Raw genomic sequence first — 56,337 nt, 5'->3', positions numbered from 1 at the left:
ACGATCTCTGCACGCTGGGTACCAAAGAACCGTACCGTATGTTTACCTCTCGCGCGGAATATCGCCTGATGCTGCGTGAAGATAACGCCGACCTGCGTCTGACCGAAATGGGCCGTGAACTCGGTCTGGTCGATGACGAACGCTGGGCGCGCTTCAACGAGAAGCTGGAACGCATTGAACAGGAACGTCAGCGCCTGAAAACCACCTGGGTGAATCCGCAGGCGGAAACTGCTGCCGAAGTAAACGCTCACTTAACAGCGCCGCTGTCGCGCGAGGCCAGCGGGGAAGATCTGCTGCGCCGTCCTGAAGTCACCTACGAGAACCTGGTCAAACTGACCGCGTTCGCGCCGGGCCTGGAAGACGCTGAAGCGGCAGAGCAGGTTGAGATCCAGGTGAAGTACGAAGGTTACATCGCGCGTCAGCAGGATGAGATCGAAAAACAGCAACGCAACGAAAACACGCTGCTGCCGGAAATGCTGGACTACCGCCAGGTGACGGGTCTTTCTAACGAAGTGATCGCCAAGCTGAACGATCACAAACCGGTGTCGATCGGTCAGGCGTCCCGCATCTCGGGGGTTACCCCTGCGGCGATCTCGATCCTGCTGGTCTGGCTGAAAAAGCAAGGTATGTTGCGCCGCAGCGCGTAATTGACATTGCTTTTGGCGGGTGGCGCTTCGCTTACCCGCCCTACTTATTCGTAGGCCCGGTAAGCGGTAGCGCCACCGGGCGAAAAATCTCTAAACAGGTATTCACCGTGCTCAACAAACTCTCTCGTCTGCTGGATCAGGCAGGTATTTCGCTCACCGATCACCAGAAAAATCAGCTGGTGGCCTATGTCGATATGCTGAACAAATGGAACAAAGCGTACAACCTGACGTCTGTTCGCGACCCCAACGAGATGCTCGTCCGCCATATACTCGATAGCATCGTGGTTGCCCCCTGGCTGAAAGGTGAGCGCTTTATCGACGTGGGTACGGGTCCAGGTTTACCGGGCGTTCCGCTGTCGATTGTTCGCCCTGAGAGCCATTTCACGCTGCTGGACAGCCTCGGCAAGCGCGTGCGCTTTTTACGTCAGGTACAGCATGAGCTGAAGCTTGAGAACATTACGCCCGTGCAGAGCAGGGTAGAGGAATTCCCGGCAGAGCCGCCGTTTGACGGGGTTATCAGCCGCGCGTTTGCTTCGCTCAATGACATGGTGAGCTGGTGTAAGCACTTGCCTGCGGAGAACGGCCGCTTTTATGCGCTGAAAGGGCAGTTGCCAGGCGATGAGATTGAACAGCTTCCAGACGGTTTTGCTGTCGAGTCTATTGAGAAATTAGAGATTCCTCAGCTCGAAGGTGAACGTCATCTGGTGATAATTAAGCCAAACAATTTTTAAAAAATTAATAAAAAATGTGGAATTCGTGCTGTTCTTATCATGTTAAAAAACAGCACAACTACCGGGGTTTTATCGGGGGGCTTTTAACCTCTACTTCACTAAGGTTTTTCTTCCGGTTAACGTAGCGCCTATTATTCACCTAGAAGATAGTCATCTATGAAAATATAAGTCTGCTAAAAGTGGAAGGCAGTAACCAGAACGTAATGTTAATTATTTATTAAGAATGTCAATAAAAGGTTTTTATTGTGTACTGGGCTGTTTTGAAAATAGTTGCGACATTTTGTGTTTAATTTCATAAAGATAAATTTTCGCGATTTGCGCCTTTGATAAATACAACCTTATCGCAAATGTGTGTTTTGTGATCTCGTGCACGCTTTATCGACAACGTTTTCGCGCTGTTTGCAGTTTTGGTCGAAGGTTGACGCTTTCAGCGAAAGTTAAAAAATAGCGGTGGGGAAAAATATTTAAACATTTATTCACCTTTTCGCTACTTAATGTTTGAAATCACGGGTGCGCACCGTATAATTTGACCGCTTTTTGATGCTTGACTCTGAGCCTTAAAGGACGTTTTATACGACACGCGGCATACCTCGAAGGGAGCAGGAGTAAAAACGTGATGTCTGTGTCGCTCTTGAGTAGAAACGTTGCTCGTAAGCTTCTGTTCGTTCAGTTTCTGGCTGTGATAGCAAGTGGACTGCTGTTTAGCCTCAAAGACCCCTTCTGGGGCATCTCCGCCGTGTGCGGGGGTTTGGCGGTTGTGCTGCCAAACGTGTTGTTTATGATTTTTGCCTGGCGTCATCAGGCGCATACACCCGCCAAAGGCCGCGTGGCCTGGTCCTTCGCCCTCGGCGAAGTGTGTAAGGTGTTGCTGACCTTTGCTCTACTGGTGATGGCGCTGGCGGTTTTGAAAGTGGTCTTCATGCCGCTGATAGCAACGTGGGTTTTGGTGCTGGTGGTACAAGTTCTGGCTCCAGCTGTAATCAATAACAAAGGGTAAAAGGCATCATGGCTTCAGAAAATATGACGCCGCAGGATTACATAGGTCACCATCTGAATAACCTTCAGCTGGACCTGCGTACATTCTCGCTGGTGGATCCACATAACCCCCCGGCCACCTTCTGGACGATCAACATCGACTCCATGTTCTTCTCGGTGGTTTTGGGTCTTCTGTTCCTGGCCATGTTCCGCGGTGTTGCTAAACGAGCGACCAGCGGTGTACCAGGGAAATTCCAGACCTTCATCGAAATGATCATCGGCTTCGTCCATGGCAGCGTCAAAGACATGTACCATGGTAAGAGCAAGCTGATTGCTCCGCTGGCGCTGACCGTGTTCGTTTGGGTCTTCCTGATGAACCTGATGGACCTGCTGCCAATCGATCTGCTGCCGTTTATCGGCGAGCACATCTTCGGCCTGCCTGCACTGCGTGTTGTACCGTCTGCGGACGTGAACATCACCCTGTCGATGGCGCTGGGCGTGTTTATCCTGATTCTTTTCTACAGCATCAAAATGAAAGGCGTAAGCGGCTTTGTGAAAGAGCTTACCTTGCAGCCGTTCAACCACTGGGCGTTTATTCCGGTCAACCTGATCCTGGAAGGCGTTAGCCTGCTGTCCAAACCTGTTTCACTGGGTCTGCGACTGTTCGGCAACATGTATGCGGGTGAGCTGATTTTCATTCTGATCGCGGGTCTTCTGCCGTGGTGGTCACAGTGGGTTCTGAATGTGCCGTGGGCCATTTTCCACATCCTGATCATTACGCTGCAAGCCTTTATCTTCATGGTTCTGACGATCGTCTATCTGTCGATGGCGTCTGAAGAGCACTGATTTTTTACCAACACTACTACGTTTTAATTGAAACAAACTGGAGACTGTCATGGAAAACCTGAATATGGATCTGCTGTACATGGCTGCCGCTGTGATGATGGGTCTGGCGGCTATCGGTGCTGCGATCGGTATCGGCATCCTCGGGGGCAAATTCCTGGAAGGCGCAGCGCGTCAACCTGATCTGATTCCTCTGCTGCGTACTCAGTTCTTTATCGTTATGGGTCTGGTGGATGCTATCCCAATGATCGCTGTAGGTCTGGGTCTGTACGTGATGTTTGCTGTCGCGTAGTAGTAGTTTTAAAACCCTAAGCCACAGAAATTAAAGAGGTATTGTGCTGTGAACATGAACGCAACAATCCTCGGCCAGGCCATCGCGTTTATTCTCTTTGTCTGGTTCTGCATGAAGTATGTATGGCCGCCTTTAATGGCTGCCATCGAAAAACGTCAGAAAGAAATTGCTGACGGTCTGGCTTCTGCAGAACGCGCTAAGAAAGATTTGGACCTTGCACAGGCCAACGCGACAGACCAGCTGAAAAAAGCGAAAGCGGAAGCTCAGGTAATCATCGAACAGGCTAACAAACGCCGTTCGCAGATCCTGGACGAAGCCAAAGCTGAAGCAGAACAGGAACGTACTAAGATCGTGACACAGGCTCAGGCAGAAATTGATGCTGAGCGTAAACGTGCTCGTGAAGAACTGCGTAAGCAGGTTGCGATTCTGGCTGTTGCTGGCGCCGAGAAGATCATCGAACGTTCCGTGGATGAAGCTGCTAACAGCGACATCGTGGACAAACTTGTCGCTGAACTGTAAGGAGGGAGGGGCTGATGTCTGAATTTGTTACGGTAGCTCGCCCCTACGCCAAAGCAGCTTTTGACTTTGCTGTCGAACACCACAATGTCGATCGCTGGCAGGATATGCTGGCGTTTGCCGCTGAGGTGACGAAAAACGAACAAATGGCTGAGTTGCTTTCCGGTGCGTTAGCACCTGAAACTCTCGCCGCGTCGTTTATCGCCGTGTGCGGAGAGCAACTGGATGCCAACGGCCAGAACCTGATTAAGGTGATGGCAGAAAATGGTCGTCTCCGTGTGCTCCCGGATGTTCTCGAGCAGTTTGAGCACTTACGTGCCCTTAGTGAAGCAACCGCTGAAGTTGAAGTAACTTCTGCGACTGAACTGAGTAACGAACAGCTTGCGAAAATCACCGCCGCGATGGAAAAACGTCTGTCACGCAAAGTTAAGCTGAATTGCAAAATCGATAAGTCTGTAATGGCAGGCGTAATCATCCGCTCGGGTGATATGGTCATTGATGGCAGCGTACGCGGCCGTCTTGAACGCCTTGCAGACGTCTTGCAGTCTTAAGGGGACTGGAGCATGCAACTGAATTCCACCGAAATCAGCGAACTGATCAAGCAGCGCATTGCTCAGTTCAGTGTTGTGAGTGAAGCTCACAACGAAGGTACTATTGTTTCTGTAAGTGACGGTGTTATCCGCATCCACGGCCTGGCCGATTGTATGCAGGGTGAAATGATTTCCCTGCCGGGTAACCGTTACGCTATCGCACTGAACCTGGAGCGCGACTCCGTTGGTGCAGTTGTGATGGGTCCATACGCTGACCTCGCCGAAGGCATGAAGGTTAAGTGTACTGGCCGTATTCTGGAAGTACCGGTTGGCCGTGGCCTGCTGGGTCGCGTTGTTAACACCCTGGGTGCGCCAATCGACGGTAAAGGTCCGGTTGAGCACGATGGCTTCTCCCCAATCGAAGTTATCGCACCAGGCGTTATCGACCGTCAGTCCGTAGATCAGCCTGTTCAGACAGGTTATAAGTCCGTTGATGCCATGATTCCAATCGGTCGTGGTCAGCGTGAACTGATCATCGGTGACCGTCAGACCGGTAAAACCGCGATGGCTATCGACGCCATCATCAACCAGCGTGACTCCGGCATCAAATGCGTGTACGTGGCCATCGGCCAGAAAGCGTCCACCATTTCTAACGTGGTTCGTAAACTGGAAGAACACGGCGCACTGTCTAACACCATCGTTGTGGTAGCAACTGCGTCTGAATCCGCTGCACTGCAATACCTGGCGCCATACGCCGGTTGCGCAATGGGCGAATACTTCCGTGACCGCGGTGAAGATGCACTGATCGTATACGATGACCTGTCTAAACAGGCTGTTGCTTATCGTCAGGTTTCCCTGCTGCTCCGTCGTCCACCTGGACGTGAAGCGTTCCCTGGCGACGTATTCTACCTCCACTCTCGTCTGCTGGAGCGTGCTTCCCGCGTTAACGCGGAATACGTCGAGAACTTCACCAAAGGTGAAGTGAAGGGTAAAACGGGCTCTCTGACCGCTCTGCCGATCATTGAAACCCAGGCGGGTGACGTTTCTGCGTTCGTTCCGACCAACGTAATCTCCATTACCGATGGTCAGATCTTCCTGGAAACCAACCTGTTTAACTCCGGTATTCGTCCGGCAGTTAACCCGGGTATCTCCGTATCCCGTGTTGGTGGTGCTGCTCAGACCAAGATCATCAAGAAACTGTCCGGTGGTATCCGTACCGCACTGGCACAGTATCGTGAACTGGCTGCGTTCTCTCAGTTCGCATCCGATCTGGACGAAGCAACCCGTAAACAGCTGAGCCACGGTCAGAAAGTGACCGAGCTGCTGAAGCAGAAACAGTATGCACCAATGTCTGTTGCTCAGCAGGGCCTGGTTCTGTTCGCGGCTGAACGCGGTTACCTCGAAGATGTGGAACTGGCGAAAATCGGTAGCTTCGAAGCCGCTCTGCTGGCTTACGTCGACCGTGATCACGCTCCGCTGATGCAAGAGATCAACCAGACCGGTGGCTATAACGACGAAATCGAAGGCAAGCTGAAAGCTATCCTCGATTCCTTCAAAGCAACCCAATCCTGGTAATCGTCCGGCGGCTTGTCTCAGGACAAGCCGCCTGGCATTGAGGAGAAGCTCATGGCCGGCGCAAAAGAGATACGTAGTAAGATCGCAAGCGTCCAGAACACGCAAAAGATCACTAAAGCGATGGAGATGGTCGCCGCTTCCAAAATGCGTAAATCGCAGGATCGCATGGCGGCCAGCCGTCCTTATGCAGAAACCATGCGCAAAGTGATTGGTCACCTTGCAAACGGTAATCTGGAATATAAGCACCCTTACCTGGAAGAACGCGACGTTAAGCGCGTGGGCTACCTGGTGGTGTCGACCGACCGTGGTCTGTGTGGCGGCTTGAACATTAACCTGTTCAAAAAACTGCTGGCGGATATGAAAGCATGGTCTGAAAAAGGCGTTCAGTGCGATATCGCAATGATCGGCTCTAAAGGCGTCTCTTTCTTTAACTCCGTTGGTGGCAACATTGTCGCTCAGGTGACCGGTATGGGTGATAACCCGTCCCTGTCCGAACTGATCGGCCCGGTTAAAGTGATGTTGCAGGCTTATGATGAAGGCCGTCTGGACAGACTGTACGTTGTCAGCAACAAATTCATTAACACCATGTCTCAGGTTCCAACGCTCACGCAGATGCTGCCGTTACCGGCATCAGAAGATGGCGAGCTGAAGCAAAAAACCTGGGATTACCTGTATGAACCCGATCCGAAACCGCTGCTGGATACCCTGCTGCGTCGTTACGTTGAATCTCAGGTTTATCAGGGCGTTGTAGAAAACCTGGCCAGCGAGCAGGCCGCACGAATGGTGGCGATGAAAGCCGCGACCGATAATGGCGGCAGCCTGATTAAAGAGCTGCAGTTGGTTTACAACAAAGCTCGTCAGGCCAGCATTACTCAGGAACTCACCGAGATCGTCTCGGGGGCCGCCGCGGTTTAACCAGGTTTACGAATTACGTAGAGGATTCAAGATGGCTACTGGAAAGATTGTCCAGGTAATCGGCGCCGTGGTGGACGTCGAGTTCCCTCAGGACGCCGTACCACGCGTGTACGACGCGCTTGAGGTACAGAATGGTAACGAGAGCCTGGTGCTGGAAGTTCAGCAGCAGCTCGGCGGCGGTATCGTGCGTACCATCGCGATGGGTTCTTCCGACGGTCTGCGTCGTGGTCTGGAAGTAAAAGACCTTGAGCACCCGATCGAAGTCCCGGTAGGTAAAGCAACACTGGGTCGTATCATGAACGTATTGGGTCAGCCAATCGACATGAAAGGCGACATCGGTGAAGAAGAGCGTTGGGCTATCCACCGCGCGGCACCTTCCTACGAAGAGCTGTCCAGCTCTCAGGAACTGCTGGAAACCGGTATCAAAGTTATCGACCTGATGTGTCCGTTCGCGAAGGGCGGTAAAGTCGGTCTGTTCGGTGGTGCGGGCGTAGGTAAAACCGTAAACATGATGGAGCTGATCCGTAACATCGCGATCGAGCACTCCGGTTACTCTGTGTTTGCGGGCGTAGGTGAACGTACTCGTGAGGGTAACGACTTCTACCACGAAATGACCGACTCCAACGTTCTGGACAAAGTATCCCTGGTTTACGGCCAGATGAACGAGCCACCAGGAAACCGTCTGCGCGTTGCGCTGACCGGTCTGACTATGGCTGAGAAATTCCGTGACGAAGGCCGTGACGTTCTGCTGTTCGTTGATAACATCTATCGTTACACCCTGGCCGGTACGGAAGTATCTGCACTGCTGGGGCGTATGCCTTCAGCGGTAGGTTATCAGCCTACGCTGGCGGAAGAGATGGGTGTTCTTCAGGAACGTATCACCTCTACCAAAACCGGTTCTATCACCTCCGTTCAGGCGGTATACGTACCTGCGGATGACTTGACTGACCCATCACCAGCCACCACCTTTGCGCACTTAGATGCAACCGTGGTACTGAGCCGTCAGATCGCGTCTCTGGGTATCTACCCGGCCGTTGACCCGCTGGACTCCACCAGCCGTCAGCTGGATCCACTGGTTGTTGGTCAGGAACACTACGACACCGCGCGTGGCGTACAGTCCCTGCTGCAGCGTTACCAGGAACTGAAAGACATCATCGCCATCCTGGGTATGGATGAACTGTCTGAAGAAGACAAACTGGTGGTAGCACGTGCGCGTAAGATCCAGCGCTTCCTGTCCCAGCCATTCTTCGTTGCGGAAGTATTCACCGGTTCTCCGGGTAAATACGTTTCCCTGAAAGACACCATCCGTGGCTTTAAAGGCATCATGGAAGGCGAATACGATCACCTGCCGGAGCAGGCGTTCTACATGGTTGGTTCCATCGACGAAGCCGTGGAAAAAGCCAAAAAACTTTAACGCCTTAATCGGAGGGTGATATGGCAATGACTTACCACCTGGACGTCGTCAGCGCAGAGCAACAAATGTTCTCTGGTCTGGTCGAGAAAATCCAGGTAACGGGTAGTGAAGGTGAACTGGGTATCTTCCCGGGTCACGCACCGCTGCTCACCGCCATTAAGCCTGGTATGATCCGCATCGTTAAACAGTTCGGTCACGAAGAGTTTATCTATCTGTCCGGCGGCATTCTTGAAGTGCAGCCAGGCAGTGTGACCGTTCTGGCCGATACCGCTATCCGTGGCCAGGATCTCGACGAAGCGCGAGCCCTGGAATCGAAGCGTAAGGCTGAAGAGCACATTAGCAGCTCTCATGGTGACGTGGATTACGCTCAGGCGTCTGCGGAGCTGGCCAAAGCGATCGCGAAACTGCGCGTTATCGAGTTGACCAAAAAAGCGATGTAACACCGGCTTGAAAAGCACAAAAGCCAGTCTGGATACCAGGCTGGCTTTTTTTTCGGCCTTAATTCATGATGAAAAAGATGTAGAATTTTAAGCATCAAACGTTTTTACTTCTCACTCAAACTACCGTCAGGATGCGTATGTCAAACAGTGCGATGAGCGTGGTGATCCTTGCCGCAGGCAAAGGGACCCGCATGTATTCCGATCTGCCTAAGGTGCTCCACACGCTTGCAGGAAAGCCAATGGTGCAGCATGTCATTGATGCAGCGAATGAACTGGGTGCGAGTCAGGTCCACCTGGTCTACGGCCACGGTGGCGATCTGCTTAAAAAGACGCTGAGCGATGACAAGCTCAACTGGGTGCTTCAGGCCGAACAGTTGGGTACAGGCCATGCGATGCAGCAGGCAGCGCCCTTCTTTGCGGATGACGAAGACATTTTGATGCTCTACGGCGATGTCCCGCTGATCTCCGTTGAAACACTGACTCGCCTGCGTGCAGCCAAACCGCAGGGCGGCATCGGTTTGTTGACCGTCGTGCTGGACGATCCGAGCGGTTATGGCCGCATCACCCGTGAAAACGGTAACGTCACGGGTATTGTTGAGCATAAAGATGCCAGCGACGAACAGCGCAAGATTCAGGAGATCAACACCGGTATCCTGATTGCCAATGGCGCGGATATGAAGCGCTGGCTGTCCAAACTCAACAACAACAACGCGCAGGGTGAATACTACATCACCGACATCATTGCGATGGCGTACCACGAAGGGCGTGAAATTGCCGCCGTTCATCCGGCGCGCATCAGCGAAACGGACGGTGTGAACAACCGCCTGCAGCTTTCTCGTCTTGAGCGTATTTATCAGTCCGAGCAGGCTGAAAAACTGCTGCTGGCGGGCGTGATGCTGCGCGATCCGGCGCGTTTCGATCTGCGTGGTTCGTTATCTCACGGGCGTGACGTTGAGATTGATACTAACGTTATCCTCGAGGGTAACGTGACGCTGGGCAACCGCGTCAAAATTGGCACCGGCTGCGTGATTAAAAACAGCGTCATCGGTGACGACTGCGAAATCAGCCCGTTCAGCGTGGTGGAAGATGCCCGTCTGGATGCCGCCTGTACCATCGGCCCGTTTGCACGTCTGCGCCCGGGCGCTGAGCTGCTGGAAGGCGCTCACGTGGGTAACTTCGTGGAAATGAAAAAAGCGCGTTTGGGTAAAGGCTCGAAAGCCGGTCATCTGACCTATCTGGGCGACGCGGAAATTGGCGATAACGTGAATATTGGTGCAGGGACGATTACCTGTAACTATGACGGCGCGAATAAGTTTAAAACCATCATCGGTGATGACGTGTTCGTTGGCTCCGATACGCAGCTGGTGGCGCCTGTTACCGTGGGTAACGGGGTGACCATTGCCGCCGGAACAACCGTCACGCGCGATGTGGCCGAGAACGCGCTGGTGTTAAGCCGCGTTCCGCAGGTCAGCAAGCAGGGCTGGAAACGCCCGGTGAAGAAAAAGTAACGGATTTACCCCTCACCCTAACCCTCTCCCCACAGGGGAGAGGGGATCGTTCGGTGCGGTGTTTTTCTCCCTCGCCCCTTTGGGGAGAGGGCCGGGGTGAGGGGATAATATAATCCTCCCCCCACAAGCAGTACCCATAAAAATAACCCCACTCTCTACAAGGCTCGGGGCGCCCGGAAAGGGCAAATACAGGTCAGCGACAACGCAGGCATAATGCCTAAATTCGGAATCTAAAATTATGTGTGGAATTGTTGGCGCAGTTGCGCAGCGTGATATTGCTGAAATCCTTCTCGAAGGTTTACGTCGTCTGGAATACCGTGGTTACGACTCAGCCGGTCTGGCTGTCGTCGATGCAGAAGGCCATATGACCCGTCTGCGTCGTCTCGGAAAAGTGCAGATGCTGGCCCAGGCTGCGGAAGAACATCCGCTGCACGGTGGTACCGGTATTGCGCACACCCGCTGGGCGACGCACGGTGAACCGTCTGAAGGTAACGCGCACCCGCATGTGTCTGAACACATCGTGGTCGTGCACAACGGCATTATCGAAAACCACGAACCGCTGCGCGAAGAACTGAAAGCGCGCGGCTACACCTTCGTCTCTGAAACTGACACCGAAGTGATTGCTCACCTGGTGCACTGGGAGCTTGAGCAGGGCGGCACACTGCGTGATGCGGTGCTGCGTGCTATCCCTCAGCTGCGCGGTGCGTACGGTACGGTGATCATGGATTCCCGCGACCCGTCCACGCTGCTGGCCGCGCGTTCCGGTAGCCCGATGGTTATCGGTCTGGGCATGGGCGAAAACTTCATCGCTTCTGACCAGCTGGCGCTCCTGCCGGTTACCCGTCGCTTTATCTTCCTCGAAGAGGGTGATATCGCGGAAGTGACTCGCCGCAGCGTGACCGTGTTCGATACCAAAGGCGAGCAGGTGAAACGTCAGGAGATCGAATCGAATCTGCAGTACGACGCGGGCGATAAAGGCGCTTACCGTCACTACATGCAGAAAGAGATTTACGAGCAGCCAAACGCCATCAAAAACACCCTGACCGGGCGCATCAGCCACGGTGAAGTGGATCTGAGCGAGCTGGGCGCAAACGCGAACGAACTGCTCAGCAAGGTTGAGCACATTCAGATCGTGGCCTGCGGCACCTCCTACAACTCCGGTATGGTTTCTCGCTACTGGTTTGAATCCCTGGCGGGCGTGCCGTGCGATGTGGAAATCGCGTCTGAATTCCGCTATCGCAAATCTGCGGTGCGTCGTAACAGCCTGATGATCACCCTTTCCCAGTCTGGCGAAACGGCGGACACGCTGGCCGCGCTGCGTCTCTCTAAAGAGCTGGGTTACCTGGGCTCGCTGGCCATCTGTAACGTTCCTGGCTCTTCTCTGGTGCGTGAATCCGATCTGGCGCTGATGACCAAAGCAGGCACCGAAATCGGCGTGGCCTCCACCAAAGCGTTTACCACGCAGCTGACCGTTCTGCTGATGCTGGTGGCGAAGCTGGCGCGTCTGAAAGGCGAAGATGCTTCCGTTGAGCACGACATCGTTCACGGCCTGCAGGCGCTGCCGAGCCGCATTGAGCAGATGCTGTCTCAGGACAAACGCATTGAAGCGCTGGCGGAAGACTTCTCTGATAAACATCACGCCCTGTTCCTGGGTCGTGGCGATCAGTATCCGATTGCGCTGGAAGGCGCGCTGAAGCTGAAAGAGATCTCCTACATTCACGCTGAAGCCTATGCGGCAGGCGAGCTGAAACACGGCCCGCTGGCGCTGATTGACGCGGATATGCCGGTCATCGTTGTGGCACCAAACAACGAACTGCTGGAAAAACTGAAATCTAACATCGAAGAAGTCCGCGCCCGCGGTGGTGTCCTGTACGTCTTCGCCGACAAAGATGCCGGTTTTGTCAGCAATGACAACATGCACATCATCGAGATGCCGCATGTGGAAGAGGTGATTGCACCCATCTTCTACACCGTTCCGCTGCAGCTGCTGGCCTATCACGTTGCGCTGATCAAAGGCACCGACGTCGACCAGCCGCGTAACCTGGCGAAATCGGTTACCGTAGAATAATCCCTTCAGGCTCCACCTTCGGGTGGAGCTTTTTTATCCTGCCTGGTTTGTTTTTCATCAATCCTTTCTCATTTTTAATAATGACAATTTGTCATCTTCAGCTACTTTTTTCAGTGTCACATAAAGAAAATATTTCTGAAAACGTCTTGTCATAAATGTGGCTAAAGCATTGAAAAATAAGCTTTATTTTACTGTTTTTTAAGTGAAGTTTTCATTGTCATAAAACTGTCATAATTCGTACATTTATCTGTCACCTGTTTGTCCTATTTTGCTCATCGTAGCCACTAAACAACGATTTACGAAAATCTTGCAGGAGACATTATGAAAGTTATGCGTACCACTGTCGCAACTGTTGTCGCCGCGACCTTATCTCTGAGCGCGTTCTCTGTATTTGCAGAAGCAAGCCTGACTGGCGCTGGTGCAACCTTCCCTGCGCCGGTGTATGCCAAATGGGCGGATACCTACCAGAAAGAAACCGGTAACAAGGTTAACTATCAGGGTATCGGCTCCTCCGGTGGCGTTAAACAAATTACCGCGAACACGGTTGATTTCGGCGCGTCTGACGCTCCGCTGTCTGATGACAAACTGGCTCAGGAAGGCCTGTTCCAGTTCCCGACCGTGATCGGTGGCGTAGTCCTGGCCATCAACCTGCCGGGCGTGAAGTCGGGCGAGCTGGTGCTGGACGGCAAAACCCTGGGTGACATCTACCTGGGCAAAATCAAAAAATGGGATGACGAAGCGATCGCTAAACTCAACCCAGGCCTGAAGCTGCCTTCTCAGAACATCGCCGTGGTTCGCCGCGCGGATGGTTCTGGTACCTCTTTCGTGTTCACCAGCTACCTGGCAAAAGTGAACGAAGAGTGGAAATCTAAAGTCGGCTCCGGCTCTACCGTTAACTGGCCAACCGGTCTGGGCGGTAAAGGTAACGACGGTATCGCTGCGTTCGTACAGCGTCTGCCTGGCTCCATCGGCTACGTAGAGTATGCGTATGCGAAGCAGAACAACCTGTCCTACACCAAACTGGTTTCAGCCGACGGCAAACCGGTTAGCCCAACCGAAGAGAACTTTGCTAACGCAGCGAAAGGCGCTGACTGGAGCAAATCGTTCGCGCAGGATCTGACTAACCAGAAAGGCGAAGGTGCATGGCCAATCACCTCTACCACCTTCATCCTTGTTCACAAAGAGCAGAAGAAACCTGAGCAGGGCACCGAAGTGCTGAAGTTCTTCGACTGGGCATACAAAAACGGCGGCAAACAGGCTAACGCTCTGGATTACGCCACCCTGCCGGACAACGTGGTTGAGCAGATTCGCGCTGCATGGAAAACCAACGTGAAAGACAGCAGCGGTAAAGCGCTGTACTAACAGGATATATTTAACGAAGATGGCGGGTGGCGCTGCGCTTACCCGCCCTACGGTTTAAGCTGTAGGCCCGGTAAGCGTTAGCGCCACCGGGCATATTCGTAAAAACGTCTCAAACAGAAGAGTAATTTATGGCTGCAACCAAGCCTGCATTTAACCCTCCGGGTAAAAAAGGTGACATGATTTTCAGCGCGCTGGTTAAACTGGCTGCGCTGATTGTGCTATTGCTGCTGGGCGGCATTATCGTGTCTCTGATTTTCTCCTCATGGCCGAGCATCCAGAAATTCGGTTTCTCCTTCCTGTGGACCAAAGAGTGGGACGCGCCGAACGATATCTACGGCGCCCTGGTGCCGATTTACGGCACGCTGATGACCTCGTTCATCGCCCTTCTGATTGCGGTTCCGGTGAGCTTTGGTATTGCCCTGTTCCTGACGGAGCTGGCGCCGGGCTGGCTGCGGCGCCCGCTGGGTATTGCCATCGAACTGCTGGCGGCCATTCCAAGTATCGTCTACGGCATGTGGGGCCTGTTCATCTTTGCACCGCTGTTCGCCACATACTTCCAGGAACCGGTCGGTAACGTTCTTTCTGCCATTCCGTTTGTGGGGGCCCTGTTCTCTGGCCCGGCTTTCGGTATTGGCATTCTGGCGGCAGGTGTGATCCTCGCCATCATGATTATTCCGTACATTGCGGCGGTCATGCGCGATGTCTTCGAACAAACGCCGGTGATGATGAAAGAGTCGGCCTACGGTATCGGCTGCACCACCTGGGAAGTGATCTGGCGCATCGTCCTTCCGTTCACCAAAAATGGGGTGATCGGGGGCGTGATGCTGGGCTTAGGTCGTGCGCTGGGTGAAACCATGGCGGTCACCTTTATCATCGGTAACACCTACCAGCTCGACAGCGCGTCGCTCTACATGCCGGGTAACAGTATTACCTCGGCGCTGGCGAATGAATTTGCGGAAGCGGAATCGGGGCTGCACGTGGCGGCGCTGATGGAGCTGGGTCTGATTCTGTTCGTTATCACCTTCATTGTTCTGGCGATTTCCAAGCTGATGATTATGCGTCTCGCTAAAAATGAGGGGGCACGCTAATGGCTACTCTCGAAATGCAAGCTACCGCTGAACTGGCGGAATCTCGCCGTAAAATGCAGGCCAGACGCCGCATGAAAAACCGCATTGCCCTGACGCTCTCTATGGCGACGATGGCATTCGGCCTGTTCTGGCTGGTCTGGATCCTCTTCTCGACGGTTGTTCGCGGAATTGACGGAATGTCACTGTCGCTGTTCACCGAAATGACGCCGCCGCCGAACACGGCGGGTGGTGGCCTGGCGAATGCCCTGGCGGGCAGCGGACTGCTGATCCTCTGGGCGACGGTCTTTGGCACGCCGCTGGGCATCATGGCGGGCATCTACCTGGCAGAATACGGTCGTAAATCCTGGCTGGCGGAAGTCATTCGCTTCATCAACGATATTCTGCTGTCTGCACCGTCTATCGTCGTGGGTCTGTTTGTTTACACCGTGGTGGTGGCGCAGATGGAACACTTCTCTGGCTGGGCGGGCGTGATTGCACTGGCGCTGCTGCAGGTGCCGATTGTGATTCGAACCACCGAGAACATGCTGAAACTGGTGCCGGACAGCCTGCGTGAAGCGGCTTATGCGCTGGGTACGCCGAAATGGAAGATGATCTCGGCGATTACGCTGAAGGCGTCGGTCTCCGGGATCATGACCGGTATCCTGCTGGCGGTTGCGCGTATCGCGGGTGAAACGGCGCCGCTGCTGTTTACGTCCCTCTCCAATCAGTTCTGGAGCACGGACATGATGCAGCCGATCGCCAACCTGCCGGTGACGATCTTTAAATTTGCGATGAGCCCCTTCGCGGAATGGCAGCAGCTGGCCTGGGCCGGGGTGCTGATCATTACCCTTTGCGTACTGTTGCTGAACATTCTGGCGCGCGTCATTTTCGCGAAGAAGAAACACGGTTAATTTTTTACGGCGCGGCAGCTCGCGGCGCCGAATGAGGAAATGAGTCAATGAGTATGGTTGATACTGCCCCGGGTAAGATTCAGGTTCGTGATTTGAACTTCTACTACGGCAAATTCCATGCCCTGAAGAACATCAACCTGGATATCGCCAAGAACCAGGTCACGGCATTTATCGGTCCGTCCGGCTGTGGGAAATCCACGCTGCTGCGTACCTTTAACAAAATGTATTCGCTCTATCCGGAGCAGCGCGCTGAAGGGGAAATCATCCTCGACGGCGAAAACATTCTGACCCAGGCTCAGGATATTGCCCTGCTGCGCGCGAAAGTGGGGATGGTATTCCAGAAACCCACACCGTTCCCGATGTCCATTTATGACAACATCGCCTTTGGCGTTCGCCTGTTTGAAAAGCTCTCCCGTGCCGATATGGACGAGCGCGTGCAGTGGGCTTTGACCAAGGCCGCATTATGGAACGAAACCAAAGATAAGTTGCACCAGAGCGGTTACTCTCTCTCCGGTGGTCAGCAGCAGCGTCTGTGCATTGCGCGCGGTATTGCGATTCGCCCTGAAGTGTTGCTGCTGGATGAGCCGTGTTCAGCGCTGGACCCGATCTCAACCGGCCGCATTGAAGAGCTGATCACCGAACTGAAGCAGGATTACACCGTGGTTATCGTGACCCATAACATGCAGCAGGCTGCACGTTGCTCCGATCACACGGCGTTTATGTACCTGGGTGAATTGATTGAGTTCAGCAACACGGACGATCTGTTCACTAAGCCCGCGAAGAAACAAACCGAAGATTATATTACTGGCCGCTACGGTTGATTTGCCTTAGTGCATGTGGAGAAACCATGGACAACCTCAATCTTAATAAACATATTTCAGGCCAGTTCAACGCAGAGCTGGAAAGCATCCGCACGCAGGTGATGACCATGGGTGGCATGGTTGAGCAGCAGCTTTCTGATGCAATTACGGCAATGCACAACCAGGACAGCGAGCTGGCGAAGCGCGTCATTGAAGGCGACAAAAACGTCAACATGATGGAAGTCGCTATCGACGAGGCCTGCGTGCGCATTATCGCGAAACGTCAGCCGACGGCGAGCGACCTGCGTCTGGTGATGGCGATCATCAAAACCATCGCCGAGCTGGAGCGTATTGGTGACGTGGCGGATAAAATCTGCCGCACCGCGCTGGAGAAGTTCTCTCAGCAGCACCAGCCGCTGCTGGTGAGCCTGGAGTCGCTGGGCCGCCACACCGTGCAGATGCTGCACGACGTGCTGGATGCCTTTGCGCGTATGGATCTGGACGAAGCGGTGCGTATCTACCGTGAAGACAAGAAGGTCGACCAGGAGTATGAAGGCATCGTGCGTCAGCTGATGACCTATATGATGGAAGATTCACGTACGATCCCAAGCGTACTTACTGCCCTGTTCTGCGCGCGCTCCATCGAGCGTATCGGCGACCGCTGCCAGAACATTTGCGAATACATTTTCTACTTCGTGAAAGGTCAGGACTTCCGTCACGTGGGCGGCGACGAGCTGGATAAGCTGCTGGCGGGTAAAGATCCGAAAGAGTAATGTTTGTGGCGGGTGGCACTAGCGCTTACCCGCCCTACTAGCCCTGTAGGCCGGATAAGCGTTAGCGCCATCCGGCTTTGTTTTTTCAGCGAGTAATATCCCACCCGCGCGCCTTCCACAGTGCGGGCAACTGCGCCATATCGGTGAAGGTCGTGACTTTTGGATGATCGATCGGCTTGTTGTGCGGGTCGGCGCAGAAGTAAAACACCTCCATTCCCGCATCAATCCCCGACTGCGCGCCCGCAGACGAGTCATCCACCAGAATGCAGTTCTCTACGTTGACGCCCATCGCTTTCGCCGCATGGAACATCAGCGCCGGGTCCGGCTTCCAGCGCTGGATATCGTAGCCACTGAACAGCTTTTCCGGGAAGTGGTGCAGCATCTCAAGCTTGCCCAGCGAGTGCTGCATTTTGCTGACCGGGCCGTTGGAGACCACGCAGATCGGCACCGTCATGGCATCCAGCAGCGCGTTTGCGCCCGGAATCACCTCCAGCTCCGAATCGAACAGGCGTGCAACCTCGGCGCGGTACACCGGTTCCAGAGCCGCTTTCTCCAGAACGACGCCGTGTTCTTCGTTAATGATGTCGATGATCTCGTAGAGCTTCACGCCCTTAAAGCGTTTAAACACCTCTTCGAGTTCCAGCGTAATGCCAAATTCCTGGAACATGGCCACATACGCGCGGGAACAAATGACCTCACTGTCGACCAGCGTACCGTCGCAGTCGAAAAATACCGCTTCAATTCCGGACATGCCTTTCCCTTTTAACCAGTTTAACGTTTACGTACGGCAGTTCGCCGAAACGCAATCGTTGCCGTATAAGCAAATTCAATGAAAAAAGTATCACGTAACCGCCACTATTGTCGCATTTTGGTATAGGATAGCGACGAATTTTCCCTCCTTGTTCGGAAATTGATGATGAGTCAACAACACACTACCCAGACGTCTGGTCAGGGTCTGCTTGAGCGCGTGTTCAAACTGCGCGAGCACGGCACAACGGCACGCACCGAAGTGATCGCGGGTTTCACCACCTTCCTGACGATGGTCTATATCGTTTTTGTGAACCCTCAAATTCTGGGCGTTGCTGGCATGGATACCAGCGCCGTCTTTGTAACCACCTGCCTGATCGCCGCCCTTGGCAGCATTCTGATGGGTGTGTTCGCTAACCTGCCGGTTGCGCTGGCGCCGGCGATGGGCCTGAATGCGTTCTTCGCGTTCGTGGTGGTTCAGGCGATGGGTCTGCCGTGGCAGGTTGGCATGGGCGCCATCTTCTGGGGCGCGGTTGGTCTGCTGCTGCTGACCATTTTCCGCGTGCGTTACTGGATGATTGCGAACATTCCTGTGAGCCTGCGCGTGGGCATCACCAGCGGTATTGGTCTGTTCATCGGTATGATGGGGCTGAAAAACGCCGGCGTTATCGTGGCTAACCCGGACACGCTGGTGAGCATCGGTCACCTGACCTCTCATAACGTGCTGCTGGGCGTGCTGGGCTTCTTTATCATCGCGATCCTGGCTTCCCGTAATATTCACGCGGCGGTGCTGGTGTCTATCGTGGTCACCACCCTGCTGGGCTGGATGCTGGGCGACGTTCACTATAACGGCATCGTTTCCGCGCCACCGAGCATCTCTACCGTTGTTGGTCACGTCGATCTGGCGGGCTCCCTGAACCTGGGCCTGGCGGGCGTGATTTTCTCCTTCATGCTGGTGAACCTGTTCGACTCCTCCGGCACGCTGATTGGCGTGACCGATAAAGCGGGTCTGGCGGATGAAAAAGGGAAATTTCCGCGCATGAAGCAGGCGCTGTTTGTGGACAGCGTCTCCTCTGTAACCGGTGCGTTTATCGGAACCTCTTCTGTTACCGCGTACATTGAATCTTCTTCCGGCGTATCCGTGGGCGGCCGTACCGGCCTGACGGCGGTGGTCGTGGGTATTCTGTTCCTGCTGGTGATCTTCCTCTCTCCGCTGGCGGGTATGGTTCCACCGTACGCGGCGGCGGGTGCGCTGATCTACGTGGGTGTGCTGATGACCTCCAGCCTGTCACGCGTGAAGTGGGATGATTTAACCGAAGCGGTGCCGGCGTTTATTACCGCCGTGATGATGCCGTTCAGCTTCTCGATTACCGAAGGTATCGCGCTGGGCTTTATCTCTTACTGCGTAATGAAGATCGGTACCGGCCGCTTCCGCGACCTCAGCCCGTGCGTCATCGTTGTGGCGCTGCTGTTTGTACTGAAGATTGTGTTTATTGACGCGCACTAAGGTGCGGTTTGTGGTGTCAGGTGGCGCTTCGCTTACCTGACCTACTGACGAGTGTAGGCCCGGTAAGCGCTAGCGCCACCGGGCTTTTTTATCAGGCTTTAACCCGCTTAATATAATCCCCGAACGCCGTCAGCTGGCCAGAGAGATGGTCGCGCGTGCTCTGATCCACCACCTCACCCGTTTGCGGGTCGACCTTATTCTGAATCACTCCGCCCATAAATTCCGGCTTGTTCATCACCATCGCATCGAGGAATACCAGGATCTGGCGCAGGTGATACTGGCAGCGCGCGCCGCCAATCGCGCCCATGGAGCTGGTCTGGATCAGCACCGGTTTGCCTGACAGCGGCTGCTCAGGTAAACGGGACAGCCAGTCGATGGCATTCTTCAGGCCACCCGGAACCGAGTAGTTATACTCTGGCGTGACGATGACCACGCCGTCGGCCTGGCGGATCTGCTCTGCCAGCACCTCAACGCTCTGCGGGAACCCTTCTTCCTGCTGGACATCCGCATCATACAGCGGAATATCGCCAATAGACGGCAGGGCGCTAATTTCCATACCTGCAGGCGCCAGCTGTGGCAGCGTGCGGGCTACCATCCCGTTAAATGAACCTTTGCGCAGGCTTCCCAGTAAAGTAACGACTTTCAACGTATCAGACATGATTACTCCTGTTTCATCATGATGACCCTGATTGGATCAGCTAAGGGTGAATGCTTTTTCTGCCGGTAAACTGGTTAAACGCATCAGGCGTGCGGCGGGCTCGTTGGCGCGCTCGGGCACATCAGGAAGGCTACGCCATCCCTGTTGGCTGTCAAATTCCCAGATTTTCATGCGTTCGATGGCGGGGGTAACCGCAATGGACCAAATAAGCACATCTTCTGCGTCACTGAGCGCCTCTACCAGCGTGGCCTGAGTGGCACGAAGACGTCCGGAGCTTGGCAGCAGCTGCAGCAGGCTGGCGTCGTCTGAGGCGCATCCACAGAGCTTGCGAATGCTCTGGCGTAAGGTAATGAGCTGGGCTCTGGCTTCGACAGGATCGTTCTGGTTGCGGACCCATAGCTTCTCATTGCTGGAGAGCGGATAGTCTTCATGCGCATTACCGCCATGGAAGCTGCGCGTCGCGCGCTGAAGTTCCATATCGAGCCCACAATCCCCTTCGGTGGTCAGTGCGACGCCAATGATATTGCCCGCGTAGGCAATCGAAAAACGAGGGAGATCCGGGTCGGCAAAGACCGGACGGCCTTCGGGTTGGGTAATGATATCCGGCAGCTCGCTGGTGCCGTACAGCATAAACAGCAGTTCTGCGAGAAGCGCTCTGGACGCTAAAAACCGCGTCCTGCGGTGTTCCGGGAGAGTGAGTGCTTCAGTGTGACAGGCTGAAGAAATTCTTGCCGATACGAGACGTCCTTCCGTAAGTATCCCTCTTGCAAAGTGCGTAGCCATTTTTCGCTCCTTGATAATGGTCGTAATCGGTTAAACGGTTACATGATTATCGCTTAACTTGACTCCTGTTTTAATCAGTAAATGGGAGTAAGAGAAGCCTTAGGACCGAACTTTACATTTTCTTAGGCAAAAATTGGATCGCTCGCACCGTACAGCGCCTTGATGGTCTCCCGCAGCCACAGGATTTTCGGATTATGACTGTTCCGTTTATGCCAGATCAGCGTGAAGGGAACGGTAAGCTTTTCAGCCTGCGCTTCATCAATGGGAATAGGAAGCGCGATCAGCTTCCGCTGGTGGAGTTCATTGTAGTGATGGCAGTAGTGCGGAGCCGTGGCGATATAGTTATGGTTGGGCTGCGCCGCCATAAACATCGCCTGTTCAAAGCCCGGCAGGCTCATGGCGATCGTGCGCTCGCGTCCCATCTCCTTTAGCACCTCATCAAGCGCCCAGGTGTCGCTGCGTTCCCAGAAGATGCTGATATGGGGATAGCGCAGGAAGGTCTCCAGATTCCACTCTTGTTGAAGCGCCGGATGATCCTCGCGCAGATAGACGCAGGGGCGATCGCTGAACAGAATTTCGTAGTCGATAAACCACGGCATCAGCTTAAGCAGTTCGCGGGATCGCGGATGCGTTTCACGCCCGGTGAAGCCCAAATCAACCTCGCCACGCGTAATCGCGTCCAGCGAGTCGTAATCCCACTGACGCATTTTCACCGTAGCCTGCGGATAGCGCTGGTTCACCTGCTCCAGCAGAGTATTGAAGCGGATCAGCATCAGCGGCGTTTCCGCGGCCAGCACGAACGTCAGCCCGCCCGGAGAATCATGGTGGAATTTATCGAGGATCTGGTTGCCGATTTGCATCCAGTCAGCCAGATCCTGCTCCAGGCTCACCGTCAGCGGCGTCGGCAGTAGCCCTAGCGGCGTTTTGACAAACAGCGGGTCATCGAACCAGTCGCGCAGCTTGGCCAGCGATTTACTCACCGCCGACGGCGTCACGTTCATCCGCTTCGCCGCTTTGGTAACGCTGCGCTCCTGCAGCAAAAGCTGCAGGCACAGCAACAGGTTAAGATCGAGACTGCTGATGGGCTTCTTCATAGTGCGCCGCGGGCCGGATGACCATAAGTAAGGTAATGCACACTATGCTACAGCCAATCAGAACCCCGATCAGCATATTCAGCGCGTTAAGCCCGATGACCGCCGCCAGCCAAATCCACAGCGACGAGCCGCAGACCTGCGCGATCCCCAGCACCGAGCTTGCTACGCCTGCCCGCAGCGAGAAGGGGCCAAGCGCCTGGCTCATCGCCACGCCAAAGCCAACCGAGAACCCGGCGCAAATAAGGGTAATACCCACCAGCATCACCGCATGTGAGCTGGTGGTCGCCAGGATCGCGCCTGCCGTGAGGAATAAAACCTGTGAGGTCAGCATCAGCGTGCGCTGGCTGAAAACATTTAGCGCAAATGGGGTAGAGAACGAGACCGCCATACTGACCATCGCGGTTAATGCCATCACCGTTGAATACTCACCGCGATCGAAGCCCATGGTTTCCATCAGTAAAACCGGGGAAACGTTTACATAGGTCAGGATCACCGCCACGCTTAACGTGGTCACGGCCAGACGGCTGAGGAAAAAGCGGTTGAGAAGCTTCTCTGCCGGGTGAATGGTAGCAGTATGGCCGGTATTCTGCGAGCCCGAGTGGGTCTCTTTCAGCACGGCGATGGATAAGGTAAATACCAGCGCGCCCATGGCCGCCATGGTCCAGAACAGGCTCTGCCACGGGAATTTCAGCATGATCAGATATCCCACGACCGGGGCCAGCACCGGGATGATGCAGGTAATACCGTTCAGCATCGAGAGTACCTTAGCGCGACGCTGGGCGCTTAGGGTGTCGCGCAAAATGGCAAACGCCACCACGTAGCAACCGCCAGCGCCAATACCCTGGATAAACCGTCCGGTCAGGAACACGGTGCTGTTCTGCGCCTGCGAGCAGAGAAGAGAAGCCAGGGCAAAAATGATGGCGCCGGTTATCGCGACAGGCTGACGGCCTGCCTTATCCGCTATCTTCCCGGCAAAGACCATCGACGACGCCATCCCGGCGAGGTAGGCCGAAAACGCGATGTGCAGCTGCGCCTCGCTGGCACCCAGATCGCGGGCGATGTGCGGTAACCCCACCAGATACATATCAATACCAGACGGATAAAGCAGAACTAATGCGAAACTACAAAACAGAAAACGCGCCATAAACCCCCCATAGATGCAGGCATGCAGGATAGGGGGTGAAAAGGGATTAGGCGAGTTGCCATTTGGACAATGGTGATTTCCCGGGAGGAAATCACCATTAATTAGCGGGCATTACTTACCAATACAGAAGCTCGAGAAGATCCTTCCCAGCAGATCGTCCGACGTAAACTCCCCGGTGATCTCGCTCAGATTCTGCTGCGCCAGGCGCAGCTCTTCCGCCAGCAGTTCACCCGCCCACGCGCCGATCAGCTGTGCTTTACCCTGAACAAGGTGATTTGCCGCCTCTTCCAGCGCCTGCAGGTGACGACGACGCGCCAGGAAGCCGCCTTCCATGCTGGTGTCAAAGCCCATGCTCTGCTTGAGATGGTTACGCAGGTCGTCCACGCCCTCACCGGTCCGCGCCGACAGGCGAATCAGTGAGTGACCGTTCACATCGCTGATACCCAGCGTTTCGCCGGTCACGTCCGCTTTGTTACGCACTACGGTGATTGGCAGTTTCGCCGGCAGACGGGCGATAAAGTCTGGCCAGATCTCAGCCGGGTCAACGGCGTCGGTGGTGGTGCCGTCCACCATAAACAGCACGCGGTCGGCCTGCTCGATCTCCTGCCAGGCGCGTTCGATACCGATGCGCTCCACTTCGTCGCTGGCATCGCGCAGGCCCGCTGTGTCGATAATATGTAGCGGCATCCCGTCGATGTGGATATGCTCGCGCAGCACGTCGCGGGTGGTCCCGGCAATGTCGGTCACGATCGCCGCTTCACGGCCCGCCAGGGCGTTCAGCAGGCTCGATTTCCCGGCGTTAGGGCGTCCGGCAATCACCACCTTCATCCCTTCGCGCAGCAGGCTGCCCTGGCGCGCTTCGGCACGGACGGCGTCGAGATCGGCCATCACCTGGTTGAGCTGGGCTTCGATTTTGCCGTCAGAGAGGAAGTCGATCTCCTCATCCGGGAAGTCGATAGCCGCTTCCACGTAGATCCTAAGGTGAGTAAGTGCTTCCACAAGGTGATTCACACGCGCGGAGAATGCCCCCTGCAGCGAGTTCAGGGCGGAGCGGGCCGCCTGTTCGGAACTGGCGTCGATCAGGTCTGCAATGGCCTCCGCCTGCGCCAGGTCGAGCTTGTCGTTGAGGAAGGCACGCTCGGAGAACTCGCCCGGCTTCGCAATGCGCAGGCCAGGCAGGGTCAGGATACGTTTTAACAGCAGGTCGAGGATAACCGGCCCGCCGTGGCCCTGCAGCTCCAGCACGTCTTCGCCGGTAAAGGAGTTCGGGCCGGGGAACCACAGTGCAATGCCCTGGTCCAGCGGCGTGCCGTCGGTGTCCTTAAACGGCAGGTAATCAGCGTAGCGCGGCTTTGGCAGTTTACCCAGCACCGCTTCGGCCACCTCGCGCGCCTTCAGGCCGGAGATGCGCAGAATGCCTACACCACCGCGTCCCGGTGGGGTTGCCTGGGCGACGATAGTGTCGTTATGGCTCATGGTTGGTCTCGTTCAATACAAATAAAAAAGGCGGTCAATCGACCGCCCTTATTTTAGCGTTAACTTACCGAATCAGGACTTTTTCTTTTCGCGGCTATGCAGGCCACGTTTTTCCAGACCACGGTAAATCAGCTGCTGCTGGATGATGGTCACCAGGTTGCTGACGATATAGTACAGCACCAGACCTGACGGGAACCACAGGAAGAACACGGTGAAGATGACCGGCATAAAGGTCATGATCTTCTGCTGCATCGGGTCGGTCACGGTGGTCGGCGACATCTTCTGGATGAAGAACATCGTTACGCCCATCAGGATCGGCAGGATGTAGTACGGGTCCTGTGCGGACAGGTCATGGATCCACAGGGCGAACGGCGCGTGGCGCAGCTCAACGGAACCCATCAGCATGTAGTACAGCGCAAGGAAGATTGGCATCTGAATCAGCAGCGGGAAGCAACCACCCAGTGGGTTCACTTTCTCTGCTTTATACAGGGCCATCATCTCCTGGCTCTGACGCTGTTTGTCATCGCCCAGACGCTCACGCATTGCCTGAATCTTCGGCTGCAGCATGCGCATCTTCGCCATGGAGGTGTACTGCGCTTTAGTCAGCGGGTACATGATGCCACGAACGATGAAGGTGATAACGATGATGGAGAAGCCCCAGTTACCCAGGAAGCTGTGGATGAACTTCAGCAGCTTAAACAGCGGCTGAGAGATGAACCACAACCAACCGTAATCCACGGTCAGATCCAGGTGCGGCGCAACAGCGGCCATTTTGTCCTGAATTTCCGGGCCAACCCACAGGGTGCTTGCCAGCTTACCGGTTTGACCCGGCTGTACCAGAACCGGCTGAGATTTGTAGCCGATGGCTGCAAGACCGTTACCCAGGTTCGCGGTGTAGAAGTTGTTGGTACCGTCGTTATTTGGCACCCATGCCGTTGCGAAATACTGCTGCAGCATCGCCACCCAACCGCCTTTAGCGCTGACGTTCAGGTTTTCGTTATCGGCAATGGTGTCGAATTTGTATTTCTCGTACTTCGCGTCAGGCGTGGAGTACGCCGCGCCACGGAAGGTATGCAGCGCAAAGTTGCTGCTTCCGGTGTCACGGTGTGACGGCAGATTGATGGACTGCTTCAGCTGGCCAAAGGTCGACAGCTCCAGCGGTTTCGCACTGGCGTTCTGTACGCTGTAGCCCACGTTCACCGCATATTCACCGCGCTTCAGGGTGAAGGTTTTGGTGAAGGTATTGCCTGCGGCGTCGGTGTACGTCATCGGGATCGCGAGTTCGTTCTGACCATCAGCCAGCACAAAGGTGTCGTTCTCGACGTTATACAGTGGACGCGCACCGTTAGCCGGGTTATCCGGGCCATCACGACCGGTCAGGCCGCTCTGCGCCTGGTAGATAAACTCAGGCGTGGTTTCCAGTAACTGGAACGGTTCGTTAGACTTCAGCTCTTTCGGGTAGGTTAACAGCAGCGCCTGCTCAACATCACCACCACGGGTGTTGATAGTCAGCTCAAGCACATCGGTCTTAACCGTAATCTGTTTCCCCTGGCCACTGGCCGGTACGCCCTGGTCGGCGGCGCTACCCGCTGCGGTGGTCGTTGTCTGCGTGACCTGCTGTTGTGGTTGAGGATTTTTATCCTGCTCCCACGCCTGCCAGATCATGAAAGACACGAACAACAAAGCGATGATAAGAAGATTGCGTTGCGAATCCATCGTTAGTGTTCTCTGGTATCAAAGGGTCCTGGGGGGACGGGGTCGTCTCCACCTGGGTGTAAAGGGTGGCATTTTAATACGCGTTTCACCGTCAACCAACTGCCTTTTATCACTCCAAACCTGCGCAATGCCTCAATTCCGTAGCTTGAGCATGTTGGTGTGAAACGGCAGTGCGGCCCGAGTAGCGGACTAATCAGGCGTTGATAGACCCGAATGAGGGCTATCAGGACCCGTGAGCCAGGCGACAGTGGCGGCGCCATAATTTTTCCAACGCTTCCGAGAGAGCACGGTTATCGAGGTCGGCAACCCCTTTCTTCGCCACCACCACGAAATCCATTGAAGGCAGTTCGTGCTGACGTAAACGGAAGCTTTCACGCGTCAGACGTTTAATCCGATTGCGTTCATGCGCACGCTTAACATTTTTCTTGGCGACTGTGAGACCGATACGGGGATGCCCCAGCGAATTTTGGCGGCCGAGGATGGTGATTTGCGGCGTGCCAGCCCGTAGTGGCTGCTGGAAGACGAAAGTGAAATGAGCGGGAGTTAACAAACGTAACTCCCTGGGAAATGCTAGCTTAACCACTCAGGGGTTAGCTTTATTACTTGGAAACGGTCAGACGAGCGCGGCCTTTAGCACGACGACGTGCCAGAACCTGACGACCATTTTTAGTAGCCATACGAGCACGGAAGCCGTGAGAACGGTTGCGCTTCAGTACAGACGGTTGAAAAGTGCGTTTCATGGCGATTTCTACCTAAACTTGAATAAATTCACTGACTTTTGCGTATACCCGAACGAGTTTCGAACGACTAACGCCTCAGCGTGGGTGATTAAAGAGGCCGGATTGTAATAATTGTACACTCCGGAGTCAATTCTCTTTCCTTATTTCCCGCGTATTTCCGCACGTTTTCGCGTGGAAAATGAGCAACGGACGACGCAGGAAGATGAGCATCACGCGCCGGGTCGAGGATTATACGGGCTCAACGATAAAGCGCAAGGATCGTCCCGGATCTTCGTTAGATCATTTAAGCAAAAAATTGTCTGTGCTCATTAATTTTTCCAATATGCGGACTAAATCGTGGGGCACTCCCGTCAGGATCGTTTACACTTACCCGGTTTCGGATCTTCCTGTGGATAAATCGGGAAGAATCTGTGAGAAACAGAAGATCTCTGGCTCAGTTTAGGCTATGATCCGCGGTCCCGATCGGGATCCCAGGATCCTGGTCAGGATAAATTGCAGATAGCAATTCGCACGTCCCCCTTTACACAGGGTCATGTCGATGTGCGCCAACAATCATGAATATTCAATAGTTTTCTTTTATTGTTCGAGTGGAGTCCGCCGTGTCACTTTCGCTTTGGCAGCAGTGTCTTGCCCGATTGCAGGATGAGTTACCAGCCACAGAATTCAGTATGTGGATCCGCCCGTTGCAGGCGGAACTGAGCGATAACACGCTGGCTTTGTATGCGCCAAACCGTTTTGTGCTCGATTGGGTAAGGGACAAGTACCTTAATAACATCAATGGACTGCTGAACGATTTCTGCGGGTCAGATGCCCCACAGCTGCGCTTTGAAGTGGGTACAAAGCCGGTCACCCAAACCGTTCGTGAAACCGTGAACGTCGCAGCGCCTGCTCAGGCCGCTCCTGCTCCGGCCCCTCGCGTCGCCCCCGCTCGTCAGGGCTGGGATAATGTTCCCGCACCGGCTGAGCCAACCTACCGCTCTAACGTTAACGTGAAACACACGTTCGATAACTTCGTTGAAGGTAAGTCGAACCAGCTGGCGCGCGCGGCGGCTCGCCAGGTTGCTGATAACCCCGGTGGAGCCTACAACCCGCTGTTCCTTTATGGCGGCACGGGTCTGGGTAAAACGCACCTGCTGCATGCGGTGGGCAACGGCATTATGGCGCGCAAGCCCAATGCCAAAGTGGTGTATATGCACTCCGAGCGCTTCGTTCAGGACATGGTAAAAGCCCTGCAAAACAATGCGATCGAAGAGTTTAAACGCTACTATCGTTCCGTTGACGCGCTGCTGATCGATGACATTCAGTTCTTTGCCAATAAAGAACGATCGCAGGAAGAATTTTTCCACACCTTCAATGCCCTGCTGGAAGGTAATCAGCAGATCATTTTGACCTCGGATCGTTATCCAAAAGAGATCAACGGCGTTGAAGATCGTCTGAAATCCCGCTTCGGCTGGGGCCTGACCGTGGCGATCGAGCCACCGGAGCTGGAAACCCGCGTCGCGATCCTGATGAAGAAAGCCGATGAAAACGACATTCGCCTGCCGGGTGAAGTGGCGTTCTTCATTGCCAAGCGTCTGCGCTCCAACGTGCGTGAGCTGGAGGGGGCACTGAACCGCGTTATCGCCAATGCCAACTTCACCGGTCGTGCGATCACCATCGATTTTGTGCGTGAAGCGCTGCGCGATTTGCTGGCATTGCAGGAAAAACTGGTCACTATCGACAATATTCAAAAGACGGTGGCTGAGTACTACAAGATCAAAGTGGCAGATTTACTGTCTAAACGTCGTTCCCGCTCGGTGGCGCGTCCGCGTCAGATGGCGATGGCGCTGGCAAAGGAGTTAACCAACCACAGTCTGCCGGAAATCGGGGACGCGTTTGGTGGCCGTGACCATACGACCGTGCTGCACGCTTGTCGCAAGATTGAGCAGTTACGCGAAGAAAGCCACGACATAAAAGAAGATTTTTCCAATCTAATCAGAACATTATCATCGTGACGCTATGAAATTTACCGTTGAACGTGAACATTTATTAAAACCGCTGCAACAGGTGAGTGGCCCATTAGGCGGCCGCCCAACGCTGCCTATTCTCGGAAACCTGCTGCTTCAGGTCGCGGACGGTACGCTGTCGCTGACCGGTACAGATCTGGAAATGGAAATGATCGCGCGCGTTACGCTGACGCAGCCGCACGACGCGGGCGCGACCACGGTTCCGGCACGTAAATTCTTTGACATCTGCCGCGGGCTGCCGGAAGGCGCTGAAATTGCCGTGCAGCTGGAAGGCGACCGTATGCTGGTGCGTTCTGGCCGCAGCCGTTTCTCGCTCTCCACGCTGCCTGCTGCGGACTTCCCGAACCTGGACGACTGGCAGAGCGAAGTGGAATTTACCCTGCCGCAGGCGACGATGAAGCGTCTGATTGAAGCCACGCAGTTCTCCATGGCGCATCAGGACGTTCGTTACTACTTAAACGGCATGCTGTTCGAAACCGAAGGTGAAGAGTTGCGTACCGTGGCCACCGACGGCCACCGTCTGGCGGTCTGTTCTATGCCGATTGGCGACTCACTGCCAAACCATTCGGTGATCGTGCCGCGTAAAGGGGTGATTGAGCTGATGCGTATGCTCGACGGTGGCGACACGCCGCTGCGCGTGCAGATCGGCAGCAATAACATCCGCGCCCACGTGGGCGATTTTGTCTTCACATCGAAGCTGGTTGACGGTCGTTTCCCGGATTATCGCCGCGTATTGCCGAAGAACCCGGACAAAACGCTGGAAGCAGGCTGCGACAGCCTCAAGCAGGCCTTTGCCCGTGCCGCGATCCTCTCAAACGAGAAATTCCGCGGCGTGCGCCTGTACGTGAGTGAAAACCAGATCAAAATCACCGCTAACAACCCGGAGCAGGAAGAGGCAGAAGAGATTCTGGACGTCACCTACGCCGGGGCTGAGATGGAAATCGGCTTCAACGTCAGCTACGTGCTGGATGTGCTGAACGCGCTGAAATGCGAGAACGTGCGCATCCTGCTGACCGACTCCGTTTCGAGCGTACAGATTGAAGATGCCGCATCACAGTCGGCTGCCTATGTTGTCATGCCAATGAGACTGTAATGTCGCTCACCCGTCTGTTGATCCGCGACTTTCGCAACATCGAAAGCGCGGATCTCGCTTTATCCCCTGGCTTTAACTTCCTGGTTGGCGCTAACGGCAGCGGCAAAACCAGCGTACTTGAGGCCATCTATACGCTCGGCCACGGCCGGGCGTTTCGCAGTTTGCAGATTGGTCGCGTCATTCGCCACGAGCAGGAATCCTTTGTTCTGCATGGGCGTTTGCAGGGCGAGGAGCGGGAGACCGCCATCGGCCTGACCAAAGACAAGCAGGGCGACAGCAAGGTGCGCATCGACGGTACCGACGGCCACAAGGTGGCGGAGCTGGCGCTGCTGATGCCAATGCAGCTGATAACGCCGGAGGGGTTTACTTTACTCAACGGCGGCCCCAAATACAGAAGAGCGTTCCTCGACTGGGGATGCTTTCACAACGAAGCCGGATTTTTTAACGCCTGGAGCAACCTGAAGCGTCTGCTCAAGCAGCGTAACGCCGCGCTGCGCCAGGTGACGCGCTACGCTCAGCTGCGTCCGTGGGACATGGAGTTAATTCCTCTTGCGGAACAGATCAGCCGCTGGCGTGCCGAATACAGCGCAGGTATCGCCGAAGACATGGCCGACACCTGCAAACAGTTTTTACCCGAATTCTCTCTCACCTTCTCCTTCCAGCGCGGCTGGGAGAAAGAGACGGATTATGCCGAGGTGTTAGAGAGAAACTTCGAGCGCGACCGCATGTTGACCTACACCGCGCACGGCCCGCACAAGGCGGATTTCCGCATTCGTGCCGACGGCGCGCCGGTGGAAGACACGCTGTCGCGCGGGCAGCTCAAGCTCCTGATGTGTGCGCTACGTCTGGCACAGGGGGAGTTTCTCACCCGCGAGAGCGGGCGGCGCTGCCTGTACCTGATAGATGATTTTGCCTCGGAACTTGACGACGCGCGGCGCGGGCTGCTTGCCAGCCGCTTAAAAGCCACGCAGTCGCAGGTTTTCGTCAGCGCCATTAGCGCTGAACACGTTATAGACATGTCGGACGAAAATTCGAAGATGTTTACCGTGGAAAAGGGTAAAATAACGGATTAACCCAAGTTGAAATGAGCGAGAAACGTTGATGTCGAATTCTTATGACTCCTCCAGTATCAAAGTCCTGAAAGGGCTGGATGCGGTGCGTAAGCGCCCGGGTATGTATATCGGCGACACGGATGACGGCACCGGTCTGCACCACATGGTATTCGAGGTGGTAGATAACGCTATCGACGAAGCGCTCGCGGGTCACTGTAAAGACATCGTGGTCACCATCCATGCGGATAACTCCGTCTCCGTCACCGATGACGGTCGTGGCATCCCAACCGGTATTCACCCGGAAGAGGGCGTCTCTGCGGCGGAAGTGATCATGACCGTCCTGCACGCAGGCGGTAAGTTCGACGATAACTCCTATAAAGTTTCCGGCGGCCTGCACGGCGTAGGTGTTTCGGTAGTAAACGCCCTGTCGCAGAAGCTGGAGCTGGTTATCCAGCGCGAAGGCAAAATCCACCGTCAGCTCTATACGCACGGCGTGCCGCAGGCACCGCTGGCCGTCACGGGCGACACCGACAAAACCGGTACCATGGTGCGTTTCTGGCCGAGCCTCGAAACCTTCACCAACGTCACCGAGTTCGAGTACGACATCCTGGCGAAACGCCTGCGTGAACTGTCGTTCCTGAACTCTGGCGTCTCGATTCGCCTGCGCGACAAGCGTGACAACAAAGAAGACCACTTCCACTACGAAGGCGGTATCAAGGCGTTTGTTGAGTATCTGAACAAGAACAAAACGCCAATTCACCCGAATATCTTCTACTTCTCCACCGAAAAAGACGGTATCGGCGTGGAAGTGGCGCTGCAGTGGAACGACGGTTTCCAGGAAAACATCTACTGCTTTACCAACAACATTCCACAGCGTGACGGTGGTACTCACCTTGCGGGCTTCCGTGCGGCGATGACCCGTACCCTGAACGCCTACATGGACAAAGAAGGCTACAGCAAGAAAGCGAAAGTCAGCGCCACCGGTGACGATGCCCGTGAAGGCCTGATTGCCGTTGTCTCCGTGAAGGTACCGGATCCGAAGTTCTCCTCACAGACCAAAGACAAGCTGGTCTCTTCTGAGGTGAAATCGGCGGTTGAGCAGCAGATGAACGAACTGCTGAGCGAATACCTGCTGGAAAACCCGTCCGACGCGAAAATCGTGGTGGGCAAAATTATCGATGCGGCGCGTGCCCGTGAAGCGGCGCGTAAAGCCCGTGAAATGACCCGTCGTAAAGGCGCGCTGGACTTAGCCGGCCTGCCGGGCAAGCTGGCTGACTGCCAGGAACGCGACCCGGCGCTGTCCGAACTGTACCTCGTGGAAGGGGACTCCGCGGGCGGCTCTGCGAAGCAGGGCCGTAACCGTAAGAACCAGGCTATCCTGCCGCTGAAGGGTAAAATCCTCAACGTTGAGAAAGCCCGTTTCGACAAGATGCTCTCTTCTCAGGAAGTGGCGACGCTCATCACTGCGCTGGGCTGCGGCATTGGCCGTGACGAGTACAACCCGGACAAACTGCGCTACCACAGCATCATCATCATGACCGATGCGGACGTCGACGGCTCGCACATTCGTACGCTGCTGTTGACCTTCTTCTATCGTCAGATGCCTGAAATCGTTGAACGTGGCCACGTCTACATTGCCCAGCCGCCGCTGTACAAAGTGAAGAAAGGCAAGCAGGAACAGTACATCAAAGATGACGAAGCGATGGATCAGTACCAAATCGCGATCGCGCTTGATGGCGCGACCCTGCACGCGAACTCGCACGCCCCTGCACTGGCCGGTGAGCCGCTGGAGCGTCTGGTGTCCGAGTTCAACGCCACGCAGAAAATGATCACGCGTATGGAACGCCGTTATCCGAAAACGCTGCTGAAGGAGCTGGTTTATCAGCCAACCCTGACCGAAGCCGATCTGAGCGACGAGCAGACCGTGACCCGCTGGGTGAACGCTCTGGTGACCGATCTGAACGAGAAAGAGCAGCACGGCAGCCAGTGGAAATGCGATGTTCAGCAGAACGCCGATAAGCAGTTCGAGCCTATTATTCGCGTGCGCACCCACGGCGTTGATACCGACTACCCGCTGGAGCACGAGTTTGTCACCGGTCCGGAATACCGTCGTATCTGCACGCTCGGCGAGACGCTGCGCGACCTGATCGAAGACGATGCGTTCATCGAACGTGGCGAACGTCGTCAGCCGGTAGCCAGCTTCGAGCAGGCGCTGGACTGGCTGGTGAAAGAGTCCCGTCGTGGCCTCGCGATCCAGCGCTATAAAGGTCTGGGCGAAATGAACCCGGAGCAGCTGTGGGAAACCACCATGGATCCGGAAAGCCGCCGCATGCTGCGCGTTACCGTTAAAGACGCGATTGCTGCAGACCAGCTGTTCACGACCCTGATGGGTGATGCGGTTGAACCACGTCGTGCCTTCATCGAAGAGAACGCCCTGAAAGCGGCAAATATCGATATTTAATCGGTTTGAAACCGCACGATAACTGGCCGCGCTTTTAGCGCGGCTTTTTTATGGGCGCAGGCATATCCAGCGACATCACGGAAGGTAAACGGCTCGCCAGCGTATCTATCGCAATTCTTACCCTCAGCGGCAGATGCGGCGTCTGCTGCCACACCGCATGAACGTCGAAATGCACGTCCGGTGCCTGCTTCAGGAGCGGGACGAGTTTACCCTGGTGAATATCTTTAACGACCATCCAGCAGGGCAGCCATGCAATGCCGTGTCCGGCCAGCGCAGCGTCGCAGATCGCCTGCAAATCATCCATATTAAGTGATGACCGGGGAGTAAAGGTGTGCGACGTTCCTTCGTTATCCATCAGCTGCCAGGACAGCACTCTGCCTGCGCGCAGATAGTTAATCGCCGTATGCTGGGGTAAATCAGCCACGCTTTGCGGTTGGCCTTTCTTCTGCAGATAATCCGGTGCGGCGCATAGCACCATGCGGTGTTCTCCCAGCCTTCTGGCGACCAGCACGCTGCTGTCCTGAAGCGTGCCGTTACGCACCGCCATATCAAACCCTTCCTCGACGAGATCCACCACCCGGTCACTGAATGACATTTCCAGTTCAAGCCCGGGGTGTTCCTGCGCCAGCGCTATCAGCAGCGGGGCGACGCACTGGCGACCAAACAGCACTGGCATGGCAACGCGCAGGCGGCCACTGACCTGCTGTTTCCCTGTTTCCAGCAGCGATTCCGCGCCCCGAATCTCCTCCAGCGCGCGCAGGCAGCGTTCATAAAAAAGGGCGCCGTTATCGGTCAGCCTCTGGCTACGGGTGGTGCGATGAAAAAGACGTACCCCCAGCCGCTCTTCAAGGCGAGCGATGCTTTTCCCTACCGCCGAGCGTGACAAATGCAGGCGAATTGCGGCCTGAGCGAAACTTCCCGCCTCAACGGCGGCCACAAAAACAGGAATATCCTTCAGCGTATCGGTCATGGATTGTATCGATTATGGCGTCAATAAAGAGAAAACTTATCGCCACTGGTGACCTTTAGTCAACGGTAGACTGTCAGGACTAAAGCTCATCTGATGGCAGGAGAAATAAAATGACAGAGACAATGCAACGCTGGTCCATGGACGCCCTCGGGCGCGAGAACCTCAAGCTGACTCAGGCACCCGTTCCACAGCCCGGCCCGGGTGAAGTGCGCGTACGGGTGAAGGCCGTTGCGCTCAACTATCGCGATAAAATGGTTGTTGAAGGCACAATGCCAATCCCACTTTCCTTCCCGTTTACCCCGGCGTCTGACATGGCGGGCGTCGTAGACAGCGTGGGTGAAGGCGTCACGCGCTTCCAGCCCGGCGCTCGCGTTATCTCAACCTTCTTCCCGGAGTGGATCGACGGTAAACCGCAGGCGGACGCGCGCAATTTGCCCTATAAAACGTCCGGTGGATACTTCCAGGGGATGCTGGCCGAGTATGTGATTGTGAAGGAAGACGCGCTGGTGGCCTCCCCGGAGACCCTGGATGACGCCGAGGCCAGTACCTTACCCTGCGCAGGGCTTACCGCCTGGTTTGCGCTGGTGGAACGCGGACAGCTGCGCGCCGGGCAATCGGTGCTGGTGCAGGGCACGGGCGGGGTGGCGATTTTCGCCCTGCAAATTGCAAAAGCGCACGGCGCAGAGGTATTTGTCACCTCGGGGAGCGATGAAAAGCTGGAGCTGGCCAAAAAACTGGGGGCCAGCCAGGGCATCAACCGCCTGAAAGGCGACTGGGCTGAAAATACGCTGGCACTGACGCAGGATCGCGGCATCGACCATATTATTGAAACCGTGGGGGGCGAGAACCTGAAGCATTCCCTGCGCGCCGTTGCCGTTCACGGACGTATCTCCGTTATTGGCGTGCTGGCCGGGACGGAGATAACCCTCTCTGCTGGCGAGCTGTTGCTGAAATCCCCCGTCATTCAGGGGATCGGCGTGGGACACCGCAGGGCGCTGGAAGATTTCGTCCGCGCTGTTGATGTCACCGGCCTGAAACCCGTGATTGAGCATCGCTACCGTTTTAACGAGCTTGAACAGGCACTTGAGCATCTGGATCGCGGCGCGTTCGGTAAAATCGTTCTCACTCGCGAGTAGGTCTTTATTCCCCGGGAGAAGCGTAAAAGGGGGCTTTTGTTGCGCAATGTAGCTCTATTTTTGTGTGCTTAATCGCGTTAGCATGAGGCAGCACTCATTTATCCCGGGGAACTCATGGCTATCAAACTTATTGCAATCGATATGGACGGCACGCTGTTGCTGCCAGACCACACTATCTCTCCAGCCGTTAAGAACGCGATCGCCGCGGCACGCGCCAAGGGTGTGAATGTGGTCCTCACCACGGGGCGTCCGTATGCGGGCGTGCACAGCTACCTGAAAGAGCTGCACATGAATCAGCCTGGCGACTACTGCATCACCTATAACGGCGCGCTGGTGCAGAAAGCCGCGGATGGCAGTACGGTTGCGCAAACCGCGTTGAGCTACGATGACTATCTGTTCCTGGAAAAACTGTCCCGTGAAGTGGGCTCCCACTTCCACGCCCTCGATCGCAATACGCTTTACACCGCCAACCGTGATATCAGCTACTACACGGTGCATGAATCCTACGTTGCGACCATTCCGCTGGTGTTCTGTGAAGCGGAGAAAATGGACCCTGCCACCCAGTTCCTGAAAGTGATGATGATCGACGAGCCGGAGATCCTGGATAAAGCGATTGCGCGTATTCCGGCAGAGGTAAAAGAGAAGTACACCGTGCTGAAAAGTGCGCCGTACTTCCTCGAAATCCTTGATAAACGCGTCAATAAAGGCACCGGCGTGAAATCGCTGGCTGATGCGCTGGGGATTAAACAGGAAGAGATCATGGCGCTGGGCGACCAGGAAAACGACATCGCGATGATTGAATTCGCGGGCATGGGCGTGGCGATGGATAACGCCATTCCGTCGGTGAAAGAAGTGGCCAACTTCGTGACCAAATCCAACCTGGAAGACGGCGTTGCCTACGCGATCGAGAAGTTTGTGCTGCAGTAACGCTTATTTCTAATCATCGGCCTCGGTTATCAACCGGGGCTTTTTTTTGCGCTGAATTTATCGAGTTGTTCTTTTTGTGATCTTGATTGTAGTACAACATTGATTGATTGTACTACATTGTCACCACAGCAAAGTCGAATTCTCTCACGTTTGTACTGCAAAAGTGAGGTGAAATTCAGCGGTCGCGGTAAAGTAGTGATGGACATACAGAGCACAAGGACTCTCCATGACTCTCAATAAAACCGATCGCATCGTCATTACGCTGGGCACCCAGATTGTGGGTGGCAAATACGTTCCCGGTTCGCCGCTGCCTGCAGAGGCCGAACTGTGTGAGGAGTTTGAAACCTCGCGCAACATCATCCGGGAAGTCTTCCGCTCGCTGATGGCGAAGCGGCTGATTGAAATGAAGCGCTATCGCGGCGCGTTTGTTGCCCCGCGCAACCAGTGGAACTACCTCGATACCGACGTACTGCAGTGGGTGCTGGAAAACGATTACGACCCACGGCTTATCGGCGCGATGAGCGAAGTCCGAAACCTGGTTGAACCGGCCATCGCCCGCTGGGCGGCGGAGCGCGCAACCTCTGGCGATTTGGCGCAGATTGAGTCGGCTTTAAACGACATGATCGCCAATAACCAGAACCGGGAGGCGTTTAACGAGGCGGATATCCGCTACCACGAAGCGGTGCTGCAGTCGGTGCATAACCCGGTATTACAGCAGCTTAGCGTGGCGATCAGCTCGCTACAGCGAGCAGTATTTGAACGTACCTGGATGGGCGATGAGGCCAACATGCCGAAAACGCTCCAGGAACATAAAGCGCTGTTCGATGCGATACGGCATCAGGACGGCGATGCGGCAGAGCAGGCGGCACTTACCATGATCGCCAGCTCGACACGAAGGCTAAAGGAAATCACATGACATCTCGCTACATCGCAATTGACTGGGGATCGACCAATCTGCGCGCCTGGCTGTACCAGGGCGAACAGTGCCTGGAGAGCAGGCAATCAGAAGCAGGCGTGACGCGCCTGAACGGTAAATCCCCCGAGGCGGTGTTAGCAGAGGTCACACAAAACTGGCGCGACAGCGCCACGCCGGTGGTCATGGCGGGAATGGTCGGCAGCAACGTTGGCTGGAAGATAGCGCCTTATCTACCGGTTCCTGCCCATTTCTCCGCGATTGGTGAGCAGTTAACGTCCGTTGGCGACAATATCTGGATAATTCCCGGTTTGTGCATCTCTCGCGGGGATAACCACAACGTGATGCGCGGCGAAGAGACGCAGCTGCTTGGCGCGCGCACGCTTTCTCCTTCTTCTGTCTACGTCATGCCCGGAACGCACTGCAAGTGGGTCCAGGCCGACGCTGAGCAAATCCACGATTTTCGCACCGTGATGACCGGCGAGCTACACCATTTACTGCTCAATCATTCACTGGTGGGAGCCGGTTTGCCGGAGCAGGAAGCCTCGTCAGAGGCGTTTGCTGCCGGGCTTGAACGTGGGATCGCTTCTCCTGATGTTTTGCCGCAGCTTTTTGAGGTTCGCGCCTCGCACGTGCTGGGAAATCTCCCGCGCGAGCAGGTCAGCGAATTTCTCTCCGGCCTGCTAATTGGCGCAGAGGTCGCCAGCATGCGTGATTTCGTCGCGCACGAGCAGGCCATCACCCTTGTCGCTGGCACATCGCTAACGTCGCGCTATGAGCAGGCGTTTCGCGCCGTTGGACGTAACGTTTCAACGGTATCCGGCGACACGGCATTTCAGGCAGGAATAAGGAGCATCGCTCATGCAGTGGCAAACTGATCTTCCCCTTATCGCGATTTTGCGCGGCATCACGCCCGACGAGGCGTTAGCCCACGTCGGCGCGGTTATCGACGCCGGGTTCGACGCGGTGGAAATCCCGCTTAACTCTCCGGAGTGGGAAAAAAGCATTCCGGCCGTGGTGGAGGCCTTCGGCGATAGGGCGCTGATTGGCGCAGGCACCGTGTTACGGCCTGAGCAGGTAGATCGGCTGGCAAAGATGGGCTGTAAGCTTATCGTCACGCCCAACATTCAGCCTGAGGTGATCCGCCGCGCGGTGGGTTACGGCATGACCGTCTGCCCTGGATGCGCCACCGCCACGGAAGCCTTTACTGCTCTGGATGCGGGCGCACAGTCGCTCAAAATTTTCCCGTCATCGGCTTTTGGACCGGACTACATCAAAGCGCTGAAAGCGGTATTACCCGCCAGCGTGCCGGTCTTTGCCGTGGGCGGCGTAACGCCAGAAAACCTGGGCCAGTGGATGAGCGCGGGCTGTGTGGGCGCGGGGCTGGGCAGCGATCTGTATCGCGCCGGTCAGTCCGTGGAACGTACCGCACAGCAGGCGGCAGCATTTGTGAAAGCGTATCGAGAGGCAGTGAAATGAAAATAACCAAACTCACCACGTACCGTTTACCCCCGCGCTGGATGTTCCTGAAAATCGAAACCGATGAAGGGGTCGTGGGCTGGGGCGAACCGGTAATTGAAGGACGTGCGCGCACCGTAGAAGCGGCGGTGCACGAGCTGGGGGAATACCTGATTGGCCAGGATCCGGCTCGCATCAACGACCTGTGGCAGGTGATGTACCGCGCGGGCTTCTACCGCGGGGGGCCGATCCTGATGAGCGCCATCGCCGGTATCGACCAGGCGCTGTGGGATATCAAAGGCAAAGTGCTGAACGCGCCGGTCTGGCAGCTCATGGGCGGCCTGGTGCGCGACAAAATTAAAGCCTACAGCTGGGTCGGCGGCGACCGTCCTGCAGAAGTGATCGACGGCATTACGCAGCTGCGCAACATCGGCTTTGATACCTTCAAGCTCAACGGCTGCGAAGAGATGGGCATTATCGACAACTCGCGCGCGGTGGATCGCGCGGTGAATACCGTGGCGCAAATCCGTGAAGCCTTCGGCAATGAGATCGAGTTTGGTCTGGACTTCCACGGCCGCGTCAGCGCGCCGATGGCCAAAGTGCTGATCAAAGAGCTGGAGCCGTATCGTCCGCTGTTTATCGAAGAGCCGGTGCTGGCCGAGCAGGCTGAGTACTATCCGAAACTGGCTGAACAGACCCACATTCCTATCGCGGCGGGTGAACGCATGTTCTCGCGCTTCGAGTTTAAACGCGTGCTCGAAGCGGGCGGCATTGCGATCCTGCAGCCTGACCTCTCTCACGCGGGCGGCATCACCGAATGCTACAAAATCGCCGGGATGGCCGAAGCTTACGATGTGGCGCTGGCCCCGCATTGCCCGCTTGGCCCGATCGCGCTGGCGGCCTGTCTTCACGTCGACTTTGTCTCCCGCAACGCGGTGTTCCAGGAGCAGAGCATGGGGATTCACTATAACAAGGGCGCGGAACTGCTCGATTTTGTGAAAAATAAAGAAGACTTCAGCATGGAAGGCGGTTTCTTTAAACCGTTAACGAAGCCGGGCCTTGGCGTTGAGATTGATGAAGCCAAAGTCATTGAGCTGAGTAAACATGCGCCGGACTGGCGTAATCCACTGTGGCGTCATGAAGACGGTTCCGTAGCCGAGTGGTAACTCTCCGGCTGGCGCTTCGCCACCGGGCAAAAATCGTTAATACAAAAATATAACCCTCTGTAAATTACAGGGCATGGTGAGCGGCTTCGCTATGCCCAAAATCTGGAGACAGATTGCGATGGATATTCCAGTTACCGCTACAAAAACCGGGCGTCGCCGCTACCTGACGCTGATTATGATCTTTATTACCGTGGTCATTTGCTATGTCGACCGCGCCAACCTTGCCGTGGCATCGGCCCATATTCAGGAAGAGTTTGGCATCACCAAAGCGGAAATGGGTTACGTCTTCTCGGCGTTTGCCTGGCTGTATACGCTCTGCCAGATCCCCGGCGGCTGGTTCCTTGACCGCGTGGGTTCACGTCTGACCTACTTTATCGCCATTTTCGGCTGGTCCGTGGCGACCCTTTTCCAGGGCTTCGCGACCGGGCTGATGTCGCTGATTGGCCTGCGTGCCATTACCGGGGTTTTCGAAGCGCCCGCGTTTCCGACCAATAACCGCATGGTGACCAGCTGGTTCCCGGAACACGAGCGCGCTTCCGCCGTTGGCTTTTACACCTCCGGGCAGTTTGTTGGTCTGGCGTTCCTGACGCCGCTGCTGATTTGGATTCAGGAGCTGCTGAGCTGGCACTGGGTGTTCATCGTCACAGGGGGGATTGGCATTATCTGGTCGCTGATCTGGTTCAAGGTCTACCAGCCGCCGCGGCTGACCAAAAGCATCACCAAAGCCGAGCTGGACTACATCCGCGACGGCGGTGGCCTGGTGGACGGTGATGCGCCGGTGAAAAAAGAGGCGCGCCAGCCGCTGACCAAAGCGGACTGGAAGCTGGTCTTCCACCGTAAGCTGGTGGGCGTTTATCTGGGCCAGTTCGCGGTGACCTCCACGCTGTGGTTCTTCCTGACCTGGTTCCCGAACTATCTGACCCAGGAAAAGGGCATCACGGCGCTGAAGGCGGGCTTTATGACTACCGTGCCGTTCCTCGCGGCTTTTTTCGGCGTACTGCTCTCCGGGTGGCTGGCCGATAAGCTTGTGAAAAAAGGCTACTCGCTGGGCGTGGCGCGTAAAACGCCGATTATCTGCGGGCTGCTGATCTCCACCTGCATCATGGGGGCCAACTACACCAACGATCCGGTGTGGATTATGGCCCTGATGGCGGTGGCGTTCTTCGGTAACGGTTTCGCCTCTATCACCTGGTCGCTGGTGTCGTCTCTTGCGCCGATGCGGCTGATTGGCCTGACCGGCGGCGTGTTCAACTTTGTCGGCGGGCTGGGCGGGATCACCGTACCGCTGGTCATCGGCTATCTGGCGCAGGACTACGGCTTCGGCCCGGCGCTGGTGTACATCTCCGCCGTGGCGCTGATCGGTGCGCTCTCCTACATCATGCTGGTGGGTGATGTGAAACGAGTAGGCTAATCCCTGCGGATGTTTTACCCTGATGCACTCACCGTGCATCAGGGTATCCTCATGAAACAAATCACCTTCGCTTCCCGCAACCACCAGCTGACCAACATCAATACCTGGACGCCGGACAGCCAGTGGCTGGTCTATGACGTGCGCCCTTCCGGTGCATCGTTCACCGGTGAAACCATTGAGCGGGTCAATGTCGCTACGGGTGAGGTGGAGGTGATCTATCGTGCAACTGACGGCGCGCACGTCGGCGTGGTGACCGTTCATCCCGCGCATGAGAAATACGTCTTTATCCACGGCCCGAGAAACCCGGATGCAGACTGGCACTACGATTTTCATCATCGCCAGGGGGTGATCGCGCAAAACGGTCAGGTGAGCAATCTTGACGCGATGGATATCACTTCGCCGTACACCCCTGGGGCGCTGCGCGGCGGCAGCCACGTCCATGTCTTCAGCCCGAACGGCCAGCTCGTCAGCTTTACCTATAACGACCATGTCCTGCACGTGCGCGATCCTAAACGTGATTTACGCAACGTCGGCGTGGCTGCGCCTTACGGCCCTGTGAACCCGCAGGGGAACCATCCCCGTGAGTATCCGGGAACCTTCTGGAGCGTGCTGGTCAGCCGCACGACGCCCAACCCGCAGCCGGGCAGCGACGAGATTAACCGCGCCTATGAAGAGGGCTGGGTAGGCAACACCAGGCTGGCGTTTATCGGCGATACCCTCTCTGCGCAGGGCGAAAAAGTCCCGGAACTGTTTATCGTCGACCTGCCGGAAGACGAGCAGGGCTGGAAGCGTGCGGGCGATGCGCCGCTGCAGGGCACGGCAGAGACCCTGCCGGCCCCGCCTGCCGGGGTAATGCAGCGTCGTCTGACCTTTACGCATCAGAGGGCCTATCCGGGCCTGGTGAACGTGCCGCGCCACTGGGTTCGCAGCAACCCGCAGGGGACGCAGATCGCGTTTCTGATGCGCGACGATAACGGCATTGTGCAGCTGTGGCTGATCTCGCCTGAGGGCGGTGAGCCGCGCCAGCTGACGCGTAACGGGAGCGGTATTCAGTCTGCGTTTAACTGGCATCCGGCGGGTGACCGACTGGGGTTTGTGCTCGAAAACCGGATCGCCTGCTGCGACGCGCAGACCGGAGAGGTGACGTTTTTGACGTCCGATCACGGCAATCCGCCGTCTGCTGATGCCGTCGTGTTTTCCCCGGACGGGCGCTTTATTGCGTGGATGGAAGAGACAGGGGGTTTCCGTCAACTTTGGTTAACGGAAACCGCGCAGAACTAGCGTGGAGGCATCTCTGCGGGCGGGATAACGGCGTTTGTTGCCAGATTCTCCTGCTCGCTTTTTTCTACCCGTGAGCGCACGGAGTTGTCCTTACGAAACATATCCCACGGCAGCAAAAGCGTATCCGCCACGGCCGTAAACGGCATATCCAGGATAACCAGGGATTTGGTGCCCCAGTTTGTATCGTCATCGGAGATCATCGCCGCGCTGGCGCGCGTCCCCGGATATGTTCCTTCTTTACCGCCGGTGTGAGACATCACGCTCGAACACCCGCAAAGTAAAACAACCCCGCTGAACGTCGTCAGCTTTATCAGAACATTTTTCATCATCACTCAGTCATCGTTAATGGCACTGCATAGACCTGCAACTCAGGGTTATAACGAGCCTTAACCAAAATGGATAGCCCGATAACCCCGCACTGTGGCAGCCATCGCAATTTAACCCTTTGTGCTGTTGTCCCAGTCTAAGCGAGATGCAGGAAAGTGCAAAAAAAAGTGCAGTCGTCGCGCTTGAAAAGCCCGGTTGCAGACCCATTTTAAGAATACGACCCGATAACGAACTCGCCTGATGGGTGTTCGGGGGGCGCAAAGGCCTGTCCATGGTGGAAGGCTACATTTTCTCGCTGATTTCAGGAGTTTTATTTATGCGTAACTTCGATCTTTCTCCGCTATACCGTTCTGCAATTGGTTTTGACCGCCTGTTTAACCATTTAGAAAATAACCAAAGCCAGAGCAACGGCTACCCTCCATACAATGTTGAGCTGGTTGACGAAAACCACTACCGCATCGCCATTGCCGTCGCCGGTTTTGCAGAAAACGAACTGGAGATCACCGCGCAGGACAACCTGCTGGTGGTGAAAGGTTCCCATACGGCCGAGCAGAAAGAGCGTACTTACCTTTACCAGGGCATCGCCGAGCGCAACTTTGAACGCAAGTTCCAGTTAGCCGAGAACATTCACGTGAAAGGCGCGAACCTGGTCAACGGCCTGCTGTTTATCGAACTGGAACGTGTGATTCCGGAAGAGAAAAAACCGCGTCGTATCGAAATTAACTAATTATGCGGGTCGCGCGAGCGGCCCACCCAGAATTGCTTGCCGTAACGGGAGCATATGCGAATCCATCAGGATTTGCAGGAACAACTGCGCACAAAATTAAACTGTGCCGAACTCGCTTCTCAGAAGGAGATTTAGTATGCGTAACTACGATTTATCCCCCCTGCTGCGTCAGTGGATTGGTTTTGACAAACTGGCTAATGCCCTGCAAAACACCGCTGAGCAACAGACGTTTCCGCCGTACAACATCGAAAAAAGCGACGATAACCACTATCGCATCACCCTGGCGCTGGCCGGCTTCCGTCAGGAGGATCTGGATATCCAGCTTGAAGGCACGCGTCTGACCGTGAAAGGTACGCCGGAGAAACAAGAGACCGAGACCAAATGGTTGCATCAGGGGCTGGTTAATCAGCCGTTTAGCCTGAGCTTTACCCTGGCAGACCATATGGAGGTGTCCGGCGCCACGTTTACCAACGGGCTGCTGCATATTGACCTGACCCGCAACGTGCCGGAAACCATCCCGCCGCAGCGTATCGCCATTAGCGACCGGCCGGCGTTAAACAGTTAACAGTGTGCGGGTTGATGCCCTCACCCCGGCCCTCTCCCACAGGGAGAGGATGAAAAGATAAAGCCCTGCCCCGGCAGGGCTTTTTTGTGCGCCATCGCCCATACAACCGCCCACGGCTCTGAGAGAATCCTTAGCATAACTAAGGTTATGCCAAGGAAGTGGATCATGAGTGATATCGCGTTAACCGTCAGCGTGTTGGCCCTGGTCGCTGTTGTTGGCCTGTGGATAGGGAATATCAAAATCCGCGGCGTCGGGTTTGGGATAGGCGGGGTGCTGTTTGGCGGCATTTTTGTCGGCCACTTTGCCGACCAGCTCGGGCTGGTGCTGAGCGCTGAAATGCTCCACTTTACTCAGGAGTTCGGCCTGATCCTGTTCGTTTATACCATCGGGATTCAGGTGGGGCCGGGTTTTTTCGCCTCTCTTCGTGTCTCCGGCTTACGGCTCAACCTGTTTGCCCTCGGCATTGTGGTGATGGGCGGGTTGGTCACCGCCATTCTGCATAAAATCTTTGCTATCCCGCTGCCCGTGGTGCTGGGCATTTTCTCCGGGGCGGTCACCAACACGCCCGCGCTCGGTGCCGGGCAGCAAATCCTGCGCGATTTGGGCATCGAACCCGGCATCGTCGATCAGATGGGGATGAGCTACGCCATGGCCTATCCGTTTGGCATTTGCGGCATTCTGCTCTCCATGTGGCTGGTCCGCGTCCTGTTTCGCATTAACGTTGATAAAGAGGCGAAAGACCACGAAACCACGCTCACCAACGGCCATATGCCGATCAAAACCATCAATATTCGGGTCGATAACCCCAACCTGAACAATATGGCGATTCAGGACGTGCCGATCCTCAACAGCGCCAATATCATCTGCTCCCGCCTTAAGCGCGACGATATGCTGATGGTGCCCGCGCCTGGCACCATCATTCAGCAGGGCGATCTGCTGCACCTGGTCGGCCAGCCCGGCGATTTAAACAACGCGCGGCTGGTGATTGGTCAGGAAGTGGATACCTCTCTCTCAACCCGCGGCACCGATATGCGCGTGGAACGCGTTGTGGTGACTAACGAGCACGTTCTTGGTAAGAAAATACGCGATCTTCAGGTAAAAGAGCGCTACGACGTGGTGATCTCCCGCCTCAACCGTGCGGGTGTCGAGCTGGTCGCTAGCCCGGAGGCCAGCCTGCAGTTCGGGGATATCCTCAACCTGGTTGGGCGCCCGTCGTCCATCGACGCCGTCGCGGATATGGTGGGTAACGCCCAGCAAAAACTGCAGCAGGTGCAGATGCTGCCAGTGTTTATCGGTATCGGGCTTGGCGTACTCCTTGGCTCCATCCCGCTGTACGTGCCGGGCTTCCCGGTTGCGCTCAAGCTGGGCCTGGCTGGCGGGCCGCTGATTATGGCGCTGATCCTCGGGCGTATCGGCTGCATCGGTAAGCTCTACTGGTTTATGCCGCCGAGCGCCAACCTGGCGCTGCGCGAGCTGGGCATCGTCCTGTTCCTGGCGGTGGTCGGGCTGAAGTCCGGCGGGGATTTTGTCGATACCCTGGTCAAGGGCGAAGGGATGAGCTGGGTCGGCTACGGCATATTTATCACGGCTATTCCTTTGCTGACGGTGGGCATACTGGCGCGGATGTTCGCCAAAATGAACTACCTGACGCTGTGCGGCATGCTGGCGGGCTCCATGACCGATCCGCCCGCGCTGGCCTTTGCCAACAACCTGCACGCCACCAGCGGCGCGGCCGCGCTCTCCTATGCCACCGTCTACCCGCTGGTGATGTTCCTGCGCATCATTACGCCGCAGCTACTGGCGGTGCTGTTCTGGGGGATGGGCTAGCAGGTCGTCCGGGTGGATGCGCCGCAGATGGTAGTCCACCTGGTAATCGCTGGTATTGCGGAACATCACGGAATAATTGAGGAACTCGCCGCTGTCGCTGTAGGAGAGGGACGTAATGCGCAGCAGCGGCGTCTGTTCCGGCAGGTTCATATAACCGGCCAGCGTTTTATCTGCCAGCACCGGCGTCAGGCTCTCGTAGTTCCCGCTGATGGTAATCCCGCACTCCTTCTCGATGTAATCAAACTTAGACCCCTCAAGATGCGCCAGCGACAGATTGCGGAACAGCTTCACCGGCATAAAGCTGTCCTCCAGCATCAGCGGCTTCCCGTCCACGTAGCGCACCCGTCGGGAAAAGTAGATCCGCTCATCCACCTGAATCCGCAGCTGGCTGGCGATGGCGGGCGGGGCGGGCATCACTTCGAACTGCAGCACCTTGCTCTGCACCTCTTTTCCCTGCTGGCGCAGCACCTCCACCAGCCCGGTCAGGTTGGTGGTTTCGTGGTGAACGTCTTTACGCGACACAAACGTGCCGCTGCCGTGCCGCCGCTCAACCAGCCCCCAGCTCACCAGCAGATCCAGCGCCTTGCGGATGGTCATTCGCGCCACACCGAACTCCTGCGCCAGCGCTTTTTCGCCGGGCAGCGGGCTGCCGATGTTGTAGTCCGACGAATTCAGCCGCAGCCGCAATCTGTCGGCAATAGATTTGTAGATCACTGGTAGACCTCTCTGCCCTTATCAGGGCGTGGATGGCGTCCTGATATGTCTATATTTACCGCAAAAAGTAGACCTGATTGGTCAAAATAAAACCATGAATGCGATCACGAATCGCAGCGGCACGCCATGTTCGCGCATCAGTAAGTTCTTATGCTCACCTCAGGCCAGCAAAAAACCATAAAGGCCTCTACCCCTACAGGTTGTTTCATGAGGATTTAAAAATGCTCAGTCAAATACAACGTTTTGGCGGTGCCATGTTTACCCCGGTGTTGCTGTTTCCGTTCGCCGGGATCGTGGTGGGAATCGCCATCATGCTTCGCAACCCGCTGTTTGTCGGCGAAGCCTTAACGGCCCCCGATCATCTTTTCGCGCAGATTGTTCACATCATTGAAGAGGGCGGCTGGGCGGTGTTCCGCAATATGCCGCTGATTTTTGCCGTCGGCCTGCCGATTGGCCTGGCGAAGCAGGCCCAGGGCCGCGCCTGTCTGGCGGTGTTGATTAGTTTCCTGACCTGGAACTACTTCATCAACGCGATGGGGATGACCTGGGGCCACTTCTTTGGCGTCGACTTCTCCGCCGAACCGACGGCTGGTAGCGGGCTGGCGATGATTGCCGGCATCAAAACGCTCGATACCAGCATCATCGGCGCCATCGTGATTTCAGGCATCGTTACCGCCATCCACAACCGCTATTTTGACAAGCCGCTGCCGGTGTTTCTGGGGATTTTCCAGGGCAGCTCGTTTGTCGTTATCCTCGCGTTCTTCGTCATGATCCCCTGCGCCTGGCTGACGCTGCTGGGCTGGCCGAAAGTGCAGATGGGCATTGAGTCCCTGCAGGCGTTCCTGCGCTCTGCCGGGGCGCTGGGCGTGTGGGTCTATACCTTCCTTGAACGCATTCTGATCCCAACCGGATTGCACCACTTCGTCTACGGTCCGTTCATCTTCGGCCCGGCGGCGGTTGAGGGTGGGATTCAGGTCTACTGGGCGCAGCATCTGCAGGAATTCAGCCAGAGCACCCTGCCGCTGAAAACCCTCTTCCCGGAAGGCGGCTTCGCCCTGCACGGTAACTCAAAAGTGTTCGGCTCGGTCGGGATTGCGCTGGCGATCTGGTACACCGCGTCGCCGGAAAACCGCGTCAAGGTCGCGGGGCTGCTGGTTCCGGCCACGCTTACCGCGGTGCTGGTGGGCATTACTGAACCGCTCGAATTCACCTTCCTATTTATCTCGCCGCTGCTGTTTGCCGTTCACGCCGTGCTGGCGGCGACCATGGCGACGGTGATGTACGCCTTCGGTGTGGTCGGGAACATGGGCGGCGGCCTGCTGGACCAGTTCCTGCCGCAAAACTGGATCCCGATGTTCCATAACCACGCCGCGACGGTCTTTACCCAGATCGGCATTGGCGTCTGCTTCACCGGAATTTACTTCGTGGTCTTCAAAACGCTGATTGCACGTCTGAACCTGAAAACCCCGGGCCGGGAGGAGAGCGAAATCAAGCTCTACAGCAAGGCCGACTATAAGGCGGCGCGCGGGCAAACCACCGCCCCGGCCGCGGCCAGCCAGCAGGTCGGGCAGGCCGCCGGATTCCTGCAGGCGCTCGGCGGCGCGGCGAACATCGAAAGCATCAACAACTGCGCCACCCGCCTGCGCATCGCCCTGGTCGATATGGCGAGAACGCAAAGCGATGACGTCTTCAAAGCCCTCGGCGCCCACGGCGTGGTGCGACGCGGCAACGGCATTCAGGTGATTGTCGGCCTGCACGTTCCTCAGGTGCGCGACCAGCTGGAATCGCTGATGAAAACCCCCTTAACGAATGAACAAACCACCCTGACAGAGGCTATATCATGAAAAAATTCTCAGTTGTCATTGCAGGCGGCGGCAGCACCTTTACGCCTGGTATCGTCCTGATGCTGTTAGCCAACCGTGACCGTTTTCCGCTGCGCGCGCTGAAGTTCTATGACAACGACGGCGCGCGTCAGGAGACCATCGCCGAAGCGTGCAAAATCATCCTTAAGGAGCAGGCTCCGGAGATTGAATTCAGCTACACCACCGATCCGAAAGCGGCCTTTAGCGATGTCGATTTCGTGATGGCGCATATCCGCGTGGGCAAATACCCGATGCGCGAAAAAGATGAAAAAATCCCGCTGCGCCACGGCGTGCTGGGCCAGGAAACCTGCGGCCCGGGTGGGATTGCCTACGGCATGCGCTCTATCGGCGGCGTGCTGGAGCTGGTGGATTACATGGAGCAGTACTCCCCGAACGCGTGGATGCTGAACTACTCCAACCCGGCGGCGATTGTTGCGGAGGCCACGCGCCGCCTGCGTCCGAACGCCAAAATCCTCAACATCTGCGATATGCCGATCGGCATCGAAGGGCGCATGGCACAGATTGTCGGCCTGAAAGACCGCAAAGAGATGCGCGTGCGCTACTACGGCCTGAACCATTTCGGCTGGTGGACGTCAATTGAAGACCTGAACGGCAACGATCTGATGCCGAAGCTGCGCGAATACGTGGCGAAAAACGGCTATGTCCCGCCTTCTGACGACGCTCACACCGAGGCGAGCTGGAACGATACGTTCGCCAAAGCAAAAGACGTGCAGGCGCTGGATCCGGATACCATGCCGAACACCTACCTGAAGTATTATCTCTTCCCGGACTACGTGGTCGCGCATTCCAACCCGGAACGCACCCGCGCCAATGAGGTCATGGATCACCGTGAGAAGCACGTGTTCAGTTCCTGCCGGGCGATTATCGAGGCGGGCAAATCCTCCGCCGGTGAGCTGGAAATCGACGAACACGCGTCGTACATCGTCGATCTGGCGACCGCCATTGCCTTTAACACCCAGGAGCGGATGCTGCTGATTGTGCCAAACAACGGGGCCATCCATAACTTTGATGCCGATGCGATGGTGGAAATTCCTTGCCTGGTGGGCCATAACGGACCGGAGCCGCTCACGGTGGGCGATATTCCGCACTTTCAGAAAGGGCTGATGAGCCAGCAGGTGGCGGTGGAAAAACTGGTGGTGGATGCCTGGGAGCAGCGTTCGTACCAGAAACTCTGGCAGGCGATTACCCTGTCGAAAACCGTGCCGAGCGCGTCTGTTGCGAAAGCGATTCTGGATGACCTGATCGAGGTCAATAAGGGGTTCTGGCCGGAGCTGCACTAATCTTCCCGACCGGCATCGCCCGATGCCGGTCTCCTTGTCCTTGTCGATTTACGCTATGCTGAAGCCTGCCCGTAGCTCGACAAGGAACCTTCATGAAAATTTCCCGCCTCGGCGAAGCGCCGGACTACCGCTTCTCGCTGGCTAATGAACGCACGTTTTTAGCGTGGATCCGCACCGCGCTGGGATTCCTTGCCGCCGGGGTGGGGCTCGACCAGCTCGCGCCTGATTTCGCCACGCCGCTGATTCGTGAGGTGCTGGCGCTGCTGCTGTGCCTGTTCGCGGGCGTGCTGGCGATTTACGGCTACCTGCGCTGGCTGCGCAATGAAAAAGCGATGCGTTTGAAGCAGGATCTGCCCTATACGCGTGGGTTACTCATCATCAGCGCGATTTTGCTGGCGGTGGCGGGCGTGGTGATGGTGCTGGTGTTCTATGGCGGATAGCCGCAAAGCGCGACGCGAAGCGGACCCCGGCCTGCAGCCGGAGCGAACATCACTCGCCTGGCTGCGCACGCTGCTGGGGTATGGTGCGCTGATTGCCCTGGCGATTAAGCACAACTGGCACCGCACCGGGGTGCCGTTCTGGATCTCGCTTGTCGTGCTGGCGCTGGTGGCGATTATTTTATGGCGCTATACCCGCAGTCGAAACCTGATGGACGTGGCGCAGAACGATTTTGTGCAGCCGAAGGCGGTGAGGGATAAGTTCCTGATCGCCCTGGCCGTGCTGTCTCTGTCTTTACTCTTCGCAGTGACTCACATTCAGCAAATTGTGAGCTTTTAAAGCCCGGTGGCGGCTACGCCTTACCGGGCCTACGATTAACGGCTTTTTGCTAAATACTTCGCCATCTCGTCTTCCGGCACCATGCCGCCGCCGGTCGCCCATACCAGGTGGGTAACGCTGGCATCTGAACGCACGCGCAGCGGCCCGGCCATGCCCGCCAGCGCGGACGGTTCCAGCCGAATGCCTTCCTCCTGCGCCAGCCAGCCGAGCATGTCGTACATGCTCTGGTCGGAAAGCGTATAGAACCCGTCAAGCAGGCGCTCCATCGCGCGGCCCACGAAGCCGGACGCGCGCCCTACCGCCAGACCGTCCGCCGCCGTAACGTTATCAATGCCCAGATCCTGCACCGCAATCTCATCGTGCAGGCCGGTGTAAACACCCAGCAGCATGCACGGGGAGTGCGTCGGCTCCGCGAAGAAGCAGTGGACGTTATCGCCAAAGGCCAGCTTCAGGCCAAACGCCACGCCGCCGGGGCCGCCGCCGACGCCGCACGGCAGATAGACGAACAGCGGATGATCGGCATCCACCACGCGGCCCTGTGCGGCAAACTGCGCCTTCAGTCGCTCGCCTGCCACCGCGTAGCCCAGGAACAGGGTGCGGGAGTTTTCATCGTCAATGAAGAAACAGTTAGGATCGCTTTCTGCCGCCTTGCGTCCCTGCTCCACCGCCACGCCGTAATCCTGCTCATATTCCACGACGATCACGCCGTGGCTGCGCAGTTTGGCTTTCTTCCACTCGCGGGCGTCGGCAGACATATGCACCGTCACCTTAAAGCCGATGCGGGCGCTCATAATGCCGATGGACATCCCGAGGTTGCCGGTTGAGCCGACCGCAATGCTGTACTGGCTGAAGAAGTCCTTAAAGCGCGGCTCCAGCAGAACGCTGTAGTCGTCTTCAACGCTCAGCAATCCGGCCTCCAGCGCCAGTTTTTCCGCGTGGGTCAGCACCTCATAGATACCGCCGCGCGCTTTAATCGAGCCGGAAATCGGTAGATGGCTGTCTTTTTTCAGCAGCAGGGTGCCGGGAACGGATTTGCCAGACTCTTTCTCCAGCCGCGCCTGCATTGCCGGAATGGCGACCAGCTCGGATTCGATAATTCCGCCCGTTGCCGCCGTCTCCGGGAAGGCTTTCGCCAGATACGGCGCGAAGCGTTTCAGGCGAGCGTGCGCGTCGTCCACGTCGGCTTTGGTCAGCCCGACATAGGGCAGCCCTTCGGCCAGCGTGGTGGTAAGCGGGTTAAGCCAGGTGGTTTCTTTCAGGGCAATCAGATCCTCAACCAGAGGAAACTGTGCGGTTAAAGTGGTGATAGTTGCGTTTTCCATAATACGTCTCTTCGCGCTCAGATAATGAAGGAAAGCAGGAATGTGCCGCCAAGTGCAAGCACCGAGGCGATAAACGTCGCCGTCGTATAGTATTTGAAGGTCTCATTCAGGGTCGCGCCGCAGTACTGCTTCACCAGCCAGAAGAGGGAATCGGTCACGATCGTGCAGCCAATGGCGCCGGAACCGATGGCAATGGTGATGATCTCCGGGCTGACGTTTGGGTAGAGCGGCAGCATCGGCGCGACGATCGCCGTCGCCCCCATCATCGCCACCGTCGCGGAGCCAACGGCGGCATGCAGCACCAGCGCCACCAGCCAGGCGAGCAGGATAGGGTGCATGTGCAGGTTCGAGAGAATATGCGCCAGTGAGTCCGCCAGTCCGCTGGTTTTCAGGATGGCGTTGAACGCGCCGCCCGCGCCGATAATCAGCAAAATGTTGGCGATAGAGCCGAAGCCGTGCTCGGTGTGCGTCAGCATCGCGCCCATGCCCATGTGCTGGCGAATCCCCAGCAGGTAATAAGCGACAAACACGGCGATAAACATGGCGGTGATCGGGTTGCCGATAAACTCCAGCAGCGTATACAGCGTGCCTTCTTTTGCCATATTCAGCTCGGCGATGGTTTTCACCAGCATCAGGGCAATCGGCAGCAGCACCGTGAACAGCGTGGCGCCCAGCGACGGCAGGGTGTGCTCTTCCCGCACCTTCAGGTCTGAAAATTCCGCCGGAACCGGTTTAAACGGCAGACGATTGCCGAGCAGTTTCAGGAACAGCGGGCCACCGACCAGCGAGGCCATCAGGCCTACCATCAAACCGTAGACAATGACCGTCCCGACGTCCGCACCTAATTTATTGGTCACAAACAGGGCAGCAGGATGCGGCGGCACCACGCAGTGCACCGCCATCAGCGCGGTACAGAGCGGAATAGCCAGCTTGAGCAGCGACGTGTGGGTCTTTTTGGCGATGGAAAACGCCAGCGGGATGAGCAGGACCACGCCCACTTCCACGAACAGCGTGATACCGCAGATCAGGCCCACCAGCACCATAATCACGTCTGCTGACAGCCAGCGGCAGCGCTGCAGTGCGATCCCGATGCGCTCTGCCGCGCCGGAGACTTCCATCATCTTGCCGAGAATGGTGCCCAGACCAATCACCGCCGCCAGGAAGCCCAGCGTGCCGCCAATGCCGCTCTCAATGGCGTTCACCATATCCAGCGGGCTCATCCCCATCATCGCGCCGACGAAAAAGCTCGCCAGCAGCAGCGCGAGGAACGGGTGAAACTTCAGTTTTACGATGGTTAAAACAATCAACACAATGCTGACCAGCAGCGTTGCCACAACCCAGACCTGAGATCCCATATCTCACCTCACCCTTATGTCATCTGAGGGTATTGGACGAAAAAGCGGCGTGGGCTGACAAACGATATAAATTGGCGTTCAGGTGAGCCAGATTGGATCAACTGAGTGACTGCGCTCTAAAAAGCGCACTTAATTCGTATTAGGTTCACATTAATTCACCCTTAAACGGTATGCTGAGCGCAGAAACCACGCGTGAGAATTGTGATGACCGATGCAAATGAAGCCAGAAACCGGCTGTTAAACGGCTGGCAGCTGTCGAAAATGTACACTTTTGAAGTGGCCGCCCGGCATGAGTCCTTCGCGCTGGCGGCGGAGGAACTGTCGCTTAGCCCCAGCGCGGTGAGCCACCGCATCAACCTGCTGGAAGAAGAGTTGGGCATTCAGCTGTTTGTCCGTTCGCACCGTAAAGTCGAGCTGACGCAGGAGGGAAAGCGCGTCTACTGGACGCTAAAATCGTCCCTCGACACCCTGAATCAGGAGATCCTGGATATCAAAAATCAGGCGCTGTCCGGTACGCTGACGGTCTACTCCCGGCCGTCGATCGCCCAGTGCTGGCTGGTACCCATGCTGGGTGATTTTACCCGTCGCTACCCGTCGATTTCGCTCACCATCCTGACCGGCAATGATTACGTCAATATGCAGCGAACGGGTATCGATCTGGCACTTTATTTCGACGATACGCCGCCTAACCATCTCTCTCATCACTTCCTGATGGACGAGGAAATTTTGCCCGTCTGTTCACCACAATATGCCCGTGAGCATGAACTGTTGAAAAACCCCGATAATCTCAGCCACTGCACGCTGCTGCACGACCGTCAGGCCTGGAGCAATGATTCCGGTACGGATGAGTGGTTGAGCTGGGCGCAGCACTTTGCGATGAACATGCCGCCATCGTCTGGTATTGGTTTCGATCGTTCTGATTTGGCGATTATTGCGGCCATCAACCACGTCGGCGTCGCGATGGGGAGAAAGCGGCTTGTGCAGAAACGGCTGGAACGAGGCGAGCTGATCGCCCCGTTTGGCGAAAAGACCCTGAAATGCCATCAGCACTACTATATTTCGACGCTTTCTGGCCGTCAGTGGCCGAAAATTGACGCCTTTATCGGCTGGCTGAGAGAACTGGCAGGTTGAAGAATTATTACGCTTTCGCTCTACACCAAATATGAAAAAGCGTGCTAAATACAGGTAATGCTTTCGATTTATCCAGGGTAAACCGTGTTAAAGCCTTTTATTGTCTCTGCATTACTGATCTCTTCCGGCTGGGCGATTGCCGCTGAGCCGCCGCTGACGGCTGCCCATTATGCGCAGCAGCTTGGCGTCGGGATGGATGTGGACTGGGCGCGAACCGAGCGCGGCATACGCGAATTCGACCCGCTGGTGGTCCGCGATTTTCGTGCAAAAGGCATTACTCACGTGCGCATCCGCGTGGCCGATGAGCCGACGGAAGCGCGGCTGATTCACCTGCGCAAGCTGGTGGAAGCCTGCGAGCAGTATGGCGTGATCCCGATAATCGCTTATCAGGCTGATGAATATAAAAACGACCCAAAAGCCGATAACGAAATAGAGACGATCAACTGGTGGATTGCCGTTGCGCACTATTTCGGTCAGAGCTACCCGCTGCTGGGTTTTGATCTCATTTATGAGCCAGCCGACAAGCTTAACCACAACCTCGCGTCGCTAAACCGCGTGTATGAAAAAACCATTAAAGCGATCCACGACATGGACCCGCAGCGCATGATCTTTATTGCGCCGCGCCTGCGTGCCGCGCCGGAGGATTTATCCAGCCTGAAGCTGCCTGCGCACAGCCAGAACTACCTGCTGGCGGAGTGGCATATTTTCCCGTGGGGGCCGCTGAAAAATAGCGGTAAATACCCGTGGACGTCCGGCACGGCGGCGGAGAAAGCGGCTATCCATAACCGCATCAACGCCGCGCTGCACTGGCAGCAAAAAACCGGGCACGTTAGCTGGGTCGGGGGCTGGGGCGTGGGAGAATCAAGCCGCTTTACGCCAACCGCTTCGCAGCTGGCCTTCGCCACCTTTATGGCCTGCGAGCTGCAAAAGGCGAAAATCCCGTATGCGCTTAACGCGGATTTCCAGTTTTACGACGGAGAAGAGGGCGCCTGGCGGCCAGCGCCAGAGCCGTTATTACAGGCGATGATCGCCCCTGTCTGTGAAAAGCCCGGCGAGAAGCCGGGCCATCATGCGGTTAAACCGGCTGCTCGTGATGCGGGACACGCGACGCCAGCGGCAGCCAGCACAGTAAAATCAGCAGCCCCATCAGCGTCATCAGCAGGCCCAAACTAGCCTGCCCGGTCTGCGGCATCATCGCCGAGAGCCAGGCCAGCGCGCCGGAGCCGATATTCTGCAAGCCGCCCACCAGCGCGCCCGCCGTACCTGCGAGGAACGGGAACGGCTCCATCGCGCCGCTGGTGGCGAGCGGGAACAGCATCCCCG

55 protein-coding genes, 1 pseudogene and 1 other annotated feature (1 of these 57 only partly in view) are annotated in these 56,337 nt (G+C 56.2%); of the genes and pseudogenes, 40 read left to right on the top strand and 16 right to left on the bottom strand.

From position 1 onward, the window contains the following. The 18 genes from mnmG to phoU all read left to right on the top strand — a co-directional run. Positions 1 to 647, top strand: partial view of a tRNA uridine-5-carboxymethylaminomethyl(34) synthesis enzyme MnmG gene (gene mnmG / locus DOU50_RS18760; RefSeq protein WP_023333918.1) — the end only. 1,243 nt of this gene lie to the left of the window's left edge; 647 of the gene's 1,890 nt are visible here — the last part of the coding sequence; its start codon lies off the left edge, out of view; its stop codon occupies positions 645 to 647. Positions 648 to 754: 107 nt separating this feature from the next. Then, a complete protein-coding gene (gene rsmG, locus DOU50_RS18755) occupies positions 755 to 1,378 on the top strand; it encodes a 16S rRNA (guanine(527)-N(7))-methyltransferase RsmG (protein ID WP_148769899.1) in 624 nt (207 codons plus the stop codon). Between the two features lie 616 nt (positions 1,379 to 1,994). Next, the gene (gene atpI, locus DOU50_RS18750) at positions 1,995 to 2,375 is read left to right on the top strand and encodes a F0F1 ATP synthase subunit I (protein ID WP_023333920.1); all 381 of its coding nucleotides are present in this window, start codon (positions 1,995 to 1,997) and stop codon (positions 2,373 to 2,375) included. Positions 2,376 to 2,383: 8 nt separating this feature from the next. Then, positions 2,384 to 3,199 (top strand): F0F1 ATP synthase subunit A, encoded by an 816-nt coding sequence (gene atpB, locus DOU50_RS18745; RefSeq protein WP_008500193.1) that lies wholly within the window; start codon positions 2,384 to 2,386, stop codon positions 3,197 to 3,199. A gap of 49 nt (positions 3,200 to 3,248) precedes the next feature. Further along, on the top strand, positions 3,249 to 3,488 hold the full coding sequence (gene atpE / locus DOU50_RS18740; protein ID WP_000429386.1) for a F0F1 ATP synthase subunit C: 240 nt from the start codon (positions 3,249 to 3,251) through the stop codon (positions 3,486 to 3,488). A 48-nt stretch (positions 3,489 to 3,536) separates the two neighbouring features. Continuing rightward, positions 3,537 to 4,007 (top strand): F0F1 ATP synthase subunit B, encoded by a 471-nt coding sequence (gene atpF, locus DOU50_RS18735; protein ID WP_014072436.1) that lies wholly within the window; start codon positions 3,537 to 3,539, stop codon positions 4,005 to 4,007. 14 nt (positions 4,008 to 4,021) lie between these two features. Next, positions 4,022 to 4,555 carry a F0F1 ATP synthase subunit delta gene (gene atpH, locus DOU50_RS18730; protein WP_024907887.1) on the top strand — a complete coding sequence of 178 codons (534 nt, stop codon included), beginning with the start codon at positions 4,022 to 4,024 and terminating at the stop codon, positions 4,553 to 4,555. A 12-nt stretch (positions 4,556 to 4,567) separates the two neighbouring features. Further along, entirely contained in the window at positions 4,568 to 6,109 is a 1,542-nt protein-coding gene (gene atpA / locus DOU50_RS18725; protein ID WP_006808751.1) for a F0F1 ATP synthase subunit alpha, read from the top strand. 51 nt (positions 6,110 to 6,160) lie between these two features. Beyond that, positions 6,161 to 7,024, top strand: coding sequence for a F0F1 ATP synthase subunit gamma (atpG, locus tag DOU50_RS18720; protein ID WP_024907886.1), 864 nt, complete (start codon positions 6,161 to 6,163; stop codon positions 7,022 to 7,024). A 31-nt stretch (positions 7,025 to 7,055) separates the two neighbouring features. Continuing rightward, entirely contained in the window at positions 7,056 to 8,438 is a 1,383-nt protein-coding gene (gene atpD / locus DOU50_RS18715; protein WP_006177559.1) for a F0F1 ATP synthase subunit beta, read from the top strand. Positions 8,439 to 8,458: 20 nt separating this feature from the next. Continuing rightward, a complete protein-coding gene (locus DOU50_RS18710; protein ID WP_006177560.1) occupies positions 8,459 to 8,878 on the top strand; it encodes a F0F1 ATP synthase subunit epsilon in 420 nt (139 codons plus the stop codon). 137 nt (positions 8,879 to 9,015) lie between these two features. Continuing rightward, a complete protein-coding gene (gene glmU / locus DOU50_RS18705) occupies positions 9,016 to 10,386 on the top strand; it encodes a bifunctional UDP-N-acetylglucosamine diphosphorylase/glucosamine-1-phosphate N-acetyltransferase GlmU (RefSeq protein ID WP_048990819.1) in 1,371 nt (456 codons plus the stop codon). Positions 10,387 to 10,624: 238 nt separating this feature from the next. Further along, positions 10,625 to 12,454: a glutamine--fructose-6-phosphate transaminase (isomerizing) gene (gene glmS / locus DOU50_RS18700; protein ID WP_048990817.1), complete on the top strand. Its 1,830-nt coding sequence runs from the start codon at positions 10,625 to 10,627 to the stop codon at positions 12,452 to 12,454. Positions 12,455 to 12,775: 321 nt separating this feature from the next. Next, positions 12,776 to 13,816 (top strand): phosphate ABC transporter substrate-binding protein PstS, encoded by a 1,041-nt coding sequence (gene pstS, locus DOU50_RS18695; RefSeq protein ID WP_024907884.1) that lies wholly within the window; start codon positions 12,776 to 12,778, stop codon positions 13,814 to 13,816. A 128-nt stretch (positions 13,817 to 13,944) separates the two neighbouring features. Continuing rightward, entirely contained in the window at positions 13,945 to 14,904 is a 960-nt protein-coding gene (gene pstC, locus DOU50_RS18690) for a phosphate ABC transporter permease PstC (RefSeq protein ID WP_024907883.1), read from the top strand. Then, the gene (gene pstA / locus DOU50_RS18685) at positions 14,904 to 15,794 is read left to right on the top strand and encodes a phosphate ABC transporter permease PstA (protein WP_024907882.1); all 891 of its coding nucleotides are present in this window, start codon (positions 14,904 to 14,906) and stop codon (positions 15,792 to 15,794) included. The genes pstC and pstA overlap by 1 nt, the downstream gene beginning before the upstream one ends. Positions 15,795 to 15,841: 47 nt before the next feature. Further along, a complete protein-coding gene (gene pstB, locus DOU50_RS18680) occupies positions 15,842 to 16,615 on the top strand; it encodes a phosphate ABC transporter ATP-binding protein PstB (protein ID WP_008500183.1) in 774 nt (257 codons plus the stop codon). Between the two features lie 26 nt (positions 16,616 to 16,641). Continuing rightward, the gene (gene phoU / locus DOU50_RS18675; RefSeq protein ID WP_008500182.1) at positions 16,642 to 17,367 is read left to right on the top strand and encodes a phosphate signaling complex protein PhoU; all 726 of its coding nucleotides are present in this window, start codon (positions 16,642 to 16,644) and stop codon (positions 17,365 to 17,367) included. A gap of 85 nt (positions 17,368 to 17,452) precedes the next feature. Here the strand turns inward: phoU and yieH are convergent, their stop codons facing one another. Further along, on the bottom strand, positions 17,453 to 18,118 hold the full coding sequence (gene yieH / locus DOU50_RS18670; RefSeq protein WP_148769898.1) for a 6-phosphogluconate phosphatase: 666 nt from the start codon (positions 18,116 to 18,118) through the stop codon (positions 17,453 to 17,455). Positions 18,119 to 18,283: 165 nt separating this feature from the next. On the opposite strand from yieH, the gene adeP reads away from it, so the two are divergent. Beyond that, positions 18,284 to 19,621: an adenine permease AdeP gene (gene adeP / locus DOU50_RS18665; RefSeq protein WP_148769901.1), complete on the top strand. Its 1,338-nt coding sequence runs from the start codon at positions 18,284 to 18,286 to the stop codon at positions 19,619 to 19,621. A 91-nt stretch (positions 19,622 to 19,712) separates the two neighbouring features. Here adeP and DOU50_RS18660 read toward each other — a convergent pair whose 3' ends face one another. From DOU50_RS18660 to rpmH, 9 genes are all read right to left on the bottom strand, one after another. Further along, the gene (locus DOU50_RS18660; RefSeq protein WP_032648582.1) at positions 19,713 to 20,279 is read right to left on the bottom strand and encodes an NADPH-dependent FMN reductase; all 567 of its coding nucleotides are present in this window, start codon (positions 20,277 to 20,279) and stop codon (positions 19,713 to 19,715) included. Between the two features lie 36 nt (positions 20,280 to 20,315). Then, positions 20,316 to 21,062 carry a 4'-phosphopantetheinyl transferase family protein gene (locus DOU50_RS18655; RefSeq protein WP_148769897.1) on the bottom strand — a complete coding sequence of 249 codons (747 nt, stop codon included), beginning with the start codon at positions 21,060 to 21,062 and terminating at the stop codon, positions 20,316 to 20,318. A gap of 122 nt (positions 21,063 to 21,184) precedes the next feature. Further along, positions 21,185 to 22,156 carry an HTH-type transcriptional regulator YidZ gene (gene yidZ, locus DOU50_RS18650; RefSeq protein WP_024907877.1) on the bottom strand — a complete coding sequence of 324 codons (972 nt, stop codon included), beginning with the start codon at positions 22,154 to 22,156 and terminating at the stop codon, positions 21,185 to 21,187. Beyond that, positions 22,125 to 23,300: an MFS transporter gene (locus DOU50_RS18645; protein WP_148769896.1), complete on the bottom strand. Its 1,176-nt coding sequence runs from the start codon at positions 23,298 to 23,300 to the stop codon at positions 22,125 to 22,127. The genes yidZ and DOU50_RS18645 overlap by 32 nt, the downstream gene beginning before the upstream one ends. Before the next feature lie 111 nt (positions 23,301 to 23,411). Next, the gene (mnmE, locus tag DOU50_RS18640; protein ID WP_021242672.1) at positions 23,412 to 24,776 is read right to left on the bottom strand and encodes a tRNA uridine-5-carboxymethylaminomethyl(34) synthesis GTPase MnmE; all 1,365 of its coding nucleotides are present in this window, start codon (positions 24,774 to 24,776) and stop codon (positions 23,412 to 23,414) included. 72 nt (positions 24,777 to 24,848) lie between these two features. After that, complete coding sequence (gene yidC / locus DOU50_RS18635; RefSeq protein ID WP_024907874.1) at positions 24,849 to 26,492, bottom strand: membrane protein insertase YidC; 1,644 nt, start codon at positions 26,490 to 26,492, stop codon at positions 24,849 to 24,851. A gap of 2 nt (positions 26,493 to 26,494) precedes the next feature. Continuing rightward, positions 26,495 to 26,752 (bottom strand): membrane protein insertion efficiency factor YidD, encoded by a 258-nt coding sequence (gene yidD / locus DOU50_RS18630; RefSeq protein ID WP_001307474.1) that lies wholly within the window; start codon positions 26,750 to 26,752, stop codon positions 26,495 to 26,497. Beyond that, positions 26,716 to 27,075, bottom strand: coding sequence for a ribonuclease P protein component (rnpA, locus tag DOU50_RS18625; RefSeq protein ID WP_032640303.1), 360 nt, complete (start codon positions 27,073 to 27,075; stop codon positions 26,716 to 26,718). Before rnpA ends, yidD begins: the two co-directional genes overlap by 37 nt. Before the next feature lie 16 nt (positions 27,076 to 27,091). After that, the gene (rpmH, locus tag DOU50_RS18620) at positions 27,092 to 27,232 is read right to left on the bottom strand and encodes a 50S ribosomal protein L34 (RefSeq protein WP_000831330.1); all 141 of its coding nucleotides are present in this window, start codon (positions 27,230 to 27,232) and stop codon (positions 27,092 to 27,094) included. Positions 27,233 to 27,831: 599 nt separating this feature from the next. On the opposite strand from rpmH, the gene dnaA reads away from it, so the two are divergent. From dnaA to gyrB, 4 genes are read left to right on the top strand one after another with little or no spacing between them, the layout of a single operon-like run. Then, positions 27,832 to 29,226, top strand: coding sequence for a chromosomal replication initiator protein DnaA (dnaA, locus tag DOU50_RS18615; protein WP_010426558.1), 1,395 nt, complete (start codon positions 27,832 to 27,834; stop codon positions 29,224 to 29,226). Between the two features lie 4 nt (positions 29,227 to 29,230). Further along, positions 29,231 to 30,331: a DNA polymerase III subunit beta gene (dnaN, locus tag DOU50_RS18610; RefSeq protein ID WP_008500170.1), complete on the top strand. Its 1,101-nt coding sequence runs from the start codon at positions 29,231 to 29,233 to the stop codon at positions 30,329 to 30,331. Next, positions 30,331 to 31,404 carry a DNA replication/repair protein RecF gene (gene recF / locus DOU50_RS18605; RefSeq protein WP_024907872.1) on the top strand — a complete coding sequence of 358 codons (1,074 nt, stop codon included), beginning with the start codon at positions 30,331 to 30,333 and terminating at the stop codon, positions 31,402 to 31,404. The genes dnaN and recF overlap by 1 nt, the downstream gene beginning before the upstream one ends. 28 nt (positions 31,405 to 31,432) lie before the next feature. Further along, complete coding sequence (gene gyrB / locus DOU50_RS18600; RefSeq protein WP_024907871.1) at positions 31,433 to 33,844, top strand: DNA topoisomerase (ATP-hydrolyzing) subunit B; 2,412 nt, start codon at positions 31,433 to 31,435, stop codon at positions 33,842 to 33,844. 34 nt (positions 33,845 to 33,878) lie between these two features. Here the strand turns inward: gyrB and DOU50_RS18595 are convergent, their stop codons facing one another. Beyond that, positions 33,879 to 34,814 carry a LysR family transcriptional regulator gene (locus DOU50_RS18595; RefSeq protein ID WP_148769895.1) on the bottom strand — a complete coding sequence of 312 codons (936 nt, stop codon included), beginning with the start codon at positions 34,812 to 34,814 and terminating at the stop codon, positions 33,879 to 33,881. A 110-nt stretch (positions 34,815 to 34,924) separates the two neighbouring features. Here DOU50_RS18595 and DOU50_RS18590 point away from each other — a divergent pair, with 110 nt between their 5' ends. The 8 genes from DOU50_RS18590 to DOU50_RS18555 all read left to right on the top strand — a co-directional run bounded on the left by DOU50_RS18590 (position 34,925) and on the right by DOU50_RS18555 (position 43,106). Beyond that, entirely contained in the window at positions 34,925 to 35,950 is a 1,026-nt protein-coding gene (locus DOU50_RS18590; RefSeq protein ID WP_148769894.1) for a zinc-dependent alcohol dehydrogenase family protein, read from the top strand. A gap of 114 nt (positions 35,951 to 36,064) precedes the next feature. Then, complete coding sequence (yidA, locus tag DOU50_RS18585; RefSeq protein ID WP_023309809.1) at positions 36,065 to 36,877, top strand: sugar-phosphatase; 813 nt, start codon at positions 36,065 to 36,067, stop codon at positions 36,875 to 36,877. Between the two features lie 226 nt (positions 36,878 to 37,103). Next, positions 37,104 to 37,793, top strand: coding sequence for a D-galactonate utilization transcriptional regulator DgoR (gene dgoR / locus DOU50_RS18580; RefSeq protein WP_003861109.1), 690 nt, complete (start codon positions 37,104 to 37,106; stop codon positions 37,791 to 37,793). Next, positions 37,790 to 38,668: a 2-dehydro-3-deoxygalactonokinase gene (locus tag DOU50_RS18575; protein ID WP_148769893.1), complete on the top strand. Its 879-nt coding sequence runs from the start codon at positions 37,790 to 37,792 to the stop codon at positions 38,666 to 38,668. The genes dgoR and DOU50_RS18575 overlap by 4 nt, the downstream gene beginning before the upstream one ends. Then, positions 38,652 to 39,269 carry a 2-dehydro-3-deoxy-6-phosphogalactonate aldolase gene (locus DOU50_RS18570; protein WP_032648565.1) on the top strand — a complete coding sequence of 206 codons (618 nt, stop codon included), beginning with the start codon at positions 38,652 to 38,654 and terminating at the stop codon, positions 39,267 to 39,269. The genes DOU50_RS18575 and DOU50_RS18570 overlap by 17 nt, the downstream gene beginning before the upstream one ends. Then, positions 39,266 to 40,414: a galactonate dehydratase gene (dgoD, locus tag DOU50_RS18565; RefSeq protein WP_119936457.1), complete on the top strand. Its 1,149-nt coding sequence runs from the start codon at positions 39,266 to 39,268 to the stop codon at positions 40,412 to 40,414. The genes DOU50_RS18570 and dgoD overlap by 4 nt, the downstream gene beginning before the upstream one ends. 73 nt (positions 40,415 to 40,487) lie before the next feature. Next, positions 40,488 to 41,825 carry an MFS transporter gene (locus tag DOU50_RS18560; RefSeq protein WP_148769892.1) on the top strand — a complete coding sequence of 446 codons (1,338 nt, stop codon included), beginning with the start codon at positions 40,488 to 40,490 and terminating at the stop codon, positions 41,823 to 41,825. 51 nt (positions 41,826 to 41,876) lie between these two features. Next, entirely contained in the window at positions 41,877 to 43,106 is a 1,230-nt protein-coding gene (locus DOU50_RS18555; RefSeq protein WP_194266161.1) for a DUF3748 domain-containing protein, read from the top strand. On the opposite strand, the gene DOU50_RS18550 is transcribed toward DOU50_RS18555, so the two are convergent. After that, a complete protein-coding gene (locus DOU50_RS18550) occupies positions 43,103 to 43,435 on the bottom strand; it encodes a YceK/YidQ family lipoprotein (protein ID WP_024907391.1) in 333 nt (110 codons plus the stop codon). The two genes, DOU50_RS18555 and DOU50_RS18550, sit on opposite strands and share 4 nt — an antisense overlap. Positions 43,436 to 43,684: 249 nt before the next feature. Continuing rightward, positions 43,685 to 43,756, top strand: a sequence feature (ROSE (Repression Of Heat Shock gene Expression) occurs in the 5'-region of heat shock genes and acts as an RNA thermometer to modulate expression.). Here DOU50_RS18550 and ibpA point away from each other — a divergent pair. The 3 genes from ibpA (at position 43,750) to DOU50_RS18535 (ending at position 46,552) form a co-directional block, all read left to right on the top strand. Further along, on the top strand, positions 43,750 to 44,160 hold the full coding sequence (gene ibpA, locus DOU50_RS18545) for a small heat shock chaperone IbpA (protein WP_008500162.1): 411 nt from the start codon (positions 43,750 to 43,752) through the stop codon (positions 44,158 to 44,160). Its footprint overlaps the feature before it by 7 nt. Before the next feature lie 136 nt (positions 44,161 to 44,296). Next, positions 44,297 to 44,725 carry a small heat shock chaperone IbpB gene (gene ibpB, locus DOU50_RS18540; RefSeq protein ID WP_024907389.1) on the top strand — a complete coding sequence of 143 codons (429 nt, stop codon included), beginning with the start codon at positions 44,297 to 44,299 and terminating at the stop codon, positions 44,723 to 44,725. A 165-nt stretch (positions 44,726 to 44,890) separates the two neighbouring features. After that, positions 44,891 to 46,552, top strand: coding sequence for a putative transporter (locus tag DOU50_RS18535; protein WP_148769890.1), 1,662 nt, complete (start codon positions 44,891 to 44,893; stop codon positions 46,550 to 46,552). On the opposite strand, the gene DOU50_RS18530 is transcribed toward DOU50_RS18535, so the two are convergent. Next, a complete protein-coding gene (locus DOU50_RS18530; protein ID WP_024907387.1) occupies positions 46,520 to 47,266 on the bottom strand; it encodes a GntR family transcriptional regulator in 747 nt (248 codons plus the stop codon). The genes DOU50_RS18535 and DOU50_RS18530 overlap by 33 nt on opposite strands. A gap of 221 nt (positions 47,267 to 47,487) precedes the next feature. Here DOU50_RS18530 and DOU50_RS18525 point away from each other — a divergent pair, with 221 nt between their 5' ends. From DOU50_RS18525 to DOU50_RS18510, 4 genes are all read left to right on the top strand, one after another. Further along, entirely contained in the window at positions 47,488 to 49,110 is a 1,623-nt protein-coding gene (locus DOU50_RS18525) for an alpha-glucoside-specific PTS transporter subunit IIBC (protein ID WP_148769889.1), read from the top strand. Beyond that, a complete protein-coding gene (locus tag DOU50_RS18520; protein ID WP_148769888.1) occupies positions 49,107 to 50,429 on the top strand; it encodes a 6-phospho-alpha-glucosidase in 1,323 nt (440 codons plus the stop codon). Before DOU50_RS18525 ends, DOU50_RS18520 begins: the two co-directional genes overlap by 4 nt. 92 nt (positions 50,430 to 50,521) lie before the next feature. Next, entirely contained in the window at positions 50,522 to 50,869 is a 348-nt protein-coding gene (locus DOU50_RS18515; RefSeq protein ID WP_024907384.1) for a YidH family protein, read from the top strand. Beyond that, positions 50,859 to 51,206: a DUF202 domain-containing protein gene (locus tag DOU50_RS18510; RefSeq protein WP_024907383.1), complete on the top strand. Its 348-nt coding sequence runs from the start codon at positions 50,859 to 50,861 to the stop codon at positions 51,204 to 51,206. Before DOU50_RS18515 ends, DOU50_RS18510 begins: the two co-directional genes overlap by 11 nt. A 35-nt stretch (positions 51,207 to 51,241) precedes the next feature. Here the strand turns inward: DOU50_RS18510 and dsdA are convergent, their stop codons facing one another. Continuing rightward, positions 51,242 to 52,528, bottom strand: a complete 1,287-nt coding sequence (dsdA, locus tag DOU50_RS18505; RefSeq protein ID WP_148769887.1) for a D-serine ammonia-lyase — start codon at positions 52,526 to 52,528, stop codon at positions 51,242 to 51,244. 17 nt (positions 52,529 to 52,545) lie between these two features. Beyond that, a complete protein-coding gene (dsdX, locus tag DOU50_RS18500; RefSeq protein ID WP_148769886.1) occupies positions 52,546 to 53,883 on the bottom strand; it encodes a D-serine transporter DsdX in 1,338 nt (445 codons plus the stop codon). A gap of 204 nt (positions 53,884 to 54,087) precedes the next feature. Between dsdX and dsdC the strand changes: the two genes are divergently transcribed. Both dsdC and DOU50_RS18490 read left to right on the top strand, forming a co-directional pair. Continuing rightward, positions 54,088 to 55,014, top strand: coding sequence for a DNA-binding transcriptional regulator DsdC (gene dsdC, locus DOU50_RS18495; RefSeq protein ID WP_148769885.1), 927 nt, complete (start codon positions 54,088 to 54,090; stop codon positions 55,012 to 55,014). An 84-nt stretch (positions 55,015 to 55,098) separates the two neighbouring features. Further along, a complete protein-coding gene (locus DOU50_RS18490) occupies positions 55,099 to 56,187 on the top strand; it encodes a cellulase family glycosylhydrolase (protein ID WP_024907379.1) in 1,089 nt (362 codons plus the stop codon). Here the strand turns inward: DOU50_RS18490 and emrD are convergent. Next, positions 56,090 to 56,337, bottom strand: a pseudogene (gene emrD, locus DOU50_RS18485) (multidrug efflux MFS transporter EmrD); the annotation flags it as partial. The gene DOU50_RS18490 and the pseudogene emrD sit on opposite strands and share 98 nt — an antisense overlap.

The sequence above is a fragment of the Enterobacter sp. C6 genome, from assembly GCF_008122455.1.
Classification (GTDB): Bacteria; Pseudomonadota; Gammaproteobacteria; order Enterobacterales; family Enterobacteriaceae; genus Enterobacter; species Enterobacter pseudoroggenkampii.
Note: the sequence above shows the minus strand (reverse complement) of the source record. Positions and strands in the feature narration are given on the sequence as shown.

Excerpts from the sequence above, each read along its gene's own strand:
- atpI (WP_023333920.1), top strand. The coding sequence starts at position 1,995 with ATGTCTGTGTCGCTCTTGAGTAGAAACGTTGCTCGTAAGCTTCTGTTC.
- atpB (WP_008500193.1), top strand. The coding sequence starts at position 2,384 with ATGGCTTCAGAAAATATGACGCCGCAGGATTACATAGGTCACCATCTG.
- atpE (WP_000429386.1), top strand. The coding sequence starts at position 3,249 with ATGGAAAACCTGAATATGGATCTGCTGTACATGGCTGCCGCTGTGATG.
- atpH (WP_024907887.1), top strand. The coding sequence starts at position 4,022 with ATGTCTGAATTTGTTACGGTAGCTCGCCCCTACGCCAAAGCAGCTTTT.
- atpA (WP_006808751.1), top strand. The coding sequence starts at position 4,568 with ATGCAACTGAATTCCACCGAAATCAGCGAACTGATCAAGCAGCGCATT.
- atpG (WP_024907886.1), top strand. The coding sequence starts at position 6,161 with ATGGCCGGCGCAAAAGAGATACGTAGTAAGATCGCAAGCGTCCAGAAC.
- atpD (WP_006177559.1), top strand. The coding sequence starts at position 7,056 with ATGGCTACTGGAAAGATTGTCCAGGTAATCGGCGCCGTGGTGGACGTC.
- DOU50_RS18710 (WP_006177560.1), top strand. The coding sequence starts at position 8,459 with ATGGCAATGACTTACCACCTGGACGTCGTCAGCGCAGAGCAACAAATG.
- glmU (WP_048990819.1), top strand. The coding sequence starts at position 9,016 with ATGTCAAACAGTGCGATGAGCGTGGTGATCCTTGCCGCAGGCAAAGGG.
- glmS (WP_048990817.1), top strand. The coding sequence starts at position 10,625 with ATGTGTGGAATTGTTGGCGCAGTTGCGCAGCGTGATATTGCTGAAATC.
- pstS (WP_024907884.1), top strand. The coding sequence starts at position 12,776 with ATGAAAGTTATGCGTACCACTGTCGCAACTGTTGTCGCCGCGACCTTA.
- pstC (WP_024907883.1), top strand. The coding sequence starts at position 13,945 with ATGGCTGCAACCAAGCCTGCATTTAACCCTCCGGGTAAAAAAGGTGAC.
- pstA (WP_024907882.1), top strand. The coding sequence starts at position 14,904 with ATGGCTACTCTCGAAATGCAAGCTACCGCTGAACTGGCGGAATCTCGC.
- pstB (WP_008500183.1), top strand. The coding sequence starts at position 15,842 with ATGAGTATGGTTGATACTGCCCCGGGTAAGATTCAGGTTCGTGATTTG.
- phoU (WP_008500182.1), top strand. The coding sequence starts at position 16,642 with ATGGACAACCTCAATCTTAATAAACATATTTCAGGCCAGTTCAACGCA.
- yieH (WP_148769898.1), bottom strand. The coding sequence starts at position 18,118 with ATGTCCGGAATTGAAGCGGTATTTTTCGACTGCGACGGTACGCTGGTC.
- adeP (WP_148769901.1), top strand. The coding sequence starts at position 18,284 with ATGAGTCAACAACACACTACCCAGACGTCTGGTCAGGGTCTGCTTGAG.
- DOU50_RS18660 (WP_032648582.1), bottom strand. The coding sequence starts at position 20,279 with ATGTCTGATACGTTGAAAGTCGTTACTTTACTGGGAAGCCTGCGCAAA.
- DOU50_RS18655 (WP_148769897.1), bottom strand. The coding sequence starts at position 21,062 with ATGGCTACGCACTTTGCAAGAGGGATACTTACGGAAGGACGTCTCGTA.
- yidZ (WP_024907877.1), bottom strand. The coding sequence starts at position 22,156 with ATGAAGAAGCCCATCAGCAGTCTCGATCTTAACCTGTTGCTGTGCCTG.
- DOU50_RS18645 (WP_148769896.1), bottom strand. The coding sequence starts at position 23,300 with ATGGCGCGTTTTCTGTTTTGTAGTTTCGCATTAGTTCTGCTTTATCCG.
- mnmE (WP_021242672.1), bottom strand. The coding sequence starts at position 24,776 with ATGAGCCATAACGACACTATCGTCGCCCAGGCAACCCCACCGGGACGC.
- yidC (WP_024907874.1), bottom strand. The coding sequence starts at position 26,492 with ATGGATTCGCAACGCAATCTTCTTATCATCGCTTTGTTGTTCGTGTCT.
- yidD (WP_001307474.1), bottom strand. The coding sequence starts at position 26,752 with ATGGCGCCGCCACTGTCGCCTGGCTCACGGGTCCTGATAGCCCTCATT.
- rpmH (WP_000831330.1), bottom strand. The coding sequence starts at position 27,232 with ATGAAACGCACTTTTCAACCGTCTGTACTGAAGCGCAACCGTTCTCAC.
- dnaN (WP_008500170.1), top strand. The coding sequence starts at position 29,231 with ATGAAATTTACCGTTGAACGTGAACATTTATTAAAACCGCTGCAACAG.
- recF (WP_024907872.1), top strand. The coding sequence starts at position 30,331 with ATGTCGCTCACCCGTCTGTTGATCCGCGACTTTCGCAACATCGAAAGC.
- gyrB (WP_024907871.1), top strand. The coding sequence starts at position 31,433 with ATGTCGAATTCTTATGACTCCTCCAGTATCAAAGTCCTGAAAGGGCTG.
- DOU50_RS18595 (WP_148769895.1), bottom strand. The coding sequence starts at position 34,814 with ATGACCGATACGCTGAAGGATATTCCTGTTTTTGTGGCCGCCGTTGAG.
- DOU50_RS18590 (WP_148769894.1), top strand. The coding sequence starts at position 34,925 with ATGACAGAGACAATGCAACGCTGGTCCATGGACGCCCTCGGGCGCGAG.
- yidA (WP_023309809.1), top strand. The coding sequence starts at position 36,065 with ATGGCTATCAAACTTATTGCAATCGATATGGACGGCACGCTGTTGCTG.
- dgoR (WP_003861109.1), top strand. The coding sequence starts at position 37,104 with ATGACTCTCAATAAAACCGATCGCATCGTCATTACGCTGGGCACCCAG.
- DOU50_RS18575 (WP_148769893.1), top strand. The coding sequence starts at position 37,790 with ATGACATCTCGCTACATCGCAATTGACTGGGGATCGACCAATCTGCGC.
- DOU50_RS18570 (WP_032648565.1), top strand. The coding sequence starts at position 38,652 with ATGCAGTGGCAAACTGATCTTCCCCTTATCGCGATTTTGCGCGGCATC.
- dgoD (WP_119936457.1), top strand. The coding sequence starts at position 39,266 with ATGAAAATAACCAAACTCACCACGTACCGTTTACCCCCGCGCTGGATG.
- DOU50_RS18560 (WP_148769892.1), top strand. The coding sequence starts at position 40,488 with ATGGTGAGCGGCTTCGCTATGCCCAAAATCTGGAGACAGATTGCGATG.
- DOU50_RS18555 (WP_194266161.1), top strand. The coding sequence starts at position 41,877 with ATGAAACAAATCACCTTCGCTTCCCGCAACCACCAGCTGACCAACATC.
- DOU50_RS18550 (WP_024907391.1), bottom strand. The coding sequence starts at position 43,435 with ATGATGAAAAATGTTCTGATAAAGCTGACGACGTTCAGCGGGGTTGTT.
- ibpA (WP_008500162.1), top strand. The coding sequence starts at position 43,750 with ATGCGTAACTTCGATCTTTCTCCGCTATACCGTTCTGCAATTGGTTTT.
- ibpB (WP_024907389.1), top strand. The coding sequence starts at position 44,297 with ATGCGTAACTACGATTTATCCCCCCTGCTGCGTCAGTGGATTGGTTTT.
- DOU50_RS18535 (WP_148769890.1), top strand. The coding sequence starts at position 44,891 with ATGAGTGATATCGCGTTAACCGTCAGCGTGTTGGCCCTGGTCGCTGTT.
- DOU50_RS18525 (WP_148769889.1), top strand. The coding sequence starts at position 47,488 with ATGCTCAGTCAAATACAACGTTTTGGCGGTGCCATGTTTACCCCGGTG.
- DOU50_RS18520 (WP_148769888.1), top strand. The coding sequence starts at position 49,107 with ATGAAAAAATTCTCAGTTGTCATTGCAGGCGGCGGCAGCACCTTTACG.
- DOU50_RS18515 (WP_024907384.1), top strand. The coding sequence starts at position 50,522 with ATGAAAATTTCCCGCCTCGGCGAAGCGCCGGACTACCGCTTCTCGCTG.
- DOU50_RS18510 (WP_024907383.1), top strand. The coding sequence starts at position 50,859 with ATGGCGGATAGCCGCAAAGCGCGACGCGAAGCGGACCCCGGCCTGCAG.
- dsdA (WP_148769887.1), bottom strand. The coding sequence starts at position 52,528 with ATGGAAAACGCAACTATCACCACTTTAACCGCACAGTTTCCTCTGGTT.
- dsdX (WP_148769886.1), bottom strand. The coding sequence starts at position 53,883 with ATGGGATCTCAGGTCTGGGTTGTGGCAACGCTGCTGGTCAGCATTGTG.
- dsdC (WP_148769885.1), top strand. The coding sequence starts at position 54,088 with ATGACCGATGCAAATGAAGCCAGAAACCGGCTGTTAAACGGCTGGCAG.